The organism is Corynebacterium sp. HMSC035E02, assembly GCF_001836065.1.
GTDB classification, from domain to species: Bacteria; Actinomycetota; Actinomycetes; order Mycobacteriales; family Mycobacteriaceae; genus Corynebacterium; species Corynebacterium hiratae.
On record NZ_KV827315.1, the window covers coordinates 1 to 51,827 of the forward strand.

Genomic DNA, 51,827 nt, shown 5'->3' on the forward strand with positions numbered 1-51,827 from the left:
CGCTTTTGACAAAAACTCGTTATCCATCTTGGCCTCTGCCAACTCACGGCGCAGGCGAGCATTCTCAGCACGAAGATCAGCCTCACTCATCCCATCTGAGGCTCCTCGGCGTTCACGCTCGAGTTTGACCCACCGGCCTAAAAGCCCGGCGGAAACACCAATCTCTTTAGCCACATGGGCAATCGGGCGCTCTGACTCGATTACCAGGTTCGCGGCTTCACGCCGGTACTCCGGCGTGTACTTCTTGCGCTGTTGACTCACAATGAACATCCTCTCTCACGGACACAAGATCCGTACAAATAGGGTGTCCACTAAACGAGGGTAACCTCACGGAATCATGAACATCTACTTTCCGGGGTCAGGCCCGTACCCACACACAAACCATCAGACACTCTCAAATGAACTGGACCGAATTCCTAGACCACTCCAACCCCAAGTGGGGCTCTGTCAGCACAAAGCCAGGTAGTGATCGAAAGATTACCGTCTACAAGTCCCCAACCAGAGGACAGCTCCCATCAACTACCCACACGACGAAAACCGGAGGACACGTCACCCTTTCAAGTCTGTGACCTCCGGTCGTCGCAGTCCGGGAACCGTTCGATACGAAGTCAAGTGGCGGTCGAGTCGCAACTTCTTGCGATGCCTGCCTGCAAAGCGGAATAAGTCTCAAATGCCCACGATTAATTCCCGGTTAATTCTTTGTAAACACTGATCCTCATTCATTGACCGGCAGTCTTGGCATAAATAGTCTGACCGATACAACCTAGCTCAGGAAAGGAGGCGACATGAACATCCGTACACTGCAGGCCATGGTCGACGAAACCGACCTTGCAATGAAGAGTGAGGAACGGAAGGAGAGCACCTTCAGCCAGAATCACTGCGGCGACAACGACGTCAGCACCATCACTTGGTCTTACTGTGGAAACTAGCGCCTAGTAAAGCAATGTATCCGATTATACTGGCGGGAGGGGGCCTCTCCCGCCAGTCTACTTTAGTGGGTAGCTCATGATTATGGAAATCGCCAGACGCTTTCGCCGTTGGGGAGTTACGAGCCAGATTATTTGGTGTCTTGCGTTTTCAAGCGCCTTCGCAGGATTCTCTATAGTACAGCCCGCCCTACTAGCGAAGCTAATTGACGGCTCTAACAACGTTGGGGAGAGTCTCGAAGAGCAAGCACTAGCCCTATTACTGGTAGTAGTTCTTGCAACCACTTTCAATGCGCTATTGATTCGACAAGAAGGGCGCTTGATTGCCAAAATAAGAGGATCTCTTCAAAAAGACCTAATCTCAACGGTCGACGCAAACCAGTTTGAGCTGAACCACGGGAGAGGACTACAAGTTGTCGTTGGCGATACTGATACAGTTGCACACTACATCGTAGGACTGCTAAGCAAGATACTTCCTGGGGCGGGAATGTTCATTTTCGCCTTCATAGCCCTTTTGCGTATTGATACAATATTGACGCTCTTAGTGCTAGCGATGGGAGTTTCCCTTTCAGCATTGAGTGTGCCATTTCTAAAACGCATGGCTCGGGCGGAACAGGCAAACCTCCGCTCTCGAGATGAACTAAGCGACACCCTATTGACATACTTCTCGGTCGCCAAGGTAGCAACACTGAATGGGCGTCTTGAACACCTAAAAAAAATCGTAACAAACAGTTTTGATAATTTACAGCAAGCAACCTACCGGTCAGCCACTATACAAGCTCAGTTTGCACCATTTAATGGTTCTATAGTACCCATCCTGGCCGTCACAACTTTGGGCGTAGCGTCATGGCGAGTGCGGGTAGGAGCCATGGATCCTTCGGAACTCATCGAGTTTCTAATGTACATGTTCATATTAATGGCACCACTGCTTCGGGCTTTATCTTTGGCCAGCCAACGGGCAAAGGCACACACTGCGTGGCGTGAAATTTCCACTCTAAATGATATTGAGAATCCTCGAAAGGCCCTGCCGGAACGAGTCTTAAAAGTCCTGGATAGAAACCAGCAAAAGCTGCTGGATTCAACTGGCATCACCATAATTTTGGGTCCTAGCGGCATCGGTAAGACTACGCTCCTGCACGACGTTGCAGCCACGGTCGGGCCCACCGACACTGCCTTTGTAAGTCAAGAACCGAAGCTACTTCCACATACTCTTGAAGATACCTTACAGCTATATGGAAGTGGACCAGACTCCGAGCGATTCATGAACAACTTGAGTTGTCTGCGAATGCCCGATTGCACGTTGACGACCACTATCGCCCGCATGTCCGGAGGCGAGAGACAAAGAGTGGCTATTGCTGCTGCGCTCTCATCTAACAAAGAAACGCTAATCCTGGATGAACCAACTTCTTCTCTTGGCACGGACGATCAACGAGATCTCGCAAAGCTACTACGCAACCACGTCAACAATGGTGCGAGGGTAATACTGTCCACGCACAACTCCGACTTCGTTGAATTTATGCTGCCGGCTAACGTATTGGAGCTTGAGGAAAATGTTTAACTTCGAAGGAGCTCTCCTTCGCTCGCGAAGATTTTACGCACTCCCAACTCTGGAGGACACCACAGAGGATTTCTTGACGGGAGAGCTCGATGGTTATGTACTCCGACGGGGCGAATATTGGACCAGCTATCGGCTAATCGGTTCCGATATTTCCCCTCAAGGCTGGAAGATACATATCTCATCAAGTCCGACCGACCTTGATGAAGTCGTAACTCAAACATTAGCGGTTATTGATGAGTATCGGTTGCACTTCAAGATAGTCAATACACGGGACTCATACTTTCTTGCAAACAGTAAAAATGCTAATCGCACATCGGCAGGGAAGCTGATAACTATTTACCCCGACAAAGCATCCTTTGAAAAAGTAGTAATCGCCCTTGCCTCTAGGCTTAAACCATTTGACGGGCCTGAAATTCTAACCGACCTGCCCGGTCCCGTTCCCTGCATCCACTTCAGGTATGGAGCTTTCGTCCCAATGGTCAATGCCGACGGAGAGTACTGCTTATTGAATGACGATGGAGACCTCGTTCCTGACCGCCGCGAGGTCTTGGACCCAGTGCAAAGTCCCGAGACAGACTTAAAGATCGTGCATGAGGCTGTTGCCCGTCTGCAAAGCGGGAGGACTCTCGATGTTTCAAATGTCACTCTCGTAAAGCAGTCGAACGCCGGCGGAATATACCGCTGCACTTTTGATGGAAAGAAAGCGTTCTTGAAGCTTGGCCGGAAATTTGCAGGTTTTGATCAAGACTTGAACGACGGAGCCTTTCGAGTCAAGAACGAGCACACACAACTAAGCAGACTTATAAGCTCTGGTGCGACTCCAAGAGTTCTTGCTTTAACCGAGTTAGCCACTGATGTCGCGCTAATAACAGAAGATTTAGAATGCCTAGATCTTCATCAGTTTAAGAAAGCGAAATTTCCACTATATGCGAGAAATGGCGACGATTGGGTTCCTTATCTTCGCGAAGTGCTGAAAGTTGCAACTCGGCTGGAAAAGCGCATAAAGCTGTTACATTACAGTGAGGTATACCATCGCGACCTCCACGGTCGTAATGTTCTAACTGATGGCGAAGAAGTGTATTTCGTAGACTTTGAGGAGGCTACAAATTCTTCGGACGACGTTCCCGGAAGCTCTAAAGCACAAGGCTACGCCAATTTCAACGTAAACGATGCGGAAGAATCCGACTGGTTCGCCTTTAGACAAATTATTCAGGAACTGACCTTCGGGAATACACGAGTAAATCAATTCAACGAGGCCGGCTGGGATCGCAGATGGGATGACCCCTATGAAAGTATGCTGAATGATCACAGAGTATCCACGCTGTTGAAACAGCTAAGGAAGCTCGCCGCTGTTGATGGTCGTCTGAGAAACCCCCTACTAGACCCTTCCTTCTCGGACTCAAAAAAACCTACGATTACAGCAAGAACAATGAGGCAGAAGATCAGTCATGATGCCGAGCTTTGCATCCGCGAAACTGGCAGCATCTCAGTCTCACCTGATCGCCTTGAAAATGGCGCAGGGTATTGCCTGGAATTTGCGTATCTCAAGACAGCTCTACAAGCCGACTGGGATTTAGCTCGAGTCGTACCTAGTTTTTTGCAGCACAGTCAATCATCCTACGGTGTTGGGCTTCCTGAGATCATAGACCGACTGGAAGAGCAGTACCAGTCCATCGAGGCCCCAGCTGCAAGCATCTCACGATCCGAAGTACTGCAGCTCCTGTTGATTGCACGATTCTCGAGCCAAGTTTGTGCATACCAAGGAGTAGTACGTAAGTGGATTCTTCGTATTGCAAAGCAAGCACGGAGTTTACACTTCGAAAAGCCCTTGCATGAGAACTCTAACCGGCCGAACGACCAGCGTACAGGCCTGCTGTATGGGCCTCTGGGATTGGCATGGATTTTGTCTCTCTGGTTGGAAGAAATGCATGAATCCGATGTTGCACTAGCAAAAGAAGCCATTACCTACTTAGTTGAACAGGAATTGACGAACTACGACTCCAATAGTGAAGGAGCTCTATTCGCCGTCCAGGGTAACCGCCTACTTCCGTACCTCAGCACAGGGAGCGCCGGATTCGGTCTACTCTTGCCAATGATAAAGAAGACTCTAGGCGGCGATTGGCTGCGCCCAGAGGCAGAACGTCTGCTGAACGCTGTGGACACTGAATTCAGCATTTGTAGTGGCCTCGCGAACGGGATGATGGGGCTCATAGTGGGAACCGCTGGAATTAGCAGCTACCTGGATCGTCCATATTCAGTACCTGCCCTCTACAGGCGGGTGCGCAGATTACTACCGATGGATAGCGCGGGAGACCTTTTCTTAGACGATTCTTCCCTTCGCTATGTTTTTGATGTATCAGAAGGTGCAGGAGGGTTCATACTTTTGCCTGGACTTCTCAGGATTGTTTCAATGGAGGCGCTCGATGATTTTGAATTATGATCAAAAGACAGGAAGCTTTCATGCAGCCACTCATACTTCGGGCTCGCCTGATATTGCAGTCCTAGATTCATTTTGTGCAGTCACGAACATAATTGAGCTCGTTGAGTTCAGAGTCCTTCTGTGCATCTATGATCCAACTGGCCACGAAAGATGGTACTTGCGTGTGTTGTTTGCAGATGCTCCAACTCGAGCCGAGACTCTCCCTGTAGCGGAGCCAGTACTCCTAGTGGATCGTAACAAGCCTGAAATCTTTATAAAAGTTTGGAGGTCGGGACATATTGAGTCTTTGCGGTGCAGGTTTGTGCATGGCGAACTTGAGTGGGAATTTTGCTCTCCGGATGCAAACGCAGAGTATCGCGTAATTTCTGAAACCTGGCCATTTAGAAAACTCCCACCGGAAGTATTGGAATCTGGAGCTTCAATTCATTACATTTCAGAAAATTTCTCCGCGACTGATGCTCAATCGCTATTGCAACAATCTATCAGGGCTACAGATGAGGTGTCCTCCGACTTTCTTCAACGGCTATCGTGCGACATCCAACAGTATTGGAGGTCATCACTTTCTTGGCCAGTCTTTGATTTAGCACACTCATCTAGCATCTGTGATGTTGAGATTTCCACAGCAGATTCTGTCAACAATGATTGTGACACGTACTTAGTGCACTCGTATGGGGTTTATGGCCAACGAGTTGCAGACGCCACAACTACGTTTGAAGGCTCGAATCTACTTAGGGTTCGGGAGCTGCTTTTGCCTCAGCCACGAGACTGTCTCGCAGACTATGCCGATGATTTGAGCTGCATTTCAAAACATTTTGCGACCAAAGGTCGGGTGGTTGCTAGCACCGTCTCTGCTGGTTCGGTGCCCCTTACTCTGTCGATCGCTAAGGAGCGAACCGCCTATTCGGGCCTGATATTTGATCGATGCATCTCAGCAAAGGGTTCCTCATATTTGTCAGACCTTGATAATCAACATATTTTACAAAGGTTGCCATTCTCTTCCCGACGTTTGCTCAGAAAAGGCTTCGAAGTCGCTCAAAAAGACCTACCAATCTTGTCATTTTCATCTATGTACGATTCACGTATTAGTAACAGGGACCAGCTCCGCTTCGGCTTGAATCTGCGCGAAGACCTTATCCAACTACATGTTTCCGGGGGACATGCCAATACGCCATGGGATGTTGATCGGTTAAAGAGAATCATTGGCATGGCATTCTTGATAAATTTTCTTCCTACAGTGAAGGACCGGTAGATGTTTGAGGTTATTGACGCTGGATTTCAATTCACGGTGCAGAACAGGAAGGATTGGCTATTCCGGAATGTGAACTTCTCGATTGCGAATGGCGAAGTGGTAGCCCTCATGGGGCCGTCTGGGTCAGGCAAGACCACTCTGCTTAATGGACTCGCTGGTATTGGGCGGTTATCCGAAGGTAAGAGCGTGCTTGATGGAATCCAGATATCGGGCCTGCCAAAACGAAAGGTGCGTAAACATCTAAGGGATTCTGTATCAATAGTTTTCCAAGACCACCTATTGATTCCGGGATTAAACCTGCTTGAGAACGCGGAGTTGTCTTGGGCCTTGTCGGGTAAGCCGAAGGGGATCTCCCCCAAAACAGTTTTAGACAGCTTGGCTATTGGAACAGAAAGGAACTCTCTGCCTGAAGAAGTCTCAGGTGGACAAGCACAGCGGGCAGCAATCGCGCGGGCCTTGGCTAGTGGCCCAAAGTTGTTATTCGCCGATGAGCCGACAGGGAGCTTGGACGAAAAGAACGCACATCGGGCTTTTGGTGAAATCAAAAACTGGTGCGGTTCACAGGGGGGACACGGTCTAATCGTTACCCATGATCCGGTCATTGCAAAGCTATGTGATCGTATTGTTCGTTTGGACGGCGGGACAATCAATGGATAATCCCAATCGCGATCAAGCAATCTCGCTTAAAGTTACAAAATCGTATTTTCGAGCGTCGTTAGGTCCCAACGTTGCAGCTGCGGTAGCTATCGGTTTTTCAATCGGCGTACTTGCAGCTGTTCTTAATACCCGAGCCGCGACTGAAGGTACAGCAGTGGGTGAGGCTGTCACGGTGAATGTAGCGACAAATGTTGCTATCTCTTGGACGATTGCCTCGATTTTCTGCATTCCGCAGATAGTGAATAGAGCGTTTACCAAACTTGACTATTTCATCGGTTGTCTACAAATTGTGGGATGGCCGGCTCGACGGTACCTTGTCATGCTCATCGCACAGCTCCTATTCATCGAAGTCTTGGCTATCTTACTTTCTTATCCTGTAGCTGTACTCTTTCAGCGGTTAGTGATGCTGATTTCCCGTCGGGACTCTGACGATTTGTTGTACCCTGGTCAGTTTTTTGAGCCGATATCGCTGAATTCAATTTTGATGGCTACGCTCATAATCACTGTTAGCGTTTTCATTGTCGGCATTATCACGTTCATTGGTTACGCTTTGAAGCAGAAGACTCAGGCATCGGGAGCGAAGCCTGTACGTGTTTCAATTGACGGGCTCAATAGGCTGCGGTGGGGAGACTTGGCCGCTGTACTGCCCGTCGTCTTTCTTGTAATAGCGGTCCAGGCTGGTGCTCAAGCAGGACTTTTTGTCATTCTAGCTATGGTATCTGCCTTGTTTTGGCTATGTAGTCGCTTTATTCTGCACATCGTCAGAGCGATAGAGAAAGGTACTACCCGATTGGCTGGTGTCACTCCCGGGATAGCTGTACTGGGCGCATTCTCTGCAGAGCTTCATAATATGACGAAGTCTATCGTCTTGCCGTTGTCCTACGTGCTGGGCATTCCAGCTATTGTCCTTTCAGTTTCACACACAGAGGCTGACGCATTAAATCAAGTGGGTGGGGGAATCCAGAATTGGGATTTTCTTGTAATGCTTGGTTTGCCCCTGTTCTTTGTAGGAATATTGTCGGTCACATCATTTCTAATGGCTGTAGATCAGGTCACGATTACAACTGACCGACTTAATAAAATTGGGTTTCCTGTCTCGGTGATCTATCTTGTCAGATTCGCAGGTTTACCATTTCTGTTTATGTGTGTCAGCCTTGGGATTGCAGCTATATTCGCACTGGTCAGCTCGATCATTCATGTGATAGTTCTTGGTTCGTCGATAAAATTTGCAATCGCCGGGCTGTCAATGATGGTCTCGCTATTATTAGCCGGGGCACTCTATTTATCTTTCATCCTGTTCGGGCTCTTCTACTCCCTTTGGAAATACCTTCACCACAAGTACATCGCTGACCACCGTTCGAGGAACTAAGTGAAGCATGTTTCTCTTCGGCTGGTCGTCTGCAAGTGGCTAGAGAATGCAACCACTTCTTCATTCAGCCGCTGCATCAGACACTCACTTCTTCCGATGACTTTGCGTGTTACCGGACCAACTTTGCTGGCTTCGCGATATAAGTAGTCGCTTGTCCACAGTCCACGATTGGAGTCCATTCCAGATGGAATGTGCTCGTAGCCAGTGACATAGGCCCCACGCTTATGCGAAACCCGGTGGGTTGACACGGTTGCCCGGTCAAAGAGGGTCAACAGCTGGCCGGTGATACGCACATCGACAGTGCGGCCAACAAGCTGGCGCGGAACGGAGTAGCCCACTGTTGCAACCGTGATGTGGAAATCCGGGGCCACTTTTGCCCGTTTCCATTCGGTGTGTTGCCACGGGGTTGTCGGCAGATCCGTAAGCAGATGCTGTTCGTGTTCTTCAAAGAGATCCCGGCGGCTTGACTGCTGGCTGCGAAACGGCACGGACGTGTTTGATTGCGTCGACGAAGCCCACAATCTTTTCAGTGAGCTCGTCAAGGTTAACACACACTGGTGGCCATTAAGCGGCTCTTCCGGTTTCAGAGTGCGTAGTGAGGTGAGGTTGGCCACGACGAGTTCAGCGGGTCACGGGTCTGACCCCCGACGTGTCTACTTTCCGGGGGCCAGGACCCATCTCCACACCAAAACGGCGCCGGGATGGGTCTTTGCGTGCATGCTGAGCGGGTAGGGCGGGGACTATGGGCCGCTGGCGCCATATGGGGGTGATGAGCTATTCGTAGAGACCCGTGGGCACGTCGCCCTCATCCTCGGTGGAGTAGACATCCAAGGGTGCTGACTCGGCGTCAAGCTCAGTTTCGTTCTGAGCGAGGTAGGACTCAAAACCGATGTCGGGGATATTCGCTGTGAGGAAGGCCAGCACGGCATCGACGGCCATGCGGTGTAGGCCTTCGGTGTTGTTGTGGGTATGCATGTCGATGTCGAGCAGGTTGCTCATCATCGCGTGATTCGTCACCCGGTACATCGTGAGCGCAGAAATCAACGTGAAGATGTCGTTGGCGGAAATGCCTGGGCGGAACGCGCCGGAATCTTGGCCCAGCATAAGCAGCCGGTCTAGGTGGAGGGAGATCTCGGAAACGTCGACAAGCGCCTGCGAGGACTCCAGCACACTGTGGGAGGATTCCATCGTCAGCATCCGAATGGCTTCAGGGTTATCCACATGCTGGCGGAACAACCAATCCACCAAGGTGCGCACGCCCTCGACCGGAACGGCGGAGTTGATCTCCAGGCTGCCCTCCGGCGGGTTGAGGCGCCGCGCCGCCGCCGCCAAGGCTTGCTGGTAGAGGCCCTTCTTGTCCCCGAAGTAGTAGTGGATCATGCGCTTGGACATCCCAGACAGCTTCGACACGGATTCGAGCTTGGTCTCGGCATAGCCGTGCTCAGCAAACTCTGCAATCGCAACATCGATCACGCGCTCAACAGAGCCGGAGTCGACCGATGCAGTCTCAGTGCTCATGGAAAGTCCCGTCTAGTCGATGAATATGCGTACAGTTGTCCACTATGCCGAAAAAAGACGGTCATGGAGCTCAAGTACAAAGAACTCGCATCTTTCGGGGGTAAAATTACACCCCATGGGGGCGAAAAACGGGACTAGGCTGGGAAGGTGAGTACCGAGCCGAAAGGATTCACACATGACTGCTTCCCAACCCGTCAAGATTACCGTGACCGGCGCCGCCGGAAATATCGCTTACTCTCTGCTGTGGCGCATCGCTGCGGGCGATGTCTATGGCAAGGACACCCCGGTGGAGCTGGCTTTGCTGGAAATCCCGGACGCCATTGGCGCAGCTGAGGGCGTGGCGATGGAGCTTCATGATTCCGCATTCCCGCTGGTACGCGGCATCACCGTGACCGATGATCCGAATGTGGCCTTCAAGGACACCAAGGCCGCTTTCCTCGTGGGCTCCCGCCCGCGCACCAAGGGCATGGAGCGCGCAGACCTGCTGGAGGCTAACGGTGCCATCTTTACCGTGCAGGGCAAGGCGCTGAACGACGTCGCCGCGCGCGACGTCCGCGTCCTCGTCGTGGGTAACCCGGCCAACACTAACGCTTATATCGCTGCCAACAGTGCACCGGACCTGGACCCGAGCCAGTTCACCGCGCTCATGCGCCTGGACCACAACCGCACCCAGAGCCAGGTCTCCCTCAAGACGGGCATGCCCACCGCGGAGCTGACCAAGGTTGCCGTCTGGGGCAACCACTCTGCATCCCAGTTCCCGGACCTGACCTTCTCCAACGCGGAGGTTGATGAGACCTGGTACAAGGAAGAAATGATTCCGAAGGTGGCTAAGCGCGGCGCCGAGATCATTGCTGTGCGCGGCAAGTCCTCAGCCGCTTCCGCAGCGTCTGCGGCAGTGGACCACATGCACGACTGGATCCACGGCACCGAGGATTGGCGCACCGCAGCCGTCGTCTCCGATGGCTCCTATGGCGTGGACGAGGGCCTCGTCGCAGGTTTCCCCACCGTCGCCCGCGACGGCAAGTGGGAAATCGTTCAGGGTCTCGAGCTCAACGATTTCCAGAAGGAACGCATCGAGGCCTCTGTGCAGGAGCTGCGTGAGGAGCGCGAGGCCGTAGCCCACCTGCTCAAGGGCTAAGCCTCAAGCACCAAGTTATCGATGAGCCGCACCGGCCCCACCTGCGCCGCCACCAGCGCCAGGGCGGGCCGGTGTTGCGCATCAATGGGCTCCAGCGTGGCCGGGTCCACCACGGTGAGGTAGTCCACCATGACGCCGGGGGAGGAGGCGAGCTGGGCTTCAGCCTCGTCGAGGGAAGCACCGTCCCGCAGCGCAAAGAGCGCCTGGGACAGCGCCACGGCTTGCTCGCGCTCGGCAGGGCGCAGACGAGCGTTGCGGCTGGACTCGGCCACGCCGTCCGCTGCTCGCACGATGGGTGCGCTGACGATGTCGAGCGGCAGGTCAAGGTCCGCCACCAAGCGCCGAATAATGGCCACCTGCTGGGCATCCTTCTGCCCAAAGTAGGCGCGGTCGGGGCGTACGAGGTTGAACAGCTTGCTCACCACGGTGGCCACGCCGTCAAAGTGGCCGGGGCGCGAGGCTCCTTCCAAGACCGAGCCCATCTCGCCCGTGCGCACCCACACCCGCGGGGTGCCATCCGGGTACATCTCCTCCACGCTGGGGGCGAAGACAGCATCAACACCCAGCGAGTCCAGCAGCGCGGCATCCGCATCCAGATCGCGCGGGTAGGCGCGGTAGTCTTCGCAGTCGCCGAGGTCGGTGAACTGGAGGGGATTGACAAAGACCGAACACACCACGGTGTCGTTCTCTTCGCGGGCGCGGCGCACGAGGGACGCGTGGCCGTCGTGAAGCGCGCCCATCGTGGGCACCAAGCCCACGGTGCCGGAGACTGCGGCGCGGAAGGCACGGAGTTCAGATTTAGTTGTGAGGATCTGCATGGCCAAAACCTTAGTCCTCGAAGGACTCCTCGGCGTTGGGGAAGGAGCGCTCGCCCACATCCGCCACGTATTCCTTCGCACCCTCCAGCAGCGCACCGCGCAGGTCGGCGTAGCGGCGCACGAAGCGCGGCGCCTTGGGCCCGCCCAGGCCGAAGGCATCGGTCCACACCAGAATCTGGCCATCGGTCTGCGCACCCGCGCCGATGCCAATGGTGGGAATGGGCAGCTCCTTGGTGACCTCCCCAGCCAACGCGGCCGGGACCATCTCCAGCACCACGGCGAAGGCGCCGGCCTCGGCGAGGGCGCGGGCGTCGTCGTGAAGCTTGTCCGCACCGGCACCGCGGCCTTGGACCACGAAGCCGCCCAAGGCGTGGACCTGCTGGGGCGTGAAGCCGATGTGGGCGCAGACGGGGATGCCGGCGTCGACAAGCGCGGCGACAATGGGCGCGCGCTCGGCGCCGCCCTCCAACTTGACGCCTTGCGCCCCCGTTTCCTTCATGACGCGCACGGCAGACTCCAGGGCCTGGGTGGGGCCGGCCTCATAGGAACCAAAGGGCAGATCCACCACCACGAAGGCGCGGGAGGTGGCTGAGACCACGGCGCGGGCCAGCGGAATGATCTCATCGAGCGTGAGCGAGAGCGTGGTTTCGCGGCCCAACACCACGTTGGCCAGGGAATCGCCGACGAGCAGGAGATCGACCCCGGCTTCATCGAAGATTTCGGCGGTCATGCAGTCATAGCTCGTCAGGCACGGGAAGGCCTGAGAGTTTTCTTTGGCACGGGCGAAATGGCGGGTGCGGAGACGGGCGCGGCGGCCAGGATTGTGAGACATGCCCTTACTCTAGACAGGCCGCTGGTGCCAGTTGACGCACAGGGTAGAGTTGGCCAGGTGACTGATCAGAATAAAGAGCAACTCGTTGGCACCAACCGCGCGGACCAGCTTCCCAAGTCCTGGGAGCCGCAGGCAGTAGAGAAGGACCTCTACGAAGGCTGGGTAAGCGCCGGTTACTTCACCCCGGATGCGTCCTCGGAGGCGGAGCCTTATTCCATCGTGCTGCCGCCGCCGAACGTCACCGGCCAGCTACACATGGGCCACGCCCTGGACCACACTCTGATCGACTCCATCATTCGCCGCAAGCGCATGCAGGGCTATGCCACCTTGTGGCTGCCGGGTGCTGACCATGCCGGTATCGCCACACAGACCAAGGTGGAGGCCCGCCTGCGCGAGCAGGAAGGCAAGAAGCGCTGGGACTATGAGCGCGAAGAATTCATCAACAAGGTCTGGGAGTGGAAGGAAGAGTTCGGCGGCACCATCCAGAACCAGATGCGCGCCATCGGCGACTCCGTGGACTGGTCCCGCGAGCGCTTCACGCTGGACGATGGCCTCTCCCGCGCCGTGCAGACCATCTTCAAGACCCTCTACGACGAGGGCCTGATCTACCAGGCCAACCGCCTGGTCAACTGGTCCCCAGTGCTGGAGACCGCCGTCTCTGATATTGAGGTCGTGTACAAGGACGTCGAGGGCGAGCTCGTGTCCATTCGCTATGGCTCGCTGAACGACGATGAACCGCACCTCATCGTGGCCACCACCCGTGTGGAAACCATGCTGGGCGACGTCGCCATCGCCGTCCACCCCGAGGACGAGCGCTACGCCCACCTGGTGGGCAAGGAGCTGCCGCACCCCTTCCGCGATGATCTTAGCCTGAAGATCATCGCCGATGATTACGTGGACATGGAATTCGGTACCGGCGCGGTGAAGATCACCCCGGCGCACGATCCGAATGACTACGCCATGGGCCAGCGCCACGACCTGGACATGCCCACCATCATGGACACCACCGGACACATCGCGAACACCGGCACGAAGTTCGACGGCCTGACCCGCGAGGAAGCCCGCGTGGAGATCCGCGAGGCGCTGCGCGAGCAGGGCCGCATCGTCAAGGAGATCCGCCCCTACGTCCACTCCGTGGGCCACTCGGAGCGCTCCGGCGAGCCCATCGAGCCGCGCCTGAGCCTGCAGTGGTTCGTGGCCGTGGAGAAGATGGCGAAGATGTCTGGCGACGCCGTCCGCGAGGGCGATACCACCATCCACCCGAAGTCCCTGGAGCCGCGCTACTTCGAGTGGGTTGATGACATGCACGATTGGTGCATCTCCCGCCAGCTGTGGTGGGGCCACCGCATTCCAATCTGGTACGGCCCGGAGGGCGAGGACGGCCAGCGAGATATTGTCTGCCTCGGCCCCGACGAGGAAGCACCGGAAGGCTACGTCCAGGATCCGGACGTTCTGGACACCTGGTTCTCCTCCGCGCTGTGGCCTTTCTCCACGATGGGCTGGCCGGAAAAGACCGCCGATCTGGAGAAGTTCTTCCCCACGAACGTGCTGGTCACCGCCTATGACATCCTCTTCTTCTGGGTCGCCCGCATGATGATGTTCGGAACCTTCGCCGGCGCCCACACCCCGGAGCTGCTCGGTGAGGGCAAGGATGGCCGCCCGCAGGTTCCGTTCACCGACATCTACCTGCACGGCCTGGTGCGCGATGAGCAGGGCCGCAAGATGTCGAAGTCCCTGGGCAATGGCATCGACCCGATGGATTGGGTGCGCGACTATGGTGCGGACGCACTGCGTTTCACCCTGACTCGCGGCGCGAACCCGGGCGTGGACCTGCCGCTGGCTGTCGACGCTGCCGCCGCCGGTCGCAACTTCGCCACCAAGCTCTTCAACGCCACCAAGTTCGCGCTCATGAACGGCGCGGGCGTGGCTGAGCTGCCGGCACGCGACGCGCTGACCGACGCCGACCGTTGGATCCTCGACCGTTCCGAAGAGGTCCGCGCCAAGGTGGACGCCTACCTGGATGACTACCAGTTCGCCAAGGCCAATGAGCTGCTCTACCACTTCGTGTGGGATGAGCTGTGTGACTGGTACCTGGAGATTGCCAAGACCCAGATCCCGCGTGACTTCGATGGGGCGAGCGCCGAGGAGCAGGCCACCGGACGCACGACCCAGATCGTTCTGGGCCGCGTTCTTGACCTGGTTCTGCGCCTGCTGCACCCGACCATGCCGTTTGTCACCGAGGTCCTGTGGAAGGCTCTGACTGGCGGGGAGACCATTGTCACCGCGCAGTGGCCTACCCAGGAGCACACCAACGGTGGCGCGGAGAAGGATGAGGTGGCCGCGCGCCGCATTCAGGACGCCGACAAGCTCATCACCGAGCTGCGTCGCTTCCGCTCCGATCAGGGTGTCAAGCCTTCCCAGAAGGTCCCGGGCCGCCTCGACTTCGCCGCGGCCGACCTGCAGGAGCAGGAGGGGCTCATCCGCAACTTGGCCAACACCACGGAGCCGGGCGAAGACTTCACCGCCTCTGCTTCCATCGAGGTGCGCCTGTCCCAGGCCACCGTCGAGGTCACCCTGGATACCTCCGGCGCCGTCGACGTCGAAGCCGAGCGCAAGCGCCTGGAGAAGGATCTGGCCAAGGCCCAGAAGGAACTGGACCAGACCGGCAAGAAGCTGGGCAACGAGGCCTTCCTGTCCAAGGCGCCGGAGGCAGTCGTGGAGAAGATCCGCGTTCGCCAGCAGGTGGCCCAGGAAGAAGTCGAGCGCATCACCGCACGTCTGAAGGGACTCAAGTAGTGGCGGGGGAGAAAGACCGCGAGGAATTTGAGGTCGTCGATGCCCTCGCGGAGGGCACCGATGGCGGGCCGGTCGAAATCACCGACTCCGGCCTAACACTCAACCTCGGCGGCGAGGATGACTACGAGGAGGCAGCGCCCGAGCAGGCCACGCCGGAGGAGCTCGCGGAGCTGGCTCAGGTAACCGCGGAGCTCAACGCGCGCGCCCCAGAGACCATCATTGAGCCCAGCCTCGAGCGCATCGAGATGCTCATGGATCTGTTGGGCAATCCGGAGCGTTCCTTCCACGTCATCCAGGTCGCTGGAACCAACGGCAAGTCCTCGACCGCCCGCATGATCGATTCGCTGCTGCGCTCCTTCCACCGCCGCGTAGGCCTCGTCACCAGCCCCCACCTACAGCTGGTGACCGAGCGCATCGGCATCGACGGCCACCCCATCCACCCGCGCGACTTCGTGCGCATCTGGCGCGAAATCAAGCCTTATGTGGAGATGGTGGATTCCCGCTCCGACATTCCCATGTCCACCTTCGAAGTGCTTGTTGCCATTTCCTACGCAGCCTTTGCCGATGCCCCCATCGACGTCGCCGTCGTCGAGGTGGGCCTCGGCGGCACGTGGGATGCCACCAACGTGGTTAACGCGGAAGTGGCCGTGGTCATGCCGGTAGGCCTCGACCACACGGACTACCTCGGTGACACCATCACCGAGATCGCCGGTGAGAAGGCCGGCATTATCAAGGCCCGTGAGCACGATGCCGACGACGTGCTCACGCCGGGGGAGAACATCGCCATCATTGCCGAGCAAGACCCAGAAGCCATGCGGGTTATCCTGCAGCGCACCGTGGACGTCGGCGCTGGCGTGGCTCGCGCCGGCTCCGAATTCGCCGCGCTGGAATCCCGCATTGCGGTGGGCGGCCAGCAGCTCACGATCCAGGGTTTGGGCGGTCTCTACGAAGACATCTTCCTGCCCCTGCACGGCGAGCACCAAGCCAAGAACGCGGCCGTGGCGTTGGCGGCGGTGGAGGCGTTCTTCGGGGCGTCGGCGGGCCACCCACTCGACATTGCTTCGGTGCGCACCGGCTTTGCCAAGGCCATTTCCCCCGGCCGCTTGGAGCGCGTGCGCACGAGCCCCACGACCTTCCTGGATGCTTGCCACAACCCGCACGGCGCGAAGGCCCTGACCGCAGCGCTCGACCGAGACTTCGATTTCGCGCGCCTCATCGGCGTGGTATCCATCTTCACGGACAAGGATGCCGCCGGCATCCTCACTGCCCTCGAGTCGGTCCTCACGGAAGTCGTGATCACACAGAACACCTCGCCGCGCGCCCGCGATGCCTATGAGCTAGCGGAGCTGGCGCGCGACATCTTCGGTGAAGAACGGGTGTACGTCGAGCCCGACCTGCCTAGTGCCTATACTCAGGCCGTTGAATTGGCGGAGGACGCCGACGTGCAGTCCGGATCCGGCATCGTGATTACCGGCTCGGTGGTCACTGCTGGTGACGCCCGCGCACTCTTTGGAAAGGAGCCCGCATGAGCCCCCGCAAACCCATCCCTGAGGAGGAGATCGGCCCGCTCGGACTAGGCCAAGCACCGGCCAAGGATCCCCTCAAGCAATTCGGCGGCATGGTGGTGGCCAGCTCCCTCACCATGGAACTGATCACCCTGGTTCTGGCGCTGCCAATGCTGTACAAGCTGTATGACGGCACTCTGTGGACCCCGTTTAACTACGGCGTGGTGATCGGCTTTATGGTGCTACTGCTTGCATCCTTCCCCTTCATGAATAAGCCGTGGATCGTTGGGGCACAGATTGTCCTCCACATTATCGGCATTGTTCTCGGCTTCATGGTCCATTGGTCCGTGGCCACGATCTTCATCATCTTCGCCCTGCTCTGGGCGCTCGCGGCCTATATGCGCTCGGTGATCGTCGCCCGCATGGAACGCGGTTACCTCACCACGCAGCACCTGACTGAGAAGTAGGCCGCAGCGGTGTATATTCGCCCGGAGCTGCGCGCGGGCGCGGCGTTCATCTCACTGTGGGATCCAACCAATCCGCTGATCCGCCGCGCCGGGCGTGTAGTTCCCGCGCTGTGGCCCGCACCCTATATCCAGGGCGTGCGCACGCAGCAGGTGAAGAATTCCGATATCCGCGCGACCATCTATAGCCCGGAGAACCCGCGCGGCGCTGTGCTGTGGATCCACGGCGGAGGGCTGCTCATGGGCCATCCGCGCCAAGACGTCAAACACCTCAAGGAGACCGCCGCGGAAGTCGGTGTCACCGTCATTGCGCCGCACTACCGCTATGCCCCGGAGAACCCCTATCCGGCCGCGCTTGACGACGTCCACTCGGCCCACCACTGGCTCCTCACGCATGCGGAAGATCTGGGAATCAGCCCAGATCGGATTGTCATCGGCGGCCAAAGCGCCGGGGGAGGGCTCGCCGCCGCACTGTGCCAGCGCCTCCTAGATGAAGGCGGAATTCAGCCGGCGGGGCAGTGGCTCTTTTGCCCGATGCTCGATGACCGCGCTGCCTCCACCGACCGCAATCCCATCTGGGACGCGGACTCCAATGCGCAGGCTTGGCGCTACTACACCAACGGCAACCCAGACGCACCCTATGCCGTGCCCGGTCGCCGCGCGGAGTTAGCAGGTCTGCCACCGGCTTGGTTGTATGCGGGGAGCAGTGAGCTTTTCTACGACGAAATTGTGGACTACGCCGAGCGTCTGAAGTCTGCCGGCGTGCCCACGCAATGCGAGGTCGTAGACGGCGGCGTGCATGCCTTCGAGCTGTGGGCTCCCCATACCGCGGTGGCAAAGCGCCTGCTCATGAGTTCTCGCGCCTGGCTGCAGTCGACGCTGGACGCGCTACACTAACGGGCATGCTCTTTCTCCTCTATGGTCTTTCCGCGCTGCTGTGCATCGCCGCACTCGTGGCCAAGCTGTATGTTGGGGGCTTTGCGCTCCCGCTTGCGCTGATGCTCCCGGCCTTTGTGTTCCTCGTCGTGGGCATGCTCAAGCAGCAGCGCGATGAGAAGCCGGTGGAGTTTGCGGATCTGGAGGAGTGGCAGCGCGAGGATCTGAAAGGCCTGCTGGAGAGCGGTCAATACGGCACGGCCGTGCGCCAAGTGCAGCTGTGGTTTCGTGGCACGAGCCATGAGCGCGCGGAGGAAATCGTGCAACGTCTTACGTAGCGCTTAATAATTGGCCCACTGGCAGGACGCGGGAGCACCCATTCTGTACTATGTGCCCTATGACTGAACGTACACTGATTCTCATCAAGCCGGACGGCGTCAAGAACGGCCACGTGGGCGAGATTATCTCCCGCATCGAGCGCAAGGGCCTGAAGCTCGTCGCCATGGATCTGCGCGTCGCCGACGAGGAGACCGCAAAGAAGCACTACGCCGAGCACGAGGACAAGCCTTTCTTCGGCGAGCTCGTTGACTTCATCACCTCTGCACCGTTGGTTGCTGGCATCGTCGAGGGCGAGTCCGCTATCGCCGCATGGCGTCAGCTGGCCGGTGGCACCCACCCGGTGGAGAAGGCTACCCCGGGTACCATTCGCGGTGACTTCGCTCTGACCGTTGGCGAGAACGTCGTCCACGGTTCCGACTCCCCGGAGTCCGCTGAGCGCGAGATCTCCATCTGGTTCCCGAACCTCTAACTATGATTACCGCGCTGAGCGCGTAACGAAGCCCGAGCATAGCGCTCGGGCTTTTGTCATTTCTGACCCTTAACCCGAACCCGTCCTGTGTGCTCGAGCGCAGATCCGATCAGGTACCGGTTAGTCGAACGACAGCAGCGTGCGCAAGGCCGCAAAAGCGTCTTTGTGCACCTGATGGGTGACGGTGCGGCCGCATTGCTGTCTGGATAGCAAGCCGGCTTCCCGCAGGCGCGCTAGGTGGTGCGAGACCGTGGGCTGACTCAGCGCAGTGAGCTCGGTGAGTTCCGTGACGCTCATGGGCCCACAGCCTTCATCACACAGGATGGACAAAAGACGCAGGCGGGCAGGGTCTGCCAGCACTTTGAATTGCTGCGAAAAATGCCTCGCCTCGGCGTCGCTGAGCGGGCCTGTGCTTAAGGAGCAACACTCAGTGCTGGGCGCGCTGGTTTCGGGCGTGGAAGAGGAAGCCATGCGATCAGTATAGGGGTTATCCTTGCACCCTACGTTATATTGACGCGTATCAATACGTGCTGTATATTGCATGTTTGTATTGTCCATTGTTTAACGTCGAAGGAGGGGGGACATGGCTGTGTCGCAGCGCCCGAAGTTGTCTTTTCTTGACCGATTTTTACCCATGTGGATCATTCTGGCGATGGCTGCCGGACTGCTCATTGGCCACTTCATTCCCGGGATTGGCCAAGCCTTGGGCGCCGTTGAAATCGGCGGGATTTCCATCCCGATCGCCATTGGTCTCCTCGTCATGATGTACCCACCCTTGGCCAAGGTTCGCTACGAGAAGACCAAGGAAATTGCCACGGATGGCCGCCTCATGGCGGTATCGCTCGTCCTCAACTGGCTGGTGGGGCCGGCGTTTATGTTTACCCTGGCGTGGCTGTTCTTGGCGGACCAGCCGGAGCTGCGCACCGGCCTCATCATCGTGGGCCTTGCTCGCTGTATCGCCATGGTGCTTGTGTGGTCGGACCTCTCATGCGCTGACCGCGAGGCAACGGCTGTGCTTGTCGCCCTGAACTCCATCTTCCAGGTCGCTATGTTTGGTGTTCTGGGTTGGTTCTACCTGCGCGTCCTCCCCGGATGGCTGGGCCTGGACACGACGAGCGCTGACTTTTCCTTCTGGGCCATCGTCAAGGCCGTACTCGTCTTCTTGGGCATACCGTTCCTGTTGGGTGCGCTGTCTCGCGTGTGGGGCGAAAAGGTAAAAGGACGGGAATGGTTTGAGAACCGCTTCCTCCCAGCCGTATCGCCCCTGGCCATGATTGGTCTGCTGTACACAATTGTGTTGCTCTTTTCCCTGCAGGGCGAGCACATTGTGGAGCAGCCAGCAACGGTAGTGCGCGTGGCCGTGCCGCTGGTTATCTACTTCGTGGGCATGTTTGTGCTGTCGCTGGGCGTAGCAAAGGCCGTTGGCATGAATTACGCGCAGTCTGCCAGCGTGGCGTTCACTGCAGCAGGAAACAACTTTGAGCTTGCTATTGCAGTATCCATCGGCACCTTCGGAGCGATGTCTGCTCAAGCCCTTGCCGGAACGATTGGTCCTCTTGTTGAGATTCCAGTCCTCGTTGGTCTGGTCTATTTCATACTTTGGATTGGCCCGAAACTCTTCCCGGGAGATGCCACTCTTCCGCGCTAGCGCGTGCGTGCAGCGTCCATGCTGCGCACGCCAGCTTCGGTCAGAGTGATGTTAAAGGTCCGCTCACCACTCCACTTGATGAGACCAGGCAGTTTCACCACGCCGGCCGCTTCGAGTTCACGGAGTTCTTCTTCGAGCCCCTCCTCGTAGCCGATCAGCCGCCCCAGCTCAGAGATGGAGGTGGTATTGCCAGTGACTGCACCGGCGGCGACTAGCCCGCTGAGGACTTCCGGGTGAGTTTCTACTGCGGCGATGCTCGCTTGAGTGACGCCTTCGAGGCTTCCTTGTTCGGTGATGGCCTTGATGCGTCGCTTGCCCACTCGGTAGGAGGTGGTACCGAAAGCGCGGCCACCGAAGATGAACGCAGGGATGGAGAAAGCAGTAAGTCCAGCGGCGATAAGGATAGGGTTGGGTGAGACATCGCCGATAATCCCGGTGGATTTAATTCCCTCAGTGATGAGAGGGGAGAAGATAGCAAGCACCGGTAGAAAATAGGCGAGAAGAGGGTAATCGCCCGCCCGGTACTCTTCTTGGGAGGCCTGCACCAACCTCGGCTCGCTGCGAATGATGCGGAAGACTCCGTAGAGCATCACCATGATGAGTACCGCGTAGACCGGGACCGCGTAGGGGTAAGGGAGGTCAACGGCGCGAAGGCCGGAGGCGATGCCCGCGGGCACGGCCACGGTCACAATATCCCGCAGTGCAATCTCGTTACGAGCGCGCGCCTGCGCCACTGTGCGTGGCGCGTGGACAGGTATTTTCCGCTCTGCCGGTGTGTTTGTGGGCGCGCTGTCGGACATAGCGGCGATACTAACATGTGAGCCTCGGTCGAGCTCTGTGCCAGAATGGAAGGCACTGACAACTAAATAAAGATGAAGAGAATTTTTTCAAAGTCTCACCGCCGTGTGGCGGCAACCTGCGCCCGGGGTGAGCACAACGTCAGGAGATTAGCCACTGATGGCATCCAAGAAGAAAACAGAAACAGAAGAAGCACGCACTGAATCGACGTTGGCCGCGGCTGTAGCGGGGATTGACCGCGAGGCGCTCGCGCCTAAGACTCGCCTTTATGCCTTGGCTAAGCAGGTGGGCGTGGCCTCCAAGGAATTGGTGGCCCAGTTCGCGGAGATGGGCATCAAGAAGTCCGCACAATCCACACTTACGCCGGAGGAGGTGGGTCAGCTTATCGATGCCCTCGTGCCAGCCACTGAGGACACCAATCAGGCCGCCGCCGAGGACGCCGAGCAGGCTGCAGTCACGGCCGATGCTGCGCAGACCCCCGAAGAACCTGTCGAAGAAACTACTGAAGCCCCGGCTGAGGAAAAGCCGGAGAAGACGGTGAAGAAGAAGCGCACCAAGCGCGCGGCGAAGCGCGTGAGCAAGGCAGGCAAGAAGGCTGAGCCGAAGGAGCAGGCAGAGGAACCCGCACCGGAAGAGTCTGCTGCGCAACAGGATGGCGCGGGGGAGCCGCAGGAAGCTGCACAGGCACAGGACTCGACACAGGATACTGAACAGGCCGGGCAGCCGGAGCAGCTGAGCGAGGAAGAAGAAAAGCTGCGCGAGCGCGTGCGCAAGAACGTTGATAACGAGATTTCGCAGATCGTCGACAAGGTCGATGCCGAAATGCTGCACGAGGCGCTCGCCGAGGCCGGTGATAGCGACGAGGACGACGAGCTCACTCCGCTGATCACCCCGATGGCTGAGGAAGACCCGGACGTGTACGACTTCGCGCCGGTCTTCATGGCGCCGAAGATCACTCCGCTGGCCAAGCGTCAGAAGTCAGAAAAACGCGAGGAAGAAATCGAGGAAGATTCGGCACCGGCAAGCCAGCCGCGCGGTCGCCGTCGCGGCAGCCGCGGTACCTCTCGTGGCCGCGGAGCAGAAGGCCGCGGGGTAGTCCGCGAGGAAGTCGAGCACATCGACGAGCCGAAGGCGATTAAGGGCTCAACCCGCATCGAGGCGCAGCGTCGCCGCCGTGCGGAGCTGCGGGAGAAGGGCCGCGAGCGCCAGCACATCGTCTCCCAAGCGGAGTTTTTGGCGCGCCGCGAATCTGTAGAGCGCACCATGGTGGTGCGCGATAAGCAGCGTACCGACGGCGCTGGCATCATCACCCAGGTTGGTGTGCTGGAGGATGATCTCCTGGTCGAGCACTTTGTCACGACCGAGACGCACCCTTCCCAGATTGGCAATATCTACTTGGGCCGCGTGCAAAATGTCTTGCCTTCGATGGAGGCCGCCTTCGTCGATATCGGACAGGGCCGAAACGGCGTGCTGTACGCGGGAGACATCGACTGGCGCGCCCTGGGCATTGGTGGGCGCAGCCGCAAGGTGGAAAACGCGCTGAAGTCCGGTGACCAAGTCCTGGTCCAGGTGGCCAAGGATCCCATCGGGCACAAGGGCGCACGTTTGACCACTCAGATTTCCCTGGCCGGTCGTTTCCTGGTGTATGTGCCGGGCGGGCGCAGCGCGGGCATTTCCCGCAAGCTGCCGGCGCCGGAGCGCAAGCGCCTCAAGGGGATTCTGGAGCGCGTCATCCCGGGGGATGGCGGCGCCATCATCCGCACCGCAGCGGAAAACGTGTCGGAGGAGGACATCGCGTCCGACGTCAACCGCCTCCACTCATTGTGGGAGGACATTAGCGCCCGCGCCGCGCACGAAAAGGCAACGAAGGGCGCCAAGCCGGTCACCCTGTACGAAGAGCCGGACCTGCTCATCAAGGTGGTGCGTGACCTTTTCAACGAGGACTTCAGCACCTTGGTGGTGGACGGCAAGCGTTCCTACAACACGGTCAGCGCCTACGTTGATTCCATGGCGCATGACTTGGCCGACCGCGTGGTGCGATACGACGCCCGCGAGCACGATGGCGAGGATGCCTTCAGCGCCTACCGCATTGATGAGCAGCTGCAGAAGGCCCTGGGCCGCAAGGTGTGGCTGCCGTCTGGCGGCACCCTCGTCATCGACCGCACTGAGGCCATGACGGTCATTGACGTCAACACGGGCAAGTTCACCGGCTCCGGCGGCAACCTGGAAGAGACGGTGACGCGAAATAACCTCGAGGCGGCCGAGGAGATCGTGCGCCAGATGCGCCTGCGCGATATCGGCGGCATGATCGTCGTGGACTTCATCGATATGGTCTTGCCGGAAAACCAGGATCTGGTGCTGCGCCGCCTCAAGGAAGCGTTGGGGCGCGACCGGACTCGTCACCAGGTTTCTGAGGTCACCTCACTGGGCTTGGTGCAGATGACGCGCAAGCGCGTGGGCACCGGCCTCATCGAGACTTTCTCCACCGAGTGCGAGGCCTGCCATGGCCGAGGAATCATCATTCACGAGTACCCGGTTGATGAGGAGACGGAAGAGGATAACTCGAAGCCGCAGCGCCGCGGCCGTAAGGAACGCCGTGCACCGCAGCGCGATCCGAAGAAGCACCCGGCCGCCGTCCGTATGCATCGCGAGGACGACGATGCCGCTTCCGAGCATGAGGCTGCCCGTGCTGACAATGAAGAAGCAGCGCGCGACGAAGAATCTTCGCTGGAGGAACTCGTGGCCAGCGTGGTCGTCGTGGACGACGATGACGCGGAGACGCCGGATAGCGCGTCCATTGGCTACGCGGTAGCGGAAAGCCTGGAAGCGAAGCGATCGAAGCCGAAATCCAAGCAGAAGCGCTCGCGCAAGCCGCGCCGGGCAACGCGTACCTTCCGGGAGCCACAGCGCGAGGAGACGAGTGAGGGCTTGCGCGCGCAGCAAGGCAAGCAGGATAGGAACGCTAAGAACGCTGAAGCGGAGAAGAAGTCCTCCGCACAGCGCTCGGAGCCAACCTACGAGGAAGCCGTCGAGGCTTTCGAGAACTCGCCGCGCCGCAAGCGCCGCACACGCGGAAATTCCCGTTCGGATATTCGCCCGAAGCGCGAAGACTTTGCACAGGGCGAGACCCCAGCCAAGGACGCTCCGCTGGCCACCTCTAAAAAGGAGGCCAAGGCAGAGCGCAAGGCCGCGGAGTCGGGCGAGAACATGAACGTGCGCGCGACCCGCAGCCGCGGTCGCCGCCGAGTGGTGCGCAAGATGGCGCAGAGCCAATCCGCGCCGGCACCGAAGGAACGCGGTAGGGGCGCGGAGCACAGCACTGAGGCGAAGGAGCGCGAGGAGACTACGGCGTCGACAAGGCGCAGGGGCGGGCGCGGGAGGCGTCGAGTAGCACGGCGCAGGTCGCGCTAGAAAAGGCGTTTTGCCTTTTCGCCCCCTCACGGGGTAGTCTTTGACAGTCGCTGTTTAGACCATGAATGCGCTCGATGGGACGCGCTGCGGTTTCCGCACGTCTCTCGCGGATGTGGTTCTAAACGCCAATGTCCAATGTCCATTCGTTAGCGGCACCACCCAGCTGCTAGCGAGCCGAGTTTAGATAAGGGGTAGCCCTCTATGTACGCGATCGTCAAGACCGGCGGAAAGCAGTACAAGGTTGCTGAAGGTGACCTCGTCAAGGTCGAGAAGATCGAGGGTGAGCCGGGTTCCTCCGTTGCTCTCACCCCGGTTCTGCTCGTCGATGGCGCAACCGTCAAGTCGAAGGCCGCAGACCTCGAGAAGGTCTCCGTCTCCGCTGAAATTGTCGAGCAGGGCAAGGGCCCGAAGATCGACATCCTCAAGTACAAGAACAAGACTGGTTACAAGCGTCGCCTCGGTCACCGTCAGCCGGTGACCACGCTGAAGATTACCGGTATCAAGTAAGCCTTAACCGGCACTAATTCATCCCTGAAGGAGGGAAAACCACATGGCACACAAGAAGGGTGCTTCCAGCTCCAGCAACGGTCGCGATTCTGAGTCCAAGCGTCTCGGCGTCAAGCGCTTCGGTGGTCAGCAGGTTAAGGCCGGCGAGATCATCGTGCGTCAGCGCGGCACCAAGTTCCACCCGGGTGAGAACGTTGGTCGCGGCGGCGACGATACCCTGTTCGCTCTCGCTGCAGGCTCTGTTGAGTTCGGCGTCAAGCGTGGCCGTCGTCTGGTCAACATTGTTCCGGCTGAAGAGGCTGCTGCAGAAGCAACTGCCTAAGAGCTTCATGGCTTAATCCCGAGCGTTTGCTCGGGATTTTGTCGTTTTCACGCGGCCGGCGTGGCGGGAGAGCGTGGAGAAGACTAAAGGGGCCGTGGGCTTCAGATCCCCGGCAGTGCTCAACTAGGACGGTATGCCAGGAACCGTTAGACTAACGGGCATGGCACGATTCATTGACCGAGTGGTTTTGCACCTGCAGGCAGGCGATGGCGGACACGGCTGCGCCTCCGTTCACCGCGAAAAGTTCAAGCCGCTCGGCGGGCCCGATGGCGGCAACGGCGGCCACGGCGGAGACATCTTGCTGGAGGTCTCAACCCAAATCCATACGCTGATGGACTTTCACTACCGCCCGCACATCAAATCCGAGCGTGGCGGCAACGGTGCTGGCGACTGGCGCAACGGCGCGCGCGGCAAGGACCTCATTCTGGAGGTGCCGGCAGGCACCGTGGTCTATACCGAGGATGGGGAGATGCTCGCGGACCTCACGGTCCCGGGGACCCGCTTCGTGGCTGCGGAGGGCGGTTTCGGCGGACTTGGTAACGCAGCACTGGCCTCGGCTGCTCGTAAGGCTCCGGGCTTTGCGCTGCAGGGAGAACCTGGTGAGGCGCGCGATCTCATCCTGGAGCTGAAGTCCATGGCGGACGTCGGCCTCGTGGGCTTTCCTTCCGCGGGTAAGTCCTCCCTTATTTCTGTTCTCTCGGCGGCCAAGCCGAAGATTGGTGACTATCCTTTCACCACCCTCCAGCCCAACCTGGGCGTAGTGGACATGGGCCATGAGTCTTTCACCATGGCGGATGTTCCGGGCCTGATCCCTGGGGCCGCCGAGGGCAAGGGCTTGGGACTCGACTTCTTGCGCCACATCGAGCGCACCGCGGTCCTGGCCCACGTGGTGGATACCGCCTCCATCGAGCCGGGCCGCGATCCGCTCTCTGATATCGAGGCCCTCGAGACCGAGCTGGCCAAGTACCAAGAGCTGCTGGAGCAGGACACCGGCCTGGGGGATCTGCGCGAGCGCCCGCGCGTCATCATCCTCAACAAGGCGGACATTCCCGAGGCCGAAGAGCTAGCAGAATTTGTCAAGGGTGACCTCGAAGAGAAGTACGGCTGGCCCGTCTTCATCATTTCCGCAGTCGCGCGCAAGGGCCTCGACCCGCTGAAGTACAAGCTCATGGAGATGGTCAACGAGCACCGCAAGGCTCAGCCCAAGGTCGCCGCGGACAAGAACCACACCATTATTCAGCCGAAGTCCGTGGGCAAGAAAAAGAAGGGCAGGTTCGCCGACTTCACCGTCACCCCAGACCCCGAGGTGGAGGGCGGCTTCATCGTCGAAGGCGAAAAGATCGACCGCTGGATCCGCCAGACGGACTTCGAAAACGACGAGGCCGTGGGCTACCTTGCGGACCGCCTTGCCAAGGCCGGTGTCGAAGAGGAACTGCACCGCCAAGGCGCGCAGGAAGGCTGCCCCGTGACCATCGGGGACATCACCTTCGAGTACGAGCCCATGGCTGGTGGCCGCGCGACCGACGCTGGCCGCGGACAGGATGGCCGCCTCATGAGCACCGAGCGAGTCTCGGCTGCCGAGCGTAAGCGCGCTTCCCAGGCGCGCCGCGGTCTCGTCGACGAGTTCGACTTTGGCACGGATGGGGAGGTCACGCGCGAGTCCGCAAACCGCGATCGCTGGCAGGGCTAGCCCGGTATACTGAGCCGGTATGTCATCCGAACACGACAACCAGATCGACTATCCTCTTCCCCTCGAACCCTTTGAGGGTCCAACCCCGGACATGGACTATCCGGAGACGACCACGCTGTCGGAAAAATCCAGTGGTTTTTCCTCACCCCTGCGTGAGGAGATCTCCAAGGCCAAGCGCATCGTCATCAAGATCGGCTCCTCGTCGTTGACGCGCGATGACTTCGTGACCTCGACTGAGAAGATCGACAAGATCGTTGACGCTGTGTGCGCCCGCATGAATGTCTCGGACATCATCATCGTCTCATCCGGTGCGGTGGCTGCGGGCATGGGCCCGCTGGGCCTGACCACGCGCCCCACCGATTTAGCCACCAAGCAGGCAGCTGCCGCGGTGGGCCAGGTCCACCTCGCCTACGAGTGGGGCGTGTCCTTCGCCCGCTATAACCGCACCATTGGGCAGGTGCTGCTGACCGCGTCGGACGTCGGCAAGCGCGATCGCGCCCGCAACGCCCAGCGCACCATTGACCGCCTGCGCCAGATGCGCACGGTGCCCATCGTTAATGAGAATGACACCGTCGCGACCTCCGAGATGCACTTCGGTGATAACGACCGCCTCTCCGCGCTCGTGGCCAACTTGGTTGGCGCGGATGCCCTCTTCCTCTTCTCCGACGTGGACGGCCTTTATGACAAGAACCCGGCGGAGCCCGATGCCAAGTTCGTCGAGGAGGTGCGCACCGGCAAGGACCTCAAGGCGGTTGTTGCTGGTGACGGCGGCAAGGTCGGCACCGGTGGCATGGCCACGAAGGTCTCTGCTGCGCGCTTGGCCACCCGCGGCGGCATTCCCGTGCTGCTGACCTCGGCGGATAACATCGGACAGGCGCTTGACGACGCCTCCGTAGGCACCGTCTTCCACACCCGTGAGGAGCGCCGCCTGTCTGCGTGGAAGTTCTGGGCGCTCTACTGCGCGGATACCGGCGGCTCGCTGCGCCTCGACGAGGGCGCCATGGAAGCCGTGGTCCGCGGCGGAAACTCCCTGTTGGCCGTGGGCATCACGGATATCAAGGGTGAGTTCAGCGCCGGTGAGATCGTGGACATTATGGGCCCCAAGGGCCAGGTCATTGGCCGCGGTGAGGTGGGCTATGACTCCGCCACGCTGCGCAACCTGCTGGGCAAGCACACCGAGGAGCTGCCGGAGGACATGCGCCGCCCGGTTGTTCACGCCGACTACCTGTCCAATTTCGCGTCCCGAATTTAATGCGCTATTTCATGGGCCCCGATGTGTGGGCAGCGACCGTGGCAGATATCGACGCAGCCGGGCACGAGCGCGTGGAGAGCTTGGCGGAAGCCGAGGTCTTTGTGAACACCGCCTCGGACCCGGCGCAGACCCCGGAGATTCCGGAGAATATCCAGTGGGTGCAATACTGCTTCACCGGGGTGAACCGCCATATCGAGGCCGGGCTCATCCGGCCGGATGGCCTGCCGTGGTGCAACTCCGCCGGCGCTTTTGCCAAGCCCGTGGCGGAATCCGCGCTGGGGCTCATGCTCTCCCAGGCGCACCACCACAAGGCTTTCGCGCTGGCGAAGTCCTGGTCGGTGGCGCGTGAGCTCGATGAATCCCAGGCCTGGCTCTATGACCAACAGGGGCCTACGCGCGTGCTCATCGTGGGCGCGGGAGGAATCGGCACGCAGCTCATGGCCTATCTCCGGCCCTTTGGCGTGCACATCACCGCGGTGAACCGCTCGGGCCGCCCAGTGGACGGCGCGGACGTAACACTCCCTATCGAGCGCGTCGACGAAGCATGGGGCGAGGCGGATTTCGTGGTGAGCATTCTGCCGGCGACAGAAGCGACGGAAGCTCTCTTTGATGCTGCGGTGTTCCGCGCCATGAAGCGCTCGGCGGTGTTTATCAACGTCGGCCGCGGCAGCACCGTAGTCACTGATGATCTCGTGGATGCACTGCGCACGGGCGAGATCGCGGGAGCGGGCCTCGAGGTCATGGATCCGGAGCCGCTTCCGGATGGCCACCCGCTCTATGAGCTTCCCAACGCTACGCTGACCCCGCACATGGCGGCCTCGGATCACGTGGCCCAGTACCACCTGGGTGCTATCTTCAATGCCAACGCCGCCGCGTGGGAGCGCGGCGAGGATATGCCCACGCGCGTCGACCCGGACGCCGGATACTAGCTAAGGAGGATGTGCATGAAGTACGCCATCGAACCACACCCGTGGGAGGAAACCATCGAGGTGCTTGACGCCGCGGGCTTTGAGCGCGCCCGGCTAGATGAGGCCTCCTTCCTCATCTACACCGGCGACGGCACCGACTTCCCGGACCCGCTGCCGGAGAACATTGGTTTCGTGCAGATTCCTTCGGCGGGCGTGGACCACGTGCTCGACGCAATGAAGGGGAGCAGCGTGCCGTGGTCAAACGCCGCCGGGGTCTATGACAACACGGTGGCGGAATCCACCATCGCGCTGCTTCTGGCGCAGCTGCACGCGCACCGTCGCGTCAACGGCACGTTTGATTCTTATGCAGAGATGGAGGCCCACACCTCCTACCTCTACGACGATAAGACGGTGGCCATTATTGGTGCCGGTGGCATTGGCAAGCGTCTGATTAGCATGCTGTCTGGTTTCGGGCCGCGCATCATTGCGGTCAACCGCTCCGGCAACCCGGTCGAGGGCGCGGAGGAGACTTACCCGATTTCTGAAGTGGACAAGGTCTGGCCGAAGGCGGATTACTTCGTCCTTATCGCTCCGCTGACCCCGGAGACCCGCCACATGGTGGATGCGGAAGCTTTTAAGCAGATGCCGGATCACGCGGTCGTGGTCAACGTGGGCCGCGGCCCGCTCATCAACACCGAGGACCTCCTCGCAGCACTCGAGTCGGGCGAGATCGCGGGTGCCGCACTCGACGTCACCGACCCCGAACCGTTGCCGGAGGATCACCCGCTATGGCAGGATAAGCGCGTGGTTATCACCCCGCACATTGCCAATACGCAGCGCTCCGTGCGCGAGAAGATTGGCGCGCACACCATCAAGGTGGCCAAGGCTTTCGCGGCGGGGGAGGAGCTGCCCACTCTGGTTGACCCGAAGGCAGGTTATTAATGGAGAACCCCGATATCCGCGTTGGTGATGCGGAGCGTTCTGCGGCCCTGGAGCAGTTGAGCCAGCACTTCGTCAACGGTGCGTTGGGCCCCGATGAATTTGAGCAGCGCACCGGCGAGGCTGCCGCGGCGCGCACGCGCGGAGACGTCGAAAAGCTCTTTGCGGACCTGCCGGAGCTTTCCACCCCAAGCGCCACAACACCCGCACGCCGCCACGAGGCGGAGTTGGAGGACATGCTCTCCCGCGGCCGCAAGGTGCAGATAGTGGATTCCGTCATCTGGTCGGTGGCGATGATTGCGCTCTTCCTGGGCCTCTTTGTCTTCGACTGGAGCTATTTCTGGATCTCGCCCGTCATCGCGTTCTTCGCTTCCTGGGCTGCGCGCGGGGTGTTGAAGTTCAGCGAGTCGGATGAAGAGCTCTTTGATGAGCTTTCCGAAGGAGAAAAGAAAAAGCGCGCCGAGCGCCTGCGTGCCGCGGCGGAGCGCCGCCGCGAGCTCGAGGCCTAACTAAGGGCCGATCCGCGCCCATAGCTGCACAAAATCCCTGACAAGCGGGCAGACCTTCCGTACGCTGGTATGGCATGAGCAACACCGAACGTGAAGAAGTTCTGTCCAAAGCCCGCGCCGCCAAGGCGGTGGCGCCGCAGTTCGCGCAGCTGACCACCCCGCGCAAGAACGAGATTCTCAATCGCGCCGCGGAAAACCTCATCGCGCACACCGAGGACATCCTCGCTGCTAACCAGCTCGATATCGAAGCCGGCCGCGCCAACGGTATGTCCGAGTCCCTCATCGACCGCCTGTCGCTGGACGCCGCCCGCATCGAGGGCATTGCCGGCGGCCTGCGCCAGGTAGCTTCCCTCCAGGACCCGGTAGGGGAGATCCTGCAGGGCCGCACCATGGATAACGGCATCCAGATGAAGCAGGTTCGTGTGCCGCTCGGCGTGATGGGCATGGTCTACGAGGCCCGCCCGAACGTCACCGTCGATGCCTTCGGCCTGGCCCTGAAGTCCGGCAACGTGCCGCTGCTGCGCGGTTCCAAGTCCGCGAAGAACTCCAACGCTAAGCTCGTGGAGCTCCTCCAAGACACCCTCGTGGAATTCGATCTGCCACGCGAAGGCGTGCAGCTTCTGCCCTGTGAGACCCACGATTCCGTGCAGGACCTCATCACCGCCCGCGGCCTGGTGGACCTGGTCATCCCGCGCGGCGGCGCGCGCCTTATCAACGCTGTGGTGGAAAACGCCACCGTCCCCGCCATCGAGACGGGTACCGGCAATTGCCACTTCTACGTCGATGCCTCCGCTGACCTGGACAAGGCTACCGATATGGTGATCAACGGCAAGACCCGCCGCACCTCGGTGTGCAATGCTACGGAAGGCGTGCTGATCGACGCCGCGCTTGACGACGCCGCAAAGCTCCGCATCATCACCTCCCTCCAGGAGGCAGGCGTCACCATCCACGGCGATGTGAAGGAGCTCGAAGCCTTCGGCGTTAAGGACGCCGTGGAGGCCACCGACGAAGAGTGGCGCGAAGAATTCCTCTCCATGGATATCTGCGCCAAGGTGGTCGATGGCGTCAACGGCGCCATCGCGCACATTGCTGAGTACACCACCGGCCACACTGAGGCCATCGCCGCCCAGGACGCTGACGTGCTGCTGACCTTCGCCAACGAGGTGGATGCTGCGGCCGTCATGCTCAACGCCTCCACCGCGTTTACTGACGGTGAGGTCTACGGCATGGGCGCGGAAATCGGCATCTCCACTCAGAAGTTGCACGCGCGCGGCCCGATGGCTCTGCCGGAGCTGACGTCTACCAAGTGGGTGCTGCAGGGCACCGGCCAGACCCGCCCCTAGGGACAGCTAGAAAAGCTACTCGAAAGGTACTCGAAAGGAATTTTTCGAGCCTGACCTGCGCAAAACATCCTACTCGAAAAATTTTCGAGTAGGATGTTTCTCTGTGAGTCTACAGCGAAACTTTCACGAAGAGCCACGGTTGCTTTTGAGTGTGCCTGAAGATCAGTGGTTCGACCGCAAATCGTTCCGAATCAAGCCTAAGGATTTGGCCAAGACAATCGTCGGAATGGCTAATGCTGAGGGTGGCGTTGTTGCCGTGGGGATTACGGATCGTGAGTTTGATGGTCTCCCTACCGCGGGTCAGGGGAACGATTTGCGGCAGACCGCGTTGGACCATACGGATCCGACCGTTAAAGTTCGCATCGAAACGCTCGAAATTGACGAGGGCGTAGAGGTGTTCCTCTTTCATATCCTGCCCAGCGAGCGTGTTCACTATTTAAGGTCGGGGGAGTGCTACCTGCGGGTGGGAGACGAGTCTAGGCATCTCAAGGCCGATGACATCCTCGAGCTTCGATACACCAAGGGCGAGCAGCAGTACGATGCTACTGTGCCGGCGCATGCTAGCTCAGAAGATCTCGATATGTCCTTAGTCGAAAATTACGCTGACATTATCGGTTCGTCTTCCGGCGTAGATTCACTCAACGCGCGGAATCTGATTGACCGCCAGGGGCGTCCGCGGACCGCCGCGCTCTTGCTGTTTGGAAAGAATCCGCAAGAGTTTTTCCCGAATGCTCACATCCGAGTACTTCGCTTCGCAGAAGATGAGCGCCTGCCAGGTCAGCAACAGCAGTTGATGGAAGACCGTCGCTTTGATGGTCCGTTGCCTGATCAGATCCGTGCAGCACAAGAGGTAATCGGTGGGATGCTGCCGACGGTTCGTAGGTTGTCGGGGGCGGGGTTATTTGAGGACGAGAATCTCATTCCGCATGATGTGTGGCTGGAAGGCCTAGTTAACGCTGTTGTGCACCGTTCATACAGTATGTCGGGTGATCATATTCGATTTGAGGTGTACCCCAGTCGGATTGAGATTTCTAGCCCCGGACGTTTTCCGGGTCTTGTTGATCCCGCTAAGCCTGAATCGATAGCACGTTTCGCGCGTAACCCCCTCATTGCACGCGTTACTGCTGAGTTACGCATAGGCCAAGAACTGGGCGAGGGCATCCGGCGTATGTTCGCTGGTATGCGCCGCGTCGGTTTTGCTGATCCCTCTTATGTGCAGACCAGTGGCAGCGTTGTTCTGACGTTGAAGGCAATTCAACGATTGAACGAGCAAGTGCTGCAGGATTTGCCCCGCCATGCTGAAGGGGCGTTGGCAGCGTTGGAAACGAGCGCACGTCCAATGTCTACGGGAGAAGTGGCCGAAGCTCTTGGCGTGTCAATTCCATCTGTGCGTCGTGCATTGCAAGCCATGCGTGACAAGGGGCTTGTGAAATGGAGGGGTAATGGTCCGCGCGATCCGCGGGCAGTGTGGTTTGTTGAGGGGCCTTTTGGGTGAGCTGAGTAGAGCTCGAAAGCTACTCGAAAGCTACTCGAAAGGAATTTTTCGAGCCTGACCTGCGCAAAACATCCTACTCGAAAACTTTTCGAGTAGATTGTTCGCCTTGTGTGGGGTTCGTGCTGCGCGGCGGGACAGGACTGGGTACTCTAAAGCGCGGTAATAACAAAGAACTGATTGGTGCCTTCCGCTCATGCTGTCCCGCATTGCTTCCTCCGTCGCCGCCGCCGTCGTGGCCGCGGCCGCCCTCATCGTCCCGAACACCGTATCTGCACCCGCCGCGCATGCCGACGAACAGTGCCCCGCCGTGGTCGTCGTCGCCGCGCGCGGCTCCGGCCAGAACGGCCAGATCTATCCCACCCAGTACTCCAACCAGGGTGGCCGAGCCTCCAATGGGTGGGAAGGCGAATCCATTCGCGCCATGTTGCACGGCGCTGAAGCGCGCTATCAGGCAACACACGGTGGCAACTCGCTGATGAAGGATGTCTACGTGCTGGGGCTGGAGCCGCAATACTACCCGGCGACGTACCCGGAGTATTCCGTGCCGAACGAGTCGCTTCCCACCACCGCGGCCGACTTGGTGCGCCTAGCCGCACAGTACGCCAACCCGGTCATCAACACCGCGGTCTCCGCCATCAACCAGTTCATGTACTCCGTACAGACCGGCAAGCGCGGCGTGACCAGCGCCATCAACAACTACGAGGCCGCTACCGGCTGCCACCCGCAGTACATCCTGTCCGGCTACTCCCAAGGTGCTATGGTCCTGTCCAACCACGAGCTGGAGCTAGCCCACCGCGGCCAGCTCGCCGGTGTCGTGACCTTTGGCAACCCGCTGACCCGCGCCGGGGATCCGGCCGTTGTCGGTGCGACCCAGGGCGCAGGCGGCCCGATGGGCCACTTCCCGCAGATGCGCGCCAACGTCAGCCGCGTGGACTACTGCCTGCCCCTCGATGCCGTGTGCGACCTCTCCGCCCACACCCTCTACGCCGCTAAGCCCACTGGCGGCTCCCACGGCCAGTACTTCTTCACCTACCACGAGTGGGATAACCAGGTCTACGATTCCATCGGCCGCATGGTAGACAGCGTTCGTTTCCGCTAAACAGGAAAGGGTGAAGCCTCTTCCTCTTAGCATGTGTGCCGCGCTTGGCGCAGCAGCGTTTCTCCTGAACGTTCCTGCGGCCTCGGCGGGCGGTATCGACACCTGCCCCGACACCGCGGTGCTTGTCGCGCGCGGCTCGGACCAGAACGAGGAGCAAGGCGAATACGTGGGCCCGCAGCGCTACTCCGTGCATGCGCCAGAGTCCACGGGCTTTGAGGGACGTAACTTTGCTGCGCTGTTCCACCAGGTTGAGCAGCGCCACCCGGGCGCTATGGATGGCGTCTATGTGCTAGCGCTCGACCCGGAATCCTATCCCGCCGCCATGAACCTGCCACCCTTGGCGCAGGAGGGTGAGGACCTCGGCCCGCGTGAACTCGTGCAGCGAACCGTGGAGATCCTCCAGGAGCACCCCATCGGGGAGTTGGCATACTCGGTGACACTGGGAGCCGCCGATAGTCTGCGCACCGGTGTCCGCAACGCCCCGAAGGTGGTCGAAGACTATGAATCCACCACCGGCTGCCACCCGCGCTGGGTGGCCGCCGGCTACTCGCAGGGCGCGCTCGTCGCGACAAGCGCCCAAAGCTACCTCGCTGATACCGGGCGCCTGCATGCAGTGCTGACGTTCGGCAATCCGCTCCACCAGGTGCCGTGGGTTCAGAACCGCGCCGGGCTACCGGAGCACCGCTCCGTCGATTATTGCTTGGACGGTGACTTCGTCTGCGACTTCTCCCCGGAAGCCGCCAACCGAGCGTTAGCCACGAAGGCCAAGCGCCATGCCTCCTACTTCCTGGGGGAGCCTACCGAGCAGGACGTGCAGGTCATTGATGCTGTGGCCGGTATACTCACCAGCCATGACTAGTCCACAACGCATCGGCATCATGGGTGGCACCTTCGATCCGATCCACAACGGCCACCTCGTCGCTGCTAGCGAGGTAGCCCACCGTTTCCGCCTCGATACGGTGGTCTTTGTGCCCACCGGCCAGCCCTGGCAGAAGGCAGATAAGCAGGTCACCGCCGCCGAGCATCGCTACCTGATGACCATGGTGGCCACCGCTTCAAACCCGCGCTTTACCGTCTCCCGCGTAGACATTGACCGCGAGGGCCCCACCTACACCATCGATACGCTGCGGGACTTGCGCGAGCTTTTCCCCGATGCCGAGCTCTACTTCATTACCGGTGCGGATTCTGTCGCTTCCATCATGAGCTGGCGGAACTGGGAAGAGATGCTGGAGATGGCGCACTTCGTTGGCGTGACCCGCCCCGGCTACGAGCTACGCAAGGACATGTTGCCGGAGGGCTCCCAAGACGACATCGAGCTGATCGAGATTCCCGCCATGGCCATTTCCTCCACCGATTGCCGCGCCCGCGCCGAGCAGGGCCAGCCGGTGTGGTACCTGGTGCCGGATGGGGTGGTGCAATACATCGCCAAGAATCACCTCTACAGCCCGCACCCGGAAAAACCGCTGTAGTATCCGCGCAGAGGCGGGGGGAATTCGACTAGGAAAATGCGCCTTGTCGTGTAAGACTAGAGTTCTTAAGAGAAAAGTACTTGTGTAGGGATTGTCATGTCGATTACTGATGAAGCACGCCAGATGGCGGAAACCGCCGCCTTGGCTGCGGATGAAAAGCTGGCCACCAACATTGCCGCTATTGACGTTTCCGACGTGCTGGCGATTACCGAGGTCTTCGTCTTGGCCTCCGCCGATACCGAGCGCCAAGTGGCGTCCATCGTCGAGGAAGTCGAGGACGAGCTGACCAAGCAGGGCTTTGAGCCCAAGCGCCGCGAAGGCAATCGTGAGAACCGGTGGGTCTTGCTCGATTACGGCCCCATCGTGGTCCACGTCCAGCGCAACGATCAGCGCGAGTTTTACGGCCTGGATCGCCTCTACCACGACTGCCCGCTTCTCGACATCCCCGGTCTGGACACCCCGGAACGCCCCGGCGAGTGGTCTGATGAAGTCAACCCGCGCGACGTGGACTCGATCGATGAGATTCCCCTGGCCCAGCCAGAGCCGGAAGATGACGAATTATGACCCGCCGTCTCCTCCTCATCCGCCACGGGCAAACTACCTACAACGCCACCGGACGGATGCAGGGGCACCTGGACACCGAGCTGTCGGACGTAGGGTACTCCCAAGCGCGCGCTGCTGCTGACCTGCTCGAGGATAAAGGCATCACCGCGGTTGTCGCCTCGGACCTCATCCGTGCCCGCGAAACCGCTGAGATCATCGCCCGTCACTTGGGGCTTGCAGTAACCGTCGATAAGCGCCTGCGTGAAACCCACCTGGGGGAGTGGCAGGGGATGACCTCCGCCGAGGTGGATGAGCAGTACCCCGGGGCGCGTGCGCTGTGGCGCCACGACCCCACCTGGGCGCCGCCGCAGGGCGAAAGCCGCGTCGATGTGGCCAACCGAGCCCGCCCGGTCATTGATGAGCTCATGCAGGAGCACTCCGACTGGGATGAAGGCGCGGTGCTTGTCGTCGCGCACGGCGGCGCCATTTCCGCGCTGACCTGCCACCTTTTGGGCCTTGAGCATCACCAGTACGGGATTCTTTCCGGTCTGAAAAACACCCATTGGTCGCAGCTGACCGCGCGGCCTGAGTTCGACGCCGCTCGTCCGCTCTCCCCGCTGGAATTCACCCCGGAGAACGTCAGCCGCGCCCAGTGGTACTTCGACGGCTGGAACATGGGCGGCGCCGTCGTTGGTGGCGCCGGGGCGGACGTCTAGTGATTCGCGTCGTCACCGATTCCGCCGCGGGGTTGCCGGCGGATATCGTCGAGGAGCTCGACATCTGCGTCGTGGACCTGCACGTCATGGAAAGCCACGGCAAAGATGGCGCGGAGCTGTCCACCTCTGGTCTGACTGCCTTGGAGCTAGCGGCCCTGTATGGCCGTCAGATGGAACGCTCCGGCGATGACGGGGTGCTAGCCATCCACCTGTCGAAGGAACTGTCCTCGACGTGGTCGGCGGCGGTGACTGCCTCCGGCGTTTTCCCCGACACCGTGCGCGTCATCGATTCCGGCACCGCGGGCATGGTCATGGGTGCCGCTGCCATGGCCGCAGCGAAGCTTGCCCAGGAAGGCGCCTCACTCGACGAGTGCTATGCCGCCGCCATCAACACCCTCGAGCGCGGGCACACCTTGGTCTATCTCAGCTCGACGGAGGAGCTGCGCCGTTCTGGGCGCATGTCCGCGGCCACGGCGATGCTGTCGACCGCGCTGCTGGCCACCAAGCCAATCATGGCGATTGAGGGCGGCAAGCTGGAGATGGTGGGCAAGACCCGCACCCAAACCAAGGCCTTTACCAAGCTCGTGGATCTGGTGGCCTCCCGCGCGGAGGGCAAGCCGGCGTTCATCGTGGTCCAGTACAACGAAGACAAGGTCTCGGCCCGCCGGCTGGAGGACCTGCTGCGCTTGGCGTTGCCGGATTCATCCTTCATGCTGGTGCCGCTTACCGACGTCCTCGCGGTCCACGTCGGCCCCGGAGCCATCGGCGTCTCCGCGGTCTTTAGCTGACGGCGGAGCCGAGCTAAAGACGTTGTTGATGTCTTCAACAAGTTATCCACAGGCTGCGGCTTAAGCCCTCGACGGGGGTGTGGGCGCTGCGTAGCGTCGCGGGCATGAACGCCATTGCTGATCGTCTCCGCGACCTCACCCGCCCCACCGGGGAAGAAGAACTGCTCAACGTCGACTTTCCGCGCGTGCGCGTGCCACCCTGGCTGGCGCTTGTCGTAGCAGGTTTAGCCGGCGTTGCGCTCCTCGCCTGGCTGGGGCTGAGCCGCAGCGCGGAGAACCCTTATGAGGTGGCCGCGCCGAGCAGCGAGGTGGCGGCCGACATCGTGGTCTCCGTCGTGGGCGACGTCGAGCAGCCGGGCCTGGTGACCTTGGCACCGGGCGCGCGCATCAACGACGCCCTTGAGGTGGCACGCCCGCGCGTGCCCACCGACAACCTCAACCTGGCGCAGAAGCTTAACGACGGCGAACAGATCACCGTCGGCGCTCCTCCCGCTGCCCTAGGCGCTGCGGCCGAAGACACTATCTCCCTCAACTCCGCCACCGTGGAGGAGCTCACTGAGCTTCCCGGGGTCGGGCCGGCCACGGCTGCGGCGATCATCGCGCACCGCGAGGAAGTCGGGAGCTTTACCACCGTGGAGCAACTCATGGACGTCTCCGGCATCGGACCGGCGAAGTTCGCGAAGCTCAAGGACAAGGTTCGGCCGTGAGGGAACTGCGGCTCGTACCCGCCGCGGTGGTCGCATGGTTGGCCACGCTCGCAGTACTTTTCGGCTACCCCTGGCTGCTGGGTGGGCTCGTGCTCTTCGCTTTAGCGCGCGGGCAGTGGCGTGGCCAGGGCATCTTGTGCGCGGCAAGTGGGGCCATCTTTGCCACCCTTGCGCATGTGCGCTCGGTGCGCGCGGCGGGCTTTCATTTTGGTTCGGAGGTGACGGGAAAACTTGCCGCCGACCCCACCCAGACCGCCTCCGGGTGGATGGTGCGCTTGCGCGTGCCCGGCTACCCGGCGCAGCTGCCGGTCTTCCTCAAGGAAAAACCGGAGGCCTTCAGCGGCTCCCTTGTCACGGTGCACGGTCACCCCGGTCCGTCTGACCGGGTAGGGGTAGGGCAGACCGTCTTCAGCGGCGAACTCACCGCGCACGCCCATAGCTGGACCGCCGCGGTGGCGGAGAACTTCCGCGCCGTGTGCGATAACGGCCTTATCCCTGGCATGGTGCTGGGCGATACCAGCCTGCAAAGCCCCGAGGACAAGCAGCTTTACATCGACACCGGGCTGTCGCACTTGAGTGCTGTGTCGGGCTCTAACGTCGCCATCGTGTGCACCGCGGCCGCGTTGGTGGTGCCGGGGCCGCGGGCGAGGGTGGGGGCGTCGGCAAGCGCGTTGGCGTTATTCGTGGCGCTGGTGGGGTGGGAGCCCTCCGTCCAGCGCGCCACCGTCGCTGGGCTGGCCGGTTTGGTGGCGGTGCTCCACTCCTCGAAGATGGAACCGCTCCATGCGCTCTCCCTCGGCGTGCTGTTCCTGCTCGCGGCGGACAGCGACCTAGCGGTCAGCTTTGGGTTCGCGCTCTCCGTGGCGGCGACCGCCGGCATCGTGGCGCTGACCCCGCTGCTGTTGCGCGTGCTGGGCACAGGTATTGTCGCCCGCGCCTTCGCCGTGGCCATCGCCGCGGATATCGTGACCATGCCGCTCATCGCGCTGATGTCCGGGCGGGTCTCGGTGGTCTCTGTCATCGCCAACGTGCTGGTGGCTCCGGTCGTGCCGGTCATCACCGTCGTGGGGCTTATCGCCGCCGCCCTGGCGCAGGTGGGGCTGGGCAGGCCGCTTGTGATCCTCATTGAGCCCTTGGCGGATTGGATCCACTTTGTCGCCTCCTCGATGCCCGTGACCACCGTGGCCGCCGGCCCTATTGCGGTCCTGTTGCTCGGCGGGTGGATCATCGCGGCGTTGCTAAGATGACAGGTATGTCTTCAGCCCCCGTGCACCTCATCCTCGGCGATGACGAATTCCTGGCCGAGCGCGCCCGCCTGAGTATCCAACACGGCGAAGTAACCAAGCTCAAGGCCTCCGAGGTGAGCGAAGGCGAAATCCTGGAAGCGACCAGCCCCTCCCTGTTTGGGGAGGACCGCGTCATCGTCATCAGTGATGTGGAGCGGGCCGGCAAGGAGGTCACGAAGATCCTCCTCGACGCCTGCGCCAACCCGATGCCCGGCATCACGCTCATTTTGATCTACTCGGTGACGGCGAAGACGCTGAAGAAAAAGAAGAAGCCGCCGGAGCTCATCGCGGCGCTGCGCAAGGCGGCCGAGGTGCATGAGGTCTTTTCCCTCTACCCGAACGAGCTCGCGCAGTGGGCTACCCGTGAGTTCGCCTCGCATGGGGTGCGCCCCACCCCGGATGTGGTGCAGGCGCTTCTCGACGGCGTCGGCTCCGACCTCCGCGAACTCGCCTCCGCCATCTCGCAGCTGGTCTTCGACACAGGTGGCAAGGTAACCCGCGAGGCGGTGCACGCGTATTACGTAGGCGTGGCAGAGGTGGCCAACTGGGATATCGCGGATGCTGCTGTGGCTGGCCGCGTGGAGGCGGCGGTCTCCACGTGCCGTCGAGCGCTGCAGTTAGGGGCGAGCCCCGTGGCCATCGCCTCGGCGCTGGCTAACAAGGTGGGCAATATCGCGCGGCTTTACTCCGCGCGCGGGGATCAGTATTCCCTGGCCTCCCAGACCGGCATGGCGCCCTACGCGGTAAAACTCACCCAACCGGTGGCGCGGCGCTGGTCGGGGGAGAATATCACCAAGGCCGTGATCCTCATGGCGGAGCTGGATGCTGCGGTCAAGGGCCAGGGCGGGGACGAGGACTTCGCCATCGAGGCGGCCGTTAAACGGGTGGCGGAGCTGGCGCGCTAGACTAACCCTCCATGGATGACATCCAGAACTTTGCCACCAAGCTTTTTGACTTTGCCCGCAACGGCGATGCCACGCTGCTCGAGTACATCAAGCAGGGCGTCAACGTGGACACGGTGAACCAGGACGGGCAGTCCTTCATTATGCTTGCCGCCTACCACGGCCATGCGGAGCTGGTACGCCAGCTCGCCGCGGCGGGGGCCGACGTCAACCTCCTCAACGACCGTGGCCAGTCGCCATTGGCCGGAGCGATTTTTAAGAAAGAAGACGCGGTGATCGACGCGCTTCTCGACGCCGGCGCCGACCCCTCCGCCGGCCAGCCTAATGCCCTCGACTCGGCCCGCATGTTCGGCCGCGAGGACCTTCTCGAGCGCCTGTCATGAGCTGGTCCGCGTTTGCGGCCATCCTCCTGATGAATCTCGTCGGTGCGGCAGCACCCGGCCCGGACATCGTCCTAGTGACGCGCTATGCCACGCGCTCGCGCCGCCACGCCATTGCGGCGGCGACGGGCATCCAGGTCGGCGTGCTGTTCTGGTGCACGCTGACCGTGTTCGGTGCGGCCGCCCTGCTCACCGCCTTCCCCGGTGTCCTCTCGTTGATTCAGGTGATCGGTGGCTGTTTCCTGGTGTTTATGGGCGTGCTCTCCATTCGCTCCGGGCTGGAGCTGCGCAAGCAGCCGCCCGTCGATGAGGAGGAGGCGGCCGCACGCTTGGGGTCGGTGGGCAAGGTCTTCCGCACGGGTTTGGCTACCAACTTGTCCAACCCGAAGATCGTGCTCTTCCTCGCCGCTATGGTCGCCCCGCTGCTGCCGCCGCACCCGCCGGTGTGGGTATCGGTGGCGCTGGTGCTGAGCTTGTCGTTGTCGAGCTACCTGCTTTTCGTGGTCCTCTCGACGGTCATTTCTACCCGCGCGATTCGCCGACGACTCTTGGCCGCGGGCCCGTGGATCGACATCGGCTCCGGAGCCTTCTTCGTGGTGGCTGGCTGCGCTCTGGTGTGGGCCGGCATCCAGGCCGCCTAGGCCTGCTCGAGTAGCTCCGCGAGCCACTGCGACCACGCCGCGACCGTGGCGGAGCGGCGGCGCAGGGTCGTATCGTTGAGTCCCAGGTGGGCCGCGCGCATGAAGACCAGTGCTTCTTCTTTGCTCACCATCCGGTGGGTATCCACGACGTGCTGCACCATGTTCCGGAACACCGGGCGGGAAGCCAGGGCCTCGACGAGGGTGAGATTGCGTTCATCGCGCGTGCCGCTCAGTTTGCTTAGGCCTAAGTAGCGGGCGGCGTTGCTGTAATAATCCGCCTGGCGCGGGGTAAAGCCAAATTCCTCGGGCATCTCCGCTTTGTCCACTGGGTTCTCCAGCAAGCTGATGACCCGCGCAAAGGAGTCCGCCTGTGGGAAAGGAACGCGCGTGCCCTCGACCTGAGTGCGAGCCAGCACCGCGCGCACCGTCGCGTCGGTCACGCCAGACTCGCCCAAAACATAGCGCGCCGCGCTTACGAGCTCGATGCTGCGGAAGTCCTCCGGCTGTCTAAACGCGTAGCGGTAGAAATGGAAAATGCCGTTGGAGTAGACCAGGTACACCGGCACCACCTCTTTATCCAGAGCCAGCGAGAAGCGGCGGAAAGGGAAATAAAGCTGGCGGATGTTGAAGTCGGGGGAGAGGTGGTTCTTCGCCTCCACGAGCACGAGGTGTTCGGCGGATTCGAAGCCGGCATCGATCTCCATCTGGGCGCGGTCCACCACCACGTCGCGCCCGCCGATACGCATGGGCAGCGTGAGCGTCGACATGCGCCCGCTGACCGTCGGCACCAGCTTACCGCCCAGGAAATCTTCGAGCATGCCGCTTAAGCTCGCCGCGGTCAGTGCCGCTGCCTCCGAGGTCAGGTTCTCGAAGTCAATGGACTGGATGTGGCTCGGAACCGGCATCGACTTCAGCGGCCCGGCCTGCTCCGGGAAAGGCTGGTACAGGTCAAAGCGGCCAATCAGGTAGGCATCGCGGCGAATCGGCAGCATGGACAAACCGTGCTTTCGAAACACTTCGGGGCGCGCCGCCGAAAAGTCATGCTTGGCCATCAACCGCGGCTCGCGGCCCGATAGCTCCTTAAGCTTCGCGGCGGGCAATACCGCAAAGCCCTGGTCCGCGATGTCGGCGGCGATGTGGGGGTAGACGAGGTCCCAGGCGGCGTCGTTAAGCATAATTGCGCACGAGCACCTCATCGACCTTGCCGCGCTTCGAGGCCACGGAGTTCACCGCGCGCGTGGCCCCCACGATGTCGATGTGGTAGTCCGCGTACAGCTCCTTGATGAAGTCCGTCGCGGAATTCGACAGCAGGAACTTCACCCCGCGGGCATTGAGGTCGTCGCAGGTTTCCTTCAGACGAATCTGGTCCGCGCGGCCAAAACCACCCGACTGGTAGCCGGTGAAATTGCTCGTGGGGTTGACCGGATCGTAGGGCGGGTCGAAGTAAACGAAATCCCCCTCGTTGGCCTCCACCGCGGCGTAGTCGCCGTTATAAAACGTCACGTCGTGGGAGGACAGGTACTCCGAAACCGCACGCAGATTGGGCTCATCGCAAATCTTCGGGTTGGCATAGCGGCCAAACGGGGCGTTGAACTGGCCGGCGTTATTCACCCGATAAAGCCCGTTGTAGCAGGTCTTATTCAAATAAATCGTGCGGGCAGCACGCTCAACGGGGCTTAAGTGCGCAAAACCCGGCTCGCGGTCGCGGGCGCGCATCTCGTAGAAGAAATCCGGATCATTCGGATAGCCCTTTAACAGGGCGATGAGCTCGTCCACGTTATCGCGGACCACCTCGTAGACGGTGATGAGCTCGGTGTTCAGGTCATTGACCCGGGCGCGTTCGGGCGCCAAAGAAAAAAGAACCGCTCCGCCGCCCAAGAAAGGCTCGACATAAGTATCGAAGCTCTCGGGCAGCACGGAGTGGATAGCGGGTAGCAGCTGGCGCTTTCCCCCGACCCACTTCAGGAGCGGTTTCATTTAGGCCATCTTGTTGAAGGCGGTGGCCATGCCGGACTTCTTGTTAGCCGCAGTGTTGCGGTGGAAGACGCCCTTAGACACGGACTTGTCCAGTGCGCGGGAGGCAACGCGCAGCTGCTTCTCGGCTGCAGCCTTGTCACCAGCGGCGACGGCCTCACGGAACTTGCGGATCTCGGTACGCACGGCGGAGCGTACGGACTTGTTGCGCTGACGAGACTTCTCGTTGGTCAGGATGCGCTTCTGCTTGGACTTGATGTTTGCCATCGTTATACCTCTTAGAGTCGTAGGAATGTGCAACCGAGGAAGGCGGACCCAAGGTCCTGACCGCCAGCGTGCCCCGGCATCCCAAAAAATTTAGCAGGGCTCGGACCGAATCCCCAAATCAGGCCCAGTGATAACGTGAGCGCAGCCGGTTGGCGATGCGCTCGAAGCGGCGTTCCGGGAAGAGCGTGCCCTGTCGGCGGCATTGTTCCTCGGAGATTTCCAACACGCGGTCCATCCGCACCCAGCACTGCCGGCCGGATTCGTCCCATTCACCGGTACCGATATCGAGCCATTCCTCTTTGTTTGCGTGGCCCGGGTTGGGGGAGATGAGCAGACCCAGCACGGTGGTGCGCGTGCGCGAGACAATGAGCACGGCCCGCTCGCGCGGCGGGGACTGCTTGCCATCCGAGGGCGCCCACACCCAGACAACCTCGCCGGAGTCTGCCTGCCCGTCCATGTCGGGGGTGAAGAAGACGCTGCGCGGGTGGGCGGCGGCACACTCGACGCGAATGTCGGCGGCTTTGCGCGGTTCCGTCACGGAATCATTCTGGTTCAACCCCAAGCCTTCGGTGATGCGCTCGAGACCGACGTCGACAGGCTCAGGGCCTCCGATACCGAGAATGCGTGCCAACCTAGACATGTCGTCTATTCTAAACACATGTCTACAAACTTCGCGGCCACTACGTTTTCGGATCCGTCCAAGATCCGAAACTTTTGCATTATCGCCCACATCGACCACGGCAAGTCGACGCTGGCTGATCGCATCCTGCAGTTGTCGCAGGTGGTGGAGGAGCGTGATATGCGCGACCAATACCTCGACAACATGGATATCGAGCGCGAGCGCGGCATCACCATTAAGGCGCAGAACGTGCGCCTGCCCTGGATTCCTCGCTCCGGTGAGTTCGAGGGCCAGGAGATCGTCATGCAGATGATCGATACCCCCGGCCACGTGGACTTTACCTACGAGGTCTCCCGCGCGCTGGAGGCCTGCGAGGGCGCCATCCTGCTTGTCGACGCCGCCCAGGGCATCGAAGCCCAAACCCTGGCCAACCTTTACCTGGCCATGGAAAATGACCTGGAGATCATCCCGGTCCTGAACAAGATCGACCTGCCCGCGGCCGACCCGGAGAAGTACGCCTTGGAGATTGCCCACATCATCGGCTGCGAGCCGGAGGAGGTGTTGCGCGTGTCCGGTAAGACCGGCGAGGGCGTGCCGGAGCTGCTGGATAAGGTGGCGGAGCTCATTCCGGCACCGACGTCCGAGTTCGGCGAGGATGCCCCGGCCCGCGCCATGGTCTTCGACTCCGTCTATGACACTTACCGCGGCGTGGTGACCTATATCCGCATGATGGATGGCAAACTGACCCCGCGCCAGAAGGTCACCATGATGGCCACGGGTGCCAACCATGAGCTGCTCGAGGTGGGCATCGTCAGCCCCACCATGCAGAAGTGTAAGGGGCTGGGCCCGGGTGAGGTGGGCTACCTCATTACGGGCGTGAAGAACGTGCGTGAGACCAAGGTGGGTGACACGATTACGTGGGCGTCGAATGGCGCGAGCGAGCCCCTTAAGGGCTATGCCGACCCGAACCCCATGGTCTACTCCGGCCTGTTCCCCATCTCCCAGGCGGACTTCCCGGACCTGCGTGATGCGCTGGAGAAGCTGCAGCTTAACGACGCCTCCCTCACCTTCGAGCCCGAGACCTCCGTCGCCCTCGGTTTCGGCTTCCGCTGTGGCTTCCTGGGCCTGCTGCACATGGAAATCACGCGCGACCGTCTGGAGCGCGAGTTTGGCTTGGACCTGATTTCCACGGCTCCCTCGGTGACCTACCGCGTGGTGGCGGAGGATGGCGAGGAGTCCATGGTGCACAATCCGTCGGACTGGCCCGGCGGCAAGCTGCGCGAGGTCTACGAGCCGATTGTGAAGATGACCATCATCGTGCCGGAGGAGTTTGTGGGCTCGACGATGGAGCTGTGTCAGTCCAAGCGCGGCCAGATGGGCGGCATGGACTACCTCTCTGAGGACCGCGTGGAGCTGCGCTACACCATGCCGCTGGGTGAAATCATCTTCGACTTCTTCGACATGCTGAAGTCCCGTACCAAGGGCTATGCTTCCCTCAACTATGAGGAGGCCGGCGAGCAGCTGGCGGACTTGGTGAAGGTCGATATTCTGCTTAACGGTGATCCGGTGGATGCCTTCTCTGCCATCGTGCACCGCGAATCCGCACAGTGGTACGGCAACAAGATGACGAAGAAGCTCAAGGAGCTCATCCCACGCCAGCAGTTCGAGGTGCCCGTCCAGGCGGCCATCGGCTCGAAGATCATCGCGCGTGAGAACATTCGCGCGATGCGCAAGGACGTGCTGGCCAAGTGCTACGGCGGCGATATCTCGCGTAAGCGCAAGCTGCTGGAGAAGCAGAAGGCCGGTAAGAAGCGCATGAAGTCCATCGGTTCCGTGTCCGTGCCGCAGGAGGCCTTCGTGGCGGCGCTGTCTACGGATAGCGATTAAGAGAAACTAAGCTTCACTGGGATACTCCTTTGGTTTTGATAAAGGTGCTTCATTGGCATTGGTCAATTGAAGCACCGTATCGTCTTGATGAATAGGTGCTGAAGCATCGTGCGTTGAAACAATGATCGTTTTTTCGCGTGCAAGGTCTTCAATAATGTCCCACACCAACGCCCGTGAGTTCTTGTCTAAGCTACTGGTTGGTTCATCGAGGACCACAATTGACCCGGGCTTAGCGATCAATGCTCGTGCCAAGGCGATTCTTTGTTTTTCCCCACCGGATGCCCCACCGTCTTCACCCGCTACATCGGAGTTCTTCTTGCAGCCCGTTGAAGAAAACTCGTGTAGTCCTACTGCTGTGAGTAATTCGTCAGCTTTGCACACGGCTATTGATCGGCCAAAAATAACGTTGTCTATGGCGTTGGCGTGTAACAGGCTTGCGCTTTGAGGCGCATACGTTGAATTTTCCCTTATCTCACAAGATTCTTGTTGCAAGGGTAACGAATACTCATTTAGATTTAGGAACCCTTCCAAAACCGTCGTTTTCCCTGAGCCGCTTGGACCAAGAACCCAGATTGGTCTTTGTTCATGTCGCTGGTGTGCCGAAGCTGCCATGTCAGACAAACGCAGTATTTGCTCATTCCACAAATCCACGTTTTGGCTTGTTGCGGCGACGAACCCCGTTGGGCGAATCTTTTCGCTTGCTTCACTCGCATGGGAAACTGAAACAGCGAGTGTGGACACTCCAAATCCGACGGATTGAAGAGGCGTAATGGCTGCAATGGCGATTCCTGTAGACGAGATAATTGATCCGATTGCCTGCGCATCTCCATTACTTGTTCGAAGGATAATGGCTATAATGAGAACACAAATCGTTATTGCTAAAACGATTCCTTGGGCAACATACAGCCGCCGCGTCATGGTATAGGAATAGACTCCAGCGCGTTCTACAGTACTTCGATCCTTTCTATAGCGAGATTCCAAAAATGCTTGGGTAGAAAACACTGTCGCTTCTTTCCAGAGGGACAAAGAATTCCCTAGGACGCCGAAACTGCGCATGCTCTCTTTGAAAAACTTTGTCTGGGCGTTCTGGTGGCTTTGGATTAGCCGGTAGCTGACCGCACAATAGGTCACAATGGCTGCTGTGAGGATTATTCCTTCTAACCAAGTGCTGGCAATAACGACTAGGAAAATGCCGGAGGCTAAAGAAATGGTTGCCGGCAATATAGACAGGTAGATGCTGGATAATGTGTCACGATATGCGGAGGCCTCGCTATCAATGGCAAATGAGATCTCTCCATTATCAGCATGCGATCGTGCGCTAGGGCTGGCATCGATGCTATCGGTGAGAGACCTGGCCATTCGCTCGGACTGCAGCTTTTGCTCAATCGTTCCATACGTTGGAAATAATATGTATCTTGAGGATGTTCCTAAAAACCAAATCAGAGAATAGAGTATAGAAAGCTGTAGGCCAATTGTAATGAAGTCCTCCCTGTTTGAACTATTAAGGAGAGAGTTGACTCCACCACCGAGAACATACGGGGCAATAACTGTAGAAATTGACGAGATTACAATGGAGACGAGGACTAAAAAGTTGTTCCAAGGCGATAGTTTCCAAGATTGTGTAATGACTTGTCGTATAAGTTGCATTCGGAATCCATTTTTAAATGACTCGTGATTATCGTGATGTCAGATGAATTTATCCGAAGGGGACCGGCCCGGGTCTGAATTCGTTTCCAAGGTAGGTGCTTAGAGTTTTTAATGCACCAGGTCTATCGTCCTGCAGTCCCGAGGGCCAGTCGTTGCTTAGAAGCCGGGCTATGTACCAAGGCGAACCGTCATAGGAAAGACTATCTACTAGCATTAGTGGCGGGTTTGTTGTATTCGCTAGCAGCTCTAAAGCGTTATTAGGTGTTCGTCGTAGCTGTGAAGGAATTGTAATCCGCAGTGCGGTTGAATTACTCCATTCTTCGGATGTATTTGGTTTATTTGCCTTGAGATACTCGTCTTGTATGCAGTCCATTAATGGGCGTCCCGTCAATCGTCTAAACAAGTTGTCTTGCATAGATAGAATTGCTTGGCGGCATTCTCTCAGCGCCTTCTCTACAGTACTTTGAAGATGGAATCCCGAAGCAGCGCCGGCAGAGTACTGAGTGCTTTTCGCAGGTGAGCTAAATAATGCTAGGCAAACGTATACGCCTTCAAATATTGATATTTCGTAAATCCGCCAGGTTTCTGAAGGGTGATCATTTTCAGCTGGATTGTTCATGGATAGTTCTACTCCATGGGTTGAGAATCTCCAGTGGGCAATTAACGATTGTCTTTCGATAAATTCGAGACATGCAGATTCAATGGCCTTTTCAAGGCTGCGATGTATTGCTGTTCCGGATGAATCTGTTACATTCTGTGCTTGCTCTGAAACCATCAATTTATCATCGTTGAAAGCGTTCGAAAGACTGTAGATTTTCGCGTGATCGCTTGGCCCCCGTTTCTGCCAGAATCGTTCGAGTGCTTCTGCCGTAGCGCGTAGCTCGCTCTGTGGCTCCCCGAATCCGATTCCTGATGCTAGATTTGTGACGTCTGCAATAGCGATGGATTCGTCCGAGAGAGGTGAATACCGGAATTGTAGGCTTTTCATGAGTCTTCCTTAGCGAGGAGTTGGAGTTGCTCAATCCAGATATCATCAGGATTTAATCCCCATAGGTTTGCTATAGAAAGTTCGTCAAAATACCCATATGGTCTGGTAGAGAAGTTCATAGAACCAGCGTTCCTGGTTACTTCTTGGATCATTTCTCCAATCTCAATGAGTGAGAACTTGTAACCGCGAAGTCGATATTTTGCTATTGAGATTTCGGGAATTATTCCGAATCCCAGTACTAGGTCGACCTGTTCTAGAGCTACCGGTCCATCACATCCAACGTAGTTAAATATTTCTGTAAATGGGACTGGGCCTAGGTTCTCCAAGCGGCGAGCTAATGGTAGTAGGTGGAAGCGTTCCCATTGTCGTCCCTGCCTGGCGAGTATGAATACCTGTACTGGATATAAACTGCCGGCACTGGCATATGGACGGCTCATCTCTGGGGAAGTCAGGGGCTTTAGGAAACAGTTGTTTAAAATAGCATGAAGGTCACTTTGCTCCAGTGAGCGAGCTTCTATATTGATATGTCGGTCTGCGTTAGTGAGACTTGGTTGGCGAGAGTGGATGTCTTTTGTGGGGGGATCAATTGGTTGGGAATTATCTAGGTCCAGTGCGTAGTCAAACTCACCAAGCCGCATGATCCAATGGTTAGCGGAGGCCGCGCTTAGAGGTGAAATTGCGAATCCACTGTCAATTGTAAGTGCATTTCCTGCACATAGTTGGCTTCGTACAGCCCTAAGGGTAGTGAGGTCGATGGCCGGTATAGAGCGTCGAATCTGTAACCTTGTTGCGTCATTGCTGTATTTATTTTCCATAGAATCCCTCATGATTACACTTTGGATCCGTGGGGAGGACAGCGGTGTGTACTAGCCCATTAGTTAGATCTTGGAACTCAGCGTATCGAAGGGTATCTGCTGCGTGAGGATCATTATTCTTGATTGCCAGGCCAAGTGTTATTGCATCTGTAATTGCACTGAGTATGTTCAATGTTTGGATTGCCTCTAGCTCTTTAGAGCTACCCCTATGGGGATCATTCTTGGCTGAATTTAATGCTTTCTTAATGGTAGCCTCTGCCTTTGGTTCACTACTTCTTTCTATTGCAATGGAACATAGTGGACATGGGCGCCCGCTCCGAAACCAGTTGATACTACTTCTAAAGCGTTTGAGTGGGTCGAAGGAATAAGTTACATTAGGACGATTTTTGTCGCGGCCCGTGAGCTGGTGGGGATTACCTTTCTCGTAAATCAGAAAATCTACGACTTTTCGCCGGTTTTTGCTTTGGGGCCACTGCATGCTAGGGGAGTAAAGTGATATAAAGTTCGAGATATTTGGAACATCGGGTAGTTTATTCCCGATGTATACAAGATTCACTTCTACCGTGCTTTTTAGTACGTCTTTGTGGGAGATCCTGAGCGCTTCGAGGCTTTGTTCATAGTGTAAAGCTTGGTCTTTTTCAACTCTATTGATAGAGAATTGGGAGATAATATATTGCCGGGTGGGGCCTTGGAGAAGTTCAAAGGGTGTGGATAAAAGCATGTCGCTCTTTTGGATGTTCGAAAACGGGACAGGCGGTCGGAAATACGGGGAAGTAAGTCCGACTGCCTGAAGATTTTATGTCTATTTAGGCGAGGAGCCTTTCGAGCTCTTTGTCAACAGTTGGTGTGGGTGCTGACGAGGTTGAGGGCAGGCCTGGGGAATTGGAGCCTGTGCAGGAGGCGCAATTTCCCGGAGACTGGGAGAGCGCAGGGGACTCAGTAGTGGTGTCAGCTTTTGAGCACACTTCGACAAGGTCTATGGTGAGCATTAAAAATTCCTTCCAATGTGAGTTGGGTGACAATCGGGCAAGTGTGTTGACCATAACTCATTAGTTGTTGATTGTCTACCCCCTAGTGTTTCTTTGTTATGTCCATAGGGCTTGGGGTATGGAGTCCGGTCTCTTTTTTTGGGCACGGAGTCCATGGAGGTCTTGGACACTTCTAGCGGTTTATGGTTGCGGCCTGCGTTTCGGCCGGGGTTTGGATAGTTTCGGGTTCATCCGTGGTGGTTGGCGGTGTTTCATTCCTTCAACGAGGTTGATGTTGATCTGACCACCTGGTGGTCTGTGGCTCAACGTGATCGGCAGTGGCACGCTGAAGAGG

General features: G+C 59.2%; 51 protein-coding genes. 36 read left to right on the forward strand and 15 right to left on the reverse strand.

Annotation, left to right across the window (positions count from 1 at the left end; translation table 11 throughout):
* The coding region (locus tag HMPREF2635_RS02980) for a transposase (RefSeq protein ID WP_246824833.1) at positions 1–261 on the reverse strand (261 nt) is incomplete at its 3' end.
* Between the two features lie 524 nt (positions 262–785).
* On the opposite strand from HMPREF2635_RS02980, the gene HMPREF2635_RS13390 reads away from it, so the two are divergent.
* The 6 genes from HMPREF2635_RS13390 to HMPREF2635_RS03000 all read left to right on the forward strand — a co-directional run bounded on the left by HMPREF2635_RS13390 (position 786) and on the right by HMPREF2635_RS03000 (position 8,199).
* The gene (locus HMPREF2635_RS13390) at positions 786–929 is read left to right on the forward strand and encodes a hypothetical protein (RefSeq protein WP_158010520.1); all 144 of its coding nucleotides are present in this window, start codon (positions 786–788) and stop codon (positions 927–929) included.
* Between the two features lie 76 nt (positions 930–1,005).
* Positions 1,006–2,484, forward strand: a complete 1,479-nt coding sequence (locus HMPREF2635_RS02985; protein WP_049157201.1) for an ABC transporter ATP-binding protein — start codon at positions 1,006–1,008, stop codon at positions 2,482–2,484.
* On the forward strand, positions 2,477–4,924 hold the full coding sequence (locus tag HMPREF2635_RS02990) for a class III lanthionine synthetase LanKC N-terminal domain-containing protein (RefSeq protein ID WP_070509932.1): 2,448 nt from the start codon (positions 2,477–2,479) through the stop codon (positions 4,922–4,924). Before HMPREF2635_RS02985 ends, HMPREF2635_RS02990 begins: the two co-directional genes overlap by 8 nt.
* A complete protein-coding gene (locus tag HMPREF2635_RS13215) occupies positions 4,908–6,173 on the forward strand; it encodes a hypothetical protein (protein ID WP_141745876.1) in 1,266 nt (421 codons plus the stop codon). Before HMPREF2635_RS02990 ends, HMPREF2635_RS13215 begins: the two co-directional genes overlap by 17 nt.
* A complete protein-coding gene (locus tag HMPREF2635_RS02995) occupies positions 6,174–6,830 on the forward strand; it encodes an ABC transporter ATP-binding protein (RefSeq protein WP_049157198.1) in 657 nt (218 codons plus the stop codon). It begins immediately after the preceding gene.
* A complete protein-coding gene (locus HMPREF2635_RS03000) occupies positions 6,823–8,199 on the forward strand; it encodes a hypothetical protein (RefSeq protein ID WP_141756298.1) in 1,377 nt (458 codons plus the stop codon). The genes HMPREF2635_RS02995 and HMPREF2635_RS03000 overlap by 8 nt, the downstream gene beginning before the upstream one ends.
* On the opposite strand, the gene HMPREF2635_RS12885 is transcribed toward HMPREF2635_RS03000, so the two are convergent.
* Complete coding sequence (locus HMPREF2635_RS12885) at positions 8,196–8,687, reverse strand: Mu transposase domain-containing protein (RefSeq protein ID WP_232751593.1); 492 nt, start codon at positions 8,685–8,687, stop codon at positions 8,196–8,198. The two genes, HMPREF2635_RS03000 and HMPREF2635_RS12885, sit on opposite strands and share 4 nt — an antisense overlap.
* 286 nt (positions 8,688–8,973) lie before the next feature.
* Entirely contained in the window at positions 8,974–9,717 is a 744-nt protein-coding gene (locus tag HMPREF2635_RS03005; RefSeq protein WP_070509935.1) for a TetR/AcrR family transcriptional regulator, read from the reverse strand.
* 175 nt (positions 9,718–9,892) lie between these two features.
* Between HMPREF2635_RS03005 and HMPREF2635_RS03010 the strand changes: the two genes are divergently transcribed.
* Positions 9,893–10,855: a malate dehydrogenase gene (locus HMPREF2635_RS03010; RefSeq protein ID WP_070517916.1), complete on the forward strand. Its 963-nt coding sequence runs from the start codon at positions 9,893–9,895 to the stop codon at positions 10,853–10,855.
* Here HMPREF2635_RS03010 and panC read toward each other — a convergent pair.
* Both panC and panB read right to left on the reverse strand, forming a co-directional pair.
* Positions 10,852–11,673, reverse strand: coding sequence for a pantoate--beta-alanine ligase (panC, locus tag HMPREF2635_RS03015; RefSeq protein WP_070546348.1), 822 nt, complete (start codon positions 11,671–11,673; stop codon positions 10,852–10,854). The genes HMPREF2635_RS03010 and panC overlap by 4 nt on opposite strands.
* A gap of 10 nt (positions 11,674–11,683) precedes the next feature.
* Positions 11,684–12,505, reverse strand: a complete 822-nt coding sequence (gene panB / locus HMPREF2635_RS03020; RefSeq protein ID WP_070546346.1) for a 3-methyl-2-oxobutanoate hydroxymethyltransferase — start codon at positions 12,503–12,505, stop codon at positions 11,684–11,686.
* Between the two features lie 57 nt (positions 12,506–12,562).
* Here panB and HMPREF2635_RS03025 point away from each other — a divergent pair, with 57 nt between their 5' ends.
* From HMPREF2635_RS03025 to ndk, 6 genes are read left to right on the forward strand one after another with little or no spacing between them, the layout of a single operon-like run.
* Entirely contained in the window at positions 12,563–15,301 is a 2,739-nt protein-coding gene (locus tag HMPREF2635_RS03025; protein WP_070546344.1) for a valine--tRNA ligase, read from the forward strand.
* Complete coding sequence (locus tag HMPREF2635_RS03030) at positions 15,301–16,830, forward strand: bifunctional tetrahydrofolate synthase/dihydrofolate synthase (RefSeq protein WP_070546342.1); 1,530 nt, start codon at positions 15,301–15,303, stop codon at positions 16,828–16,830. The genes HMPREF2635_RS03025 and HMPREF2635_RS03030 overlap by 1 nt, the downstream gene beginning before the upstream one ends.
* On the forward strand, positions 16,827–17,273 hold the full coding sequence (locus HMPREF2635_RS03035) for a DUF4233 domain-containing protein (RefSeq protein WP_049157140.1): 447 nt from the start codon (positions 16,827–16,829) through the stop codon (positions 17,271–17,273). The genes HMPREF2635_RS03030 and HMPREF2635_RS03035 overlap by 4 nt, the downstream gene beginning before the upstream one ends.
* Before the next feature lie 9 nt (positions 17,274–17,282).
* Positions 17,283–18,167: an alpha/beta hydrolase gene (locus tag HMPREF2635_RS03040; RefSeq protein WP_070509952.1), complete on the forward strand. Its 885-nt coding sequence runs from the start codon at positions 17,283–17,285 to the stop codon at positions 18,165–18,167.
* Positions 18,168–18,172: 5 nt separating this feature from the next.
* On the forward strand, positions 18,173–18,484 hold the full coding sequence (locus HMPREF2635_RS03045) for a hypothetical protein (RefSeq protein WP_046648979.1): 312 nt from the start codon (positions 18,173–18,175) through the stop codon (positions 18,482–18,484).
* 59 nt (positions 18,485–18,543) lie between these two features.
* The gene (ndk, locus tag HMPREF2635_RS03050) at positions 18,544–18,954 is read left to right on the forward strand and encodes a nucleoside-diphosphate kinase (protein ID WP_039676402.1); all 411 of its coding nucleotides are present in this window, start codon (positions 18,544–18,546) and stop codon (positions 18,952–18,954) included.
* Positions 18,955–19,074: 120 nt separating this feature from the next.
* On the opposite strand, the gene HMPREF2635_RS03055 is transcribed toward ndk, so the two are convergent.
* Positions 19,075–19,425, reverse strand: coding sequence for an ArsR/SmtB family transcription factor (locus tag HMPREF2635_RS03055; protein WP_046648980.1), 351 nt, complete (start codon positions 19,423–19,425; stop codon positions 19,075–19,077).
* Positions 19,426–19,537: 112 nt separating this feature from the next.
* Here HMPREF2635_RS03055 and arsB point away from each other — a divergent pair, with 112 nt between their 5' ends.
* Positions 19,538–20,602 carry an ACR3 family arsenite efflux transporter gene (arsB, locus tag HMPREF2635_RS03060; protein WP_049157134.1) on the forward strand — a complete coding sequence of 355 codons (1,065 nt, stop codon included), beginning with the start codon at positions 19,538–19,540 and terminating at the stop codon, positions 20,600–20,602.
* On the opposite strand, the gene HMPREF2635_RS03065 is transcribed toward arsB, so the two are convergent.
* Positions 20,599–21,402 (reverse strand): hypothetical protein, encoded by an 804-nt coding sequence (locus tag HMPREF2635_RS03065; protein ID WP_049157132.1) that lies wholly within the window; start codon positions 21,400–21,402, stop codon positions 20,599–20,601. The genes arsB and HMPREF2635_RS03065 overlap by 4 nt on opposite strands.
* 157 nt (positions 21,403–21,559) lie before the next feature.
* On the opposite strand from HMPREF2635_RS03065, the gene HMPREF2635_RS03070 reads away from it, so the two are divergent.
* From HMPREF2635_RS03070 to HMPREF2635_RS03170, 21 genes are all read left to right on the forward strand, one after another.
* Positions 21,560–24,811 carry a translation initiation factor IF-2 N-terminal domain-containing protein gene (locus HMPREF2635_RS03070; protein WP_070546653.1) on the forward strand — a complete coding sequence of 1,084 codons (3,252 nt, stop codon included), beginning with the start codon at positions 21,560–21,562 and terminating at the stop codon, positions 24,809–24,811.
* Positions 24,812–25,012: 201 nt separating this feature from the next.
* Positions 25,013–25,318 carry a 50S ribosomal protein L21 gene (gene rplU / locus HMPREF2635_RS03075; RefSeq protein ID WP_010190885.1) on the forward strand — a complete coding sequence of 102 codons (306 nt, stop codon included), beginning with the start codon at positions 25,013–25,015 and terminating at the stop codon, positions 25,316–25,318.
* 43 nt (positions 25,319–25,361) lie between these two features.
* Complete coding sequence (gene rpmA / locus HMPREF2635_RS03080) at positions 25,362–25,640, forward strand: 50S ribosomal protein L27 (RefSeq protein WP_010190882.1); 279 nt, start codon at positions 25,362–25,364, stop codon at positions 25,638–25,640.
* Positions 25,641–25,800: 160 nt separating this feature from the next.
* The gene (gene obgE / locus HMPREF2635_RS03085) at positions 25,801–27,330 is read left to right on the forward strand and encodes a GTPase ObgE (RefSeq protein ID WP_049157130.1); all 1,530 of its coding nucleotides are present in this window, start codon (positions 25,801–25,803) and stop codon (positions 27,328–27,330) included.
* A gap of 91 nt (positions 27,331–27,421) precedes the next feature.
* A complete protein-coding gene (gene proB / locus HMPREF2635_RS03090; protein WP_232751595.1) occupies positions 27,422–28,582 on the forward strand; it encodes a glutamate 5-kinase in 1,161 nt (386 codons plus the stop codon).
* Positions 28,582–29,511 (forward strand): D-isomer specific 2-hydroxyacid dehydrogenase family protein, encoded by a 930-nt coding sequence (locus HMPREF2635_RS03095; protein WP_070509961.1) that lies wholly within the window; start codon positions 28,582–28,584, stop codon positions 29,509–29,511. Before proB ends, HMPREF2635_RS03095 begins: the two co-directional genes overlap by 1 nt.
* A 15-nt stretch (positions 29,512–29,526) precedes the next feature.
* Positions 29,527–30,432 (forward strand): D-isomer specific 2-hydroxyacid dehydrogenase family protein, encoded by a 906-nt coding sequence (locus HMPREF2635_RS03100; protein ID WP_070546655.1) that lies wholly within the window; start codon positions 29,527–29,529, stop codon positions 30,430–30,432.
* Positions 30,432–30,938, forward strand: a complete 507-nt coding sequence (locus HMPREF2635_RS03105) for a DUF1707 SHOCT-like domain-containing protein (protein WP_070546657.1) — start codon at positions 30,432–30,434, stop codon at positions 30,936–30,938. The genes HMPREF2635_RS03100 and HMPREF2635_RS03105 overlap by 1 nt, the downstream gene beginning before the upstream one ends.
* Positions 30,939–31,012: 74 nt before the next feature.
* Positions 31,013–32,281, forward strand: a complete 1,269-nt coding sequence (locus HMPREF2635_RS03110; protein WP_070546661.1) for a glutamate-5-semialdehyde dehydrogenase — start codon at positions 31,013–31,015, stop codon at positions 32,279–32,281.
* 151 nt (positions 32,282–32,432) lie between these two features.
* Complete coding sequence (locus tag HMPREF2635_RS03115) at positions 32,433–33,776, forward strand: RNA-binding domain-containing protein (protein WP_246824834.1); 1,344 nt, start codon at positions 32,433–32,435, stop codon at positions 33,774–33,776.
* Between the two features lie 193 nt (positions 33,777–33,969).
* Positions 33,970–34,875, forward strand: coding sequence for a cutinase family protein (locus HMPREF2635_RS03120; protein ID WP_049156476.1), 906 nt, complete (start codon positions 33,970–33,972; stop codon positions 34,873–34,875).
* Between the two features lie 10 nt (positions 34,876–34,885).
* The gene (locus HMPREF2635_RS03125; protein WP_246824835.1) at positions 34,886–35,734 is read left to right on the forward strand and encodes a cutinase family protein; all 849 of its coding nucleotides are present in this window, start codon (positions 34,886–34,888) and stop codon (positions 35,732–35,734) included.
* On the forward strand, positions 35,727–36,344 hold the full coding sequence (gene nadD / locus HMPREF2635_RS03130) for a nicotinate-nucleotide adenylyltransferase (protein ID WP_049156470.1): 618 nt from the start codon (positions 35,727–35,729) through the stop codon (positions 36,342–36,344). Before HMPREF2635_RS03125 ends, nadD begins: the two co-directional genes overlap by 8 nt.
* A gap of 96 nt (positions 36,345–36,440) precedes the next feature.
* Positions 36,441–36,908, forward strand: coding sequence for a ribosome silencing factor (gene rsfS, locus HMPREF2635_RS03135; RefSeq protein ID WP_046648992.1), 468 nt, complete (start codon positions 36,441–36,443; stop codon positions 36,906–36,908).
* Complete coding sequence (locus tag HMPREF2635_RS03140; RefSeq protein WP_070517903.1) at positions 36,905–37,603, forward strand: histidine phosphatase family protein; 699 nt, start codon at positions 36,905–36,907, stop codon at positions 37,601–37,603. The genes rsfS and HMPREF2635_RS03140 overlap by 4 nt, the downstream gene beginning before the upstream one ends.
* On the forward strand, positions 37,603–38,391 hold the full coding sequence (locus tag HMPREF2635_RS03145) for a DegV family protein (protein ID WP_046648993.1): 789 nt from the start codon (positions 37,603–37,605) through the stop codon (positions 38,389–38,391). The genes HMPREF2635_RS03140 and HMPREF2635_RS03145 overlap by 1 nt, the downstream gene beginning before the upstream one ends.
* A 104-nt stretch (positions 38,392–38,495) precedes the next feature.
* Entirely contained in the window at positions 38,496–39,098 is a 603-nt protein-coding gene (locus HMPREF2635_RS03150; RefSeq protein WP_070517932.1) for a ComEA family DNA-binding protein, read from the forward strand.
* On the forward strand, positions 39,095–40,345 hold the full coding sequence (locus tag HMPREF2635_RS03155) for a ComEC/Rec2 family competence protein (protein ID WP_070517902.1): 1,251 nt from the start codon (positions 39,095–39,097) through the stop codon (positions 40,343–40,345). Before HMPREF2635_RS03150 ends, HMPREF2635_RS03155 begins: the two co-directional genes overlap by 4 nt.
* Positions 40,342–41,289 carry a DNA polymerase III subunit delta gene (holA, locus tag HMPREF2635_RS03160; protein ID WP_070509990.1) on the forward strand — a complete coding sequence of 316 codons (948 nt, stop codon included), beginning with the start codon at positions 40,342–40,344 and terminating at the stop codon, positions 41,287–41,289. Before HMPREF2635_RS03155 ends, holA begins: the two co-directional genes overlap by 4 nt.
* Positions 41,290–41,300: 11 nt before the next feature.
* Positions 41,301–41,669: an ankyrin repeat domain-containing protein gene (locus tag HMPREF2635_RS03165; protein WP_049156457.1), complete on the forward strand. Its 369-nt coding sequence runs from the start codon at positions 41,301–41,303 to the stop codon at positions 41,667–41,669.
* Positions 41,666–42,307: a LysE family translocator gene (locus HMPREF2635_RS03170; protein ID WP_070517901.1), complete on the forward strand. Its 642-nt coding sequence runs from the start codon at positions 41,666–41,668 to the stop codon at positions 42,305–42,307. The genes HMPREF2635_RS03165 and HMPREF2635_RS03170 overlap by 4 nt, the downstream gene beginning before the upstream one ends.
* On the opposite strand, the gene HMPREF2635_RS03175 is transcribed toward HMPREF2635_RS03170, so the two are convergent.
* The 4 genes from HMPREF2635_RS03175 to HMPREF2635_RS03190 all read right to left on the reverse strand — a co-directional run bounded on the left by HMPREF2635_RS03175 (position 42,304) and on the right by HMPREF2635_RS03190 (position 45,188).
* Entirely contained in the window at positions 42,304–43,482 is a 1,179-nt protein-coding gene (locus HMPREF2635_RS03175; RefSeq protein ID WP_246819879.1) for a type II restriction enzyme, read from the reverse strand. The two genes, HMPREF2635_RS03170 and HMPREF2635_RS03175, sit on opposite strands and share 4 nt — an antisense overlap.
* The gene (locus HMPREF2635_RS03180; protein ID WP_070546683.1) at positions 43,475–44,284 is read right to left on the reverse strand and encodes a DNA adenine methylase; all 810 of its coding nucleotides are present in this window, start codon (positions 44,282–44,284) and stop codon (positions 43,475–43,477) included. The genes HMPREF2635_RS03175 and HMPREF2635_RS03180 overlap by 8 nt, the downstream gene beginning before the upstream one ends.
* Complete coding sequence (gene rpsT / locus HMPREF2635_RS03185) at positions 44,285–44,548, reverse strand: 30S ribosomal protein S20 (protein ID WP_010190855.1); 264 nt, start codon at positions 44,546–44,548, stop codon at positions 44,285–44,287. It lies immediately after the preceding gene.
* A 118-nt stretch (positions 44,549–44,666) separates the two neighbouring features.
* Positions 44,667–45,188: a type II toxin-antitoxin system PemK/MazF family toxin gene (locus HMPREF2635_RS03190; protein ID WP_049156445.1), complete on the reverse strand. Its 522-nt coding sequence runs from the start codon at positions 45,186–45,188 to the stop codon at positions 44,667–44,669.
* 18 nt (positions 45,189–45,206) lie between these two features.
* On the opposite strand from HMPREF2635_RS03190, the gene lepA reads away from it, so the two are divergent.
* The gene (lepA, locus tag HMPREF2635_RS03195; protein WP_070821261.1) at positions 45,207–47,054 is read left to right on the forward strand and encodes a translation elongation factor 4; all 1,848 of its coding nucleotides are present in this window, start codon (positions 45,207–45,209) and stop codon (positions 47,052–47,054) included.
* A gap of 6 nt (positions 47,055–47,060) precedes the next feature.
* Here lepA and HMPREF2635_RS12890 read toward each other — a convergent pair whose 3' ends face one another.
* The 4 genes from HMPREF2635_RS12890 to HMPREF2635_RS13225 all read right to left on the reverse strand — a co-directional run bounded on the left by HMPREF2635_RS12890 (position 47,061) and on the right by HMPREF2635_RS13225 (position 51,225).
* Positions 47,061–48,701: an ATP-binding cassette domain-containing protein gene (locus HMPREF2635_RS12890; RefSeq protein ID WP_083317831.1), complete on the reverse strand. Its 1,641-nt coding sequence runs from the start codon at positions 48,699–48,701 to the stop codon at positions 47,061–47,063.
* Between the two features lie 49 nt (positions 48,702–48,750).
* Entirely contained in the window at positions 48,751–49,689 is a 939-nt protein-coding gene (locus HMPREF2635_RS12895) for a YcaO-like family protein (RefSeq protein WP_083321276.1), read from the reverse strand.
* A complete protein-coding gene (locus tag HMPREF2635_RS13810; protein WP_371326311.1) occupies positions 49,686–50,015 on the reverse strand; it encodes a nitroreductase family protein in 330 nt (109 codons plus the stop codon). Before HMPREF2635_RS13810 ends, HMPREF2635_RS12895 begins: the two co-directional genes overlap by 4 nt.
* Before the next feature lie 478 nt (positions 50,016–50,493).
* Positions 50,494–51,225, reverse strand: coding sequence for a hypothetical protein (locus tag HMPREF2635_RS13225; protein ID WP_141756300.1), 732 nt, complete (start codon positions 51,223–51,225; stop codon positions 50,494–50,496).
* Positions 51,226–51,827: the final 602 nt, after the last annotated feature.

Excerpts from the sequence above, each read along its gene's own strand:
- HMPREF2635_RS12895 (WP_083321276.1), bottom strand. The coding sequence starts at position 49,689 with ATGAAAAGCCTACAATTCCGGTATTCACCTCTCTCGGACGAATCCATC.
- HMPREF2635_RS02990 (WP_070509932.1), top strand. The coding sequence starts at position 2,477 with ATGTTTAACTTCGAAGGAGCTCTCCTTCGCTCGCGAAGATTTTACGCA.
- HMPREF2635_RS02995 (WP_049157198.1), top strand. The coding sequence starts at position 6,174 with ATGTTTGAGGTTATTGACGCTGGATTTCAATTCACGGTGCAGAACAGG.
- rplU (WP_010190885.1), top strand. The coding sequence starts at position 25,013 with ATGTACGCGATCGTCAAGACCGGCGGAAAGCAGTACAAGGTTGCTGAA.
- HMPREF2635_RS03065 (WP_049157132.1), bottom strand. The coding sequence starts at position 21,402 with ATGTCCGACAGCGCGCCCACAAACACACCGGCAGAGCGGAAAATACCT.
- rpmA (WP_010190882.1), top strand. The coding sequence starts at position 25,362 with ATGGCACACAAGAAGGGTGCTTCCAGCTCCAGCAACGGTCGCGATTCT.
- HMPREF2635_RS13225 (WP_141756300.1), bottom strand. The coding sequence starts at position 51,225 with ATGCTTTTATCCACACCCTTTGAACTTCTCCAAGGCCCCACCCGGCAA.
- nadD (WP_049156470.1), top strand. The coding sequence starts at position 35,727 with ATGACTAGTCCACAACGCATCGGCATCATGGGTGGCACCTTCGATCCG.
- rpsT (WP_010190855.1), bottom strand. The coding sequence starts at position 44,548 with ATGGCAAACATCAAGTCCAAGCAGAAGCGCATCCTGACCAACGAGAAG.
- HMPREF2635_RS03000 (WP_141756298.1), top strand. The coding sequence starts at position 6,823 with ATGGATAATCCCAATCGCGATCAAGCAATCTCGCTTAAAGTTACAAAA.
- rsfS (WP_046648992.1), top strand. The coding sequence starts at position 36,441 with ATGTCGATTACTGATGAAGCACGCCAGATGGCGGAAACCGCCGCCTTG.
- HMPREF2635_RS03175 (WP_246819879.1), bottom strand. The coding sequence starts at position 43,482 with ATGCTTAACGACGCCGCCTGGGACCTCGTCTACCCCCACATCGCCGCC.
- HMPREF2635_RS03150 (WP_070517932.1), top strand. The coding sequence starts at position 38,496 with ATGAACGCCATTGCTGATCGTCTCCGCGACCTCACCCGCCCCACCGGG.
- holA (WP_070509990.1), top strand. The coding sequence starts at position 40,342 with ATGACAGGTATGTCTTCAGCCCCCGTGCACCTCATCCTCGGCGATGAC.
- HMPREF2635_RS03055 (WP_046648980.1), bottom strand. The coding sequence starts at position 19,425 with ATGGCTTCCTCTTCCACGCCCGAAACCAGCGCGCCCAGCACTGAGTGT.
- arsB (WP_049157134.1), top strand. The coding sequence starts at position 19,538 with ATGGCTGTGTCGCAGCGCCCGAAGTTGTCTTTTCTTGACCGATTTTTA.
- HMPREF2635_RS03140 (WP_070517903.1), top strand. The coding sequence starts at position 36,905 with ATGACCCGCCGTCTCCTCCTCATCCGCCACGGGCAAACTACCTACAAC.
- HMPREF2635_RS03105 (WP_070546657.1), top strand. The coding sequence starts at position 30,432 with ATGGAGAACCCCGATATCCGCGTTGGTGATGCGGAGCGTTCTGCGGCC.
- HMPREF2635_RS03190 (WP_049156445.1), bottom strand. The coding sequence starts at position 45,188 with ATGTCTAGGTTGGCACGCATTCTCGGTATCGGAGGCCCTGAGCCTGTC.
- HMPREF2635_RS03180 (WP_070546683.1), bottom strand. The coding sequence starts at position 44,284 with ATGAAACCGCTCCTGAAGTGGGTCGGGGGAAAGCGCCAGCTGCTACCC.
- HMPREF2635_RS03100 (WP_070546655.1), top strand. The coding sequence starts at position 29,527 with ATGAAGTACGCCATCGAACCACACCCGTGGGAGGAAACCATCGAGGTG.
- HMPREF2635_RS03120 (WP_049156476.1), top strand. The coding sequence starts at position 33,970 with ATGCTGTCCCGCATTGCTTCCTCCGTCGCCGCCGCCGTCGTGGCCGCG.
- HMPREF2635_RS03010 (WP_070517916.1), top strand. The coding sequence starts at position 9,893 with ATGACTGCTTCCCAACCCGTCAAGATTACCGTGACCGGCGCCGCCGGA.
- HMPREF2635_RS03110 (WP_070546661.1), top strand. The coding sequence starts at position 31,013 with ATGAGCAACACCGAACGTGAAGAAGTTCTGTCCAAAGCCCGCGCCGCC.
- HMPREF2635_RS03035 (WP_049157140.1), top strand. The coding sequence starts at position 16,827 with ATGAGCCCCCGCAAACCCATCCCTGAGGAGGAGATCGGCCCGCTCGGA.
- lepA (WP_070821261.1), top strand. The coding sequence starts at position 45,207 with ATGTCTACAAACTTCGCGGCCACTACGTTTTCGGATCCGTCCAAGATC.
- HMPREF2635_RS12890 (WP_083317831.1), bottom strand. The coding sequence starts at position 48,701 with ATGCAACTTATACGACAAGTCATTACACAATCTTGGAAACTATCGCCT.
- HMPREF2635_RS03170 (WP_070517901.1), top strand. The coding sequence starts at position 41,666 with ATGAGCTGGTCCGCGTTTGCGGCCATCCTCCTGATGAATCTCGTCGGT.
- HMPREF2635_RS03095 (WP_070509961.1), top strand. The coding sequence starts at position 28,582 with ATGCGCTATTTCATGGGCCCCGATGTGTGGGCAGCGACCGTGGCAGAT.
- panC (WP_070546348.1), bottom strand. The coding sequence starts at position 11,673 with ATGCAGATCCTCACAACTAAATCTGAACTCCGTGCCTTCCGCGCCGCA.
- HMPREF2635_RS03070 (WP_070546653.1), top strand. The coding sequence starts at position 21,560 with ATGGCATCCAAGAAGAAAACAGAAACAGAAGAAGCACGCACTGAATCG.
- panB (WP_070546346.1), bottom strand. The coding sequence starts at position 12,505 with ATGTCTCACAATCCTGGCCGCCGCGCCCGTCTCCGCACCCGCCATTTC.
- HMPREF2635_RS13390 (WP_158010520.1), top strand. The coding sequence starts at position 786 with ATGAACATCCGTACACTGCAGGCCATGGTCGACGAAACCGACCTTGCA.
- HMPREF2635_RS13215 (WP_141745876.1), top strand. The coding sequence starts at position 4,908 with ATGATTTTGAATTATGATCAAAAGACAGGAAGCTTTCATGCAGCCACT.
- HMPREF2635_RS02985 (WP_049157201.1), top strand. The coding sequence starts at position 1,006 with ATGATTATGGAAATCGCCAGACGCTTTCGCCGTTGGGGAGTTACGAGC.
- ndk (WP_039676402.1), top strand. The coding sequence starts at position 18,544 with ATGACTGAACGTACACTGATTCTCATCAAGCCGGACGGCGTCAAGAAC.
- proB (WP_232751595.1), top strand. The coding sequence starts at position 27,422 with ATGGACTATCCGGAGACGACCACGCTGTCGGAAAAATCCAGTGGTTTT.
- obgE (WP_049157130.1), top strand. The coding sequence starts at position 25,801 with ATGGCACGATTCATTGACCGAGTGGTTTTGCACCTGCAGGCAGGCGAT.
- HMPREF2635_RS03045 (WP_046648979.1), top strand. The coding sequence starts at position 18,173 with ATGCTCTTTCTCCTCTATGGTCTTTCCGCGCTGCTGTGCATCGCCGCA.
- HMPREF2635_RS03005 (WP_070509935.1), bottom strand. The coding sequence starts at position 9,717 with ATGAGCACTGAGACTGCATCGGTCGACTCCGGCTCTGTTGAGCGCGTG.
- HMPREF2635_RS03165 (WP_049156457.1), top strand. The coding sequence starts at position 41,301 with ATGGATGACATCCAGAACTTTGCCACCAAGCTTTTTGACTTTGCCCGC.